We start from the raw sequence: 56760 nt of genomic DNA, 5'->3' as shown, positions 1-56760 counted from the left end.
GTGCTCGGCCGCCGCCCGGTCGCCGGCGGCCAGGGCGACCCGGACCATCCAGGGGCCGGCGGCAGGCTCCATGCTGAGCAGCAGCGGGCGGGGCAGCCCTGCGAGCAGGCGCATAGCGCTGCGCGGCCCATCTCGTGCCTCCGCGAGCTGCGCGGACAGCAAGGCGTGCCGGAAGCGAGCCTCGGCCGTGCCCCCGGGCTGTTCCGCGACGTGATGCGCCACCCCCTGCAGGTCGCCGCGCCGCAGCGCGACTGCGGCGAGCACGGCGCGGGCCGCCGCGGCCGACAGCGGCGTGATGAGCGCACCGGCCAGGTCCAGGGCCCTATTCGCCTGGGTGACCGCATCATCGAAACGGCCCGCGAGCAGCTCCAGGCGGGCCTCCAGCGCCGAGGCGTCCGCCGCCCAGGCCAGATGACCGTGGCCGAACATGTCCTTGCGTGCCTGGCGGAGCATCGTCCGTGCCTCGTCCAGCCGGTGGATGTCGACGAGCACGGCGACGTTGGCCAGGCAGGCCTCGTAGCGGCGGTCCTCGGGCGCGTCGGCGGCGGCCAGCCGTCCGGCGCTCTCCGCCAGGGCCAGCGCGCCCGTGAGCCTGCCCTCGTGCCGCTCGGCGATGGCCAGGGCGACCAGCGCGGCGGTCCTGGCCGCGGGACCGTATCGATCCGTTCCGTCGATGACCTCCTGCGCGAACGGCCGCGAGCCGGCGTCCTCCCGCAGGCGCACCATGGCGTACAGATGCACGAGGGTCGCCCGCTCGCGTACGTGGCGGGGGAGGCCCGGCACCGCCAGCACCGTCTCGGCCTCGCGGATCGCCTCCTCACCCCGGCCCGTCAGGTACATGGTGTCCGCGAGCAGGCAGCGCAGCTCGGCCACCCCGTACACGGAGCCGTGCTCGGCGAGGCGGCCACGCACCATCTGCTCGGCCTCGTCCAGCCGGCCACTGGCGACCGCCGCTTCTATGTCGGAGGAGGCCGGGCCGGTGAGCAGGCCGGCCGACCCCGGCCGCTCAGAGCCCATGAGAACGCCGGACTGGTCGAGCAGGGTCTGCCGCACCGATGAGGGGATGCCCGCGGCGACGACGTCCCCGACGAGTTCGTGACGGAAGGTGAGGCCGTCCTCGGTCACGAGGAGGATGCCCGCGGCCGTGGCCTCCTCCGTCACCGGGAGCAGCGCGGCGGGCGTGGTGTCCAGCAGCGACGCGGCGTGCTCCAGCGACAACGACCGGCCCAGCACTGCGATCGTCTCCATCAGGCTCCTTGCCTCCGCGCTCAGCGTGTCGATCCAGCGCCGCACCACCATCCGCAGCCGGTCGGGCACGCGGGCCCGCGCCGCGTCCCCCAGCAGCCCTTCCTCGCGCAGCCCCGCGAACAGCTCGGTGATCAGCAGCGGATTGCCTCCGGCGGCCGCCGCCAGCGCCCGCGTCGCCGGGTCCGGCGACCGCCCGAGCGTGTCCTGCGTCAGCGCCGCGACCGCGTCCGGTGACAGTGGCGCGAGCGTCACCCTGTCGGCCCCCTCCCGCTCCAGGATGTCGAACAGCGACACGGCCTGGCCCCCGTCCGGCACTGTCGAGCGGCTCATCATCCAGCCGATGGGCCAGTTGGCCAGCCGGTCGTGCAGGCTGTGCAACGTCCTCAGCGTCACCGGGTCCGCCCGTTGCAGGTCGTCGAGCGCGGCCAGCACCGGTGACGCGGCCAGCTGCTCGAACCCTGCCCGCAGCCGCTCCAGGACCGGCGGGCCGAAGCGGGCGGTGGCGTCGCCCGCTTCCGGCTCAGCGCGCAGATCGAGGGCCTCCAGCAACATGCCGCACGGGGCGTCCTCGCCCAGCTCCTCCACCCTGCCGTGTACAACCCCGATGCCGCGTTCGGACGCCTCGGCGACGGCTTCGGCCAGCAACCGGCTCTTCCCCGATCCGGGTTCTCCGTCCACCAGCAGCGTTCCGCCCGCACCTCGCCGCAACACCCGCAGCAGGCCATCGACGTGACGCCACTCCCGATCGCGTCCCCGCATGCTGTCCCCCCATGAGCCGCCTGCCACGACGGGGAACGGTGAATCCCAAGCCCGCCAAGATCTTTCACACCCGCCGGGGACCACTACTCGGCTGGGGGATGTGACCTCCCGTCCGCCGCGCCGAGCCTGGAGCCGAGGCCTGCCCAAGGATGTAAGGAAGGGGTGAAGGAGATGGCGGAGACCGGTTATGCGCCGTTCAACCGTACGGTCGACAAGACGAACCGCGTGCTGCGAGAGATCGAGGAGGCGCACGGCTGGACTCCCGAGCACCGCAACCAGTCCTACGCCGCCCTGCGGGCCGTGCTGCACGCCCTGCGCGACCGGCTGACCGTGGACGAGAGCGCCCACCTCGCCGCCCAGTTGCCGCTGCTGATCCGCGGGGTCTACTACGACGGCTGGCGGCCGAGCACCGTGCCGGTCAAGGCCGATCGCGAGGAGTTCCTCCACCGCGTCTGCGGCGAACTGGCCTTCGACCTCCAGGAGAGCGAGGAGGACCTGGTCAAGAAGGTTTTGCAAGCACTCAAGAGGCACATTACCGACGGTGAGTGGGAGGACGTGAAGGCCGGCCTGCCGAAGGACCTGGCCTCGATGCTGCCCTGACCACGGGTCTGATCACCGGCCTGTCACGGGTGTTCGGCGACACACCGGTCGTGTTGCCGTGGATGCGGGCGTTCGTTGGGATGCTGGAGCGGTGATGTTCGCGTCCAGGGGACGCGCCGGAGAGCGCGTCATGTCGGTACGACGCGTGCTGACATCCCTGGGCGCCGGGGTCGTCGTGGCCGTCGCAGCCTGGCTGCTGGGCGCGCCCGAGCTGGCCCCGCTGCTCGGCTGGGGTGTGGCCGCGACGGTGGGCCTGGCCTGGGTGTGGCTGATCAGCTGGCCCAAGGACCACCGGGACACCAAGCGGCTGGCCGAGGAAGAGGGCGACACTCGCTCCACCGACACCGGCGTGCTGATCGGCGCGGTGGCCAGCCTTGGCGCGGTCGCGCTCGCCCTGGTCCGCACCGCCAGCCACACCCCTTGGACGACGGCTCTGGTCATCCTGAGCGTGGTGACGGTCGTCCAATCGTGGGGCCTGGTGAACACGGTGTTCGCCTTCAAGTACGCCCGGCTCTACTACGTGGACGAGGATGGCGGCATCGACTTCAGGCAGAAGAACCCGCCCGCGTACAGCGACTTCGCCTACCTCGCGTTCACGGTCGGGATGACCTTCGGCGTCACCGACAACCATGTGGTCAACACTCACATCCGCAAGGTCGCCCTCGCGCACGCGCTGCTGTCCTACTTCTTCAGCACCGGCATCCTGGCCGTGGCCATCAACCTCGTCACCGGCCTGAGCGAGTGACCGCCGGTCCCTGCCGAGCCAGGATGGGCGAGAGCGTCTCGCGGGTTCGCCCTGGACATGCGCGTCACCCTGGTCGCCCGCCCTCGGCGGCTTTCACCTGGCCGGCCGGACCATGGAAGCCGTGGTGAATGTCACCGGCCTGCTCCTCCACCCGCCCACCAGCCGTGACCGCGTCGCTGGTGAGGTCCCCGTGATCGGCCGCAGAGTATGCCGAGCCTCGCCGGATCGCCCCCGATCGCTACGTCATGCCGGGCCTGCGCGGGCGGATGCGCCTGCTCGCCGGCATGGTGCGGGCCAACCGCCCGTGGCGGCTGTTCACCTCGTGGTCGCGGGCCGCTGGCTGACCTCGAGAGGCGGGAAAAGGATCTACGGCGGGCCGAGCAGTACTCCCAGTACGGCTACCTCACCTACGCCGACCCGTCGATGATGCGTCCCCGGCCCGCCCCGAAACCTGAGGGCCGCCCGCCCGAGCGGGACCCTTCGCCGCCCCAATAAAGCGGACAACTGGGAACACCGGATTCTCTCGGCGCCCACCGGTTTATCGACTTTCCGCGACGAGGCGTGTCGACGCGATCGACACCATGCGCCCGCGTGGTGAAAGGGGCGGTGAAGGCACTCGTATGCGTGATGGTCGCGACCGGGCGGAAAAGGCTCACCTGGCTTGCGCTGAAACTTTCGGTGAGGCGGTCCCTGTGGATGCGGGTCGGCTCACGGATGCTGCCGGTGGCGGCCCGGTGATTCCTCATTTCGAGATCCGGGTCCGCCGCCAGTAGGCGACGGTGAGCGCGCCGAGCAATGGCCCCCACAGCAGTAGCGGCGCGTACGCGGCGATGGCCAGCAGGCCCTTCCAGTCGTGCACCCCCAGAGGGAAGTCCGCGGGCAATATGCGGCCATGGATGTCGCGGCCACGGGCACAGGCGACCGCTGCCAGTGTCCATATGGACGTCAGCACGACCGCCCCAAGTGCGGCCGGAACGATGGCGGCCGCCGGCGGCACCCTTCGGCCACGCAGTCCGGGTATCCAGCGTGGGAACACCTCTCCCCACCGGGCGATCAACCCGATGGCGGCGAAGGCCACCACCTCCGAGAAAATCGACAACAGGACCACGTACAGCTCCATCGGCAGCCACGGCGGCACCTCCCCGCTGCCCTGCCCGCCGTGGGTGATCGGCAGGTGGAACGTGACTCCAGCGATCCGCCAGAGGCTGGCCGGCAACGCGGTGAACGGGACGGCGTAGGCGGCGATCCGCGTCCAACGTGGCACTTCAGGCACGGGCGCGTGGGCGGCCGTCCACGCGGCACGCAGCCGGCCGGTCGCGGGAGGCGTCTCCGCGAGGGCGGTCATTGTGATCCTCCAAGGTTCGGGGCAGGGCCTGCCCGGTCTCCATGAAGATCCCAGCGACACCATGGCCAGACATCCCCCCACAGGGGGAATCGGCGCGCAGCGCGACATATCAGTGGAGCCAGGTCCAGGTGACCCATTTCCATACCTCGCCGGGCTCAGAAGCCATCCGCTCCAGCACCTCCGGTGCCTGCCCGTGGTGGAGCAGCAGCATCGCGTCGAAGACCGCCCCGAGCCGTAGGTATGTTCCGGTGGGGTGCCGAACTGGTCCAGGACCGTCACCAACCGCAATGGAACCGTCACCACCACACTGCCGTCAGTAACTTTCGGCCGCGACGGATCATTCACCTTCGCCGACAACCCGCCCGAGGTCGGTGAGCACACCTACATCGTCAGGTGGGCCGGAGACTGGGCCTTCCTCCCAGCCGAGGCAAGCCACCAGATCACGATTCGGGGCGGAGCCGAATAGCTCACACACGACCGATTCGAAGGTCATCGGCGAGACCGTGAAGCTGCTGTCGGCGCGCGTTCCCACACTTGATCGAAAGCCCACATCAAGATCATTTCGGACGACTCCCCGCAGCTGGAGGCGGCTCACAGCGGATGAGCCTGATTCGCCCCAATATTCGGTGTTGCGCGTCACGGTAGAACGCTAGGTTCGTGCCGTGACCAAGCTCAACCAGATCCTCGCCGTTGAGAAGGGCGTCAAAGCCGACGTTCAGCGCAAGGTGTCCGACGTCTACCACACGGTGCAGAAGGCGCCTCTGCTGTCGGGCATCTCGCGCACCTACCAGCCGATCGACGACGAGGGCGAGCAACTGCCGCCGGAGTCGACCAGGGTACAGGTGAAGGTCGAGGACGCCGTCAAGGACGCGGCGGACGCCCTGACGCGACTGTTCGACGTCACCGCCACCAAGGACGTCGCCAACTGCTCGGCCAAGGCCGACGTCGTCGTAGACGGGCGAGTTCTCCTGGAAGACGTCCCGGTCACGTACCTGCTGTTCCTGGAAAAGCAACTCGTCGACCTGCGCACGCTGATCTCGAAGCTGCCCACGCTGGACCCGTCCGAGACGTGGACGCTGGACGAGAACACCGACACGTGGCGCACCGAACCGGTCAAGACCACCCGCACCAAGAAGGTGCCACGCAACCACGTGCTCGCGGAGGCAACCGAGCATCACCCGGCGCAGGTGCAGGTGTTCACCGAAGACGTGGTGGTGGGCTACTGGACGAAGGTCGCCTTCTCCGGCGCTGCACCTCAGCGGCGCGTCAACGAGCTGCTGGATCGGCTGACCAAGCTTCAGGACGCGGTGAAGTACGCCCGCGAGGAGGCCAACAGCGTCGAGGTCGCCGACCGGCGGATCGGCGACGCCCTGTTCGGCTACCTGCTCGGGTAGCCTGCAAAGACCCCCGCCCCAAGTGGGCGGGTGCGCAAGGAGCGCAAGCTGAAGATGAAGCTCAGCCTGAACAACGGTGACAGCGGAGGTTCGATCCCTTCCCCCGGCACTGCGGGCCGGGGTAGCCCAGATGGTAGAGGCAGCCGATCAGTCTCAGACTCTCGCTCCAGATTCAGCATCGCCGTCGGATACCAGATCGATCGGGTGGAGGCAGTGATTGTCGAGATGCGGGTTCGACTCCCGCTGGGTGCTCCACGTGCGCCCATGGCTTAATGGCAGAGCGCGACATCGTAACGCCTGACCTTCGCTCTTAAACGCCGCTGGTGCCACGACATGACGGCTCACAGACCCCCGGGATTTAGGGCATTTCCCGGGGGTCGCTTCATGCGCGGCCGCACTGGCCGCCACGACCGCCTGGTGCCGGCCGAGCACGGTGACGGTTCGCGGTGACGCGCGCCGGTACGGTCACCATGGGACGGTGTATACACCGCGGGCGGCGCGGACGACTCATCCCTGCTCGTAGCTGGCTGAGGTAGGACCCAATACCGCCCGCCATCGACCTAGGATAAGCCGAGCAGGCCAAGGGGCAGGGTCACGGAGGGCGACCACGGTCACTGGTGACCGGCCCGGAGCCCGGGTACGTCGCGACCATTGATCCCCGTAATAAGGGGGTGCACTGGTGAAGCAAAATCGGCGTACGCCATTGCAAGCAGGAGCCGGGGGTCGACTGCTCTAGCGCGGGTCGATGACAGTCATCCTCAGAGTTCCCTTCGTCATCATGATCATCTCTCCCGCTCCAAGGTCGAGTAGTGCGGTAACCCTGGTGCCCGATGAGGACCGCTCCAGAACGTGCCCGTCGGAGCGCAGGCGAAAGAGCACACCACCTTGGCTGACCAGCACGAACCCCTTGTCATCCAGCCCAACTCCCTTGGTGAGCGGCTGCCCGACATCCACGTTCCACAACGCCGATCCGTACTCAGGGTCGACGGCGACGTAACCGGCGCCCCGCTCTTCTAGCAACACCACTCCACCGGTGAACAGGGCAGCCGACGCCATGAGGTCGGCGTCATGCCGGAAGAGCCGACTCACGAGATCCGATGAGGACTGAATGGCTGCGATGGACCGGGGGCCGCATAATGCCAGGCAACGGTCAGGATCGATCAACGTGAACGCCGGGCGGTTGTCGGTGTCCGCCAGCGGTTCCGGCAGTTGCCAGCGGCGAAGCTCCCTGCCCTCTCGTGGATCGATCAGCCATGCTTTCGTGCCGCTCCCCAGTAGTACGCCGCTGCCCCAGGGCAGCGGAAGCACCGCGTCCATGCGGTGCGGTGTCAGCCATAGTGGCCGTCCGTCGTCCAAGTTGAAACCAGCAATGGGCGTGTAACCACGCCAGCCGCCCACGATGACCGTCTCTCTGGTGGCCACGACATGCCCCGAGTACGGCCTCAAGCCAACGCGCCACACTAATGATCCCGTCGTGAGATCGATGCAGGACAGTTGATCGTTGTTCTGTGTCAGACAGAGACAACGATCGCCGGCGACCACTACGCCACGTGGCCAAGTCCCTATCGGGATGTCCCAGCGGACCGAGCCGTCGCTGCGATTCAGGCAGACAAGCCGAGTGTGGCGTTCATGGACGACGACGCAGTCTTCCGCGACCGCCAGCCCGGAAGCGGAACCCCTTTGATGGAGCCGCCGCTCCCACAGTGTCATCCCGATCATTACTCCTACGCTCCGCCGCAGATAAAGGGCCACTCCCGCGATCGGGCAGTGATCTTTTCGGTCTTGTACAGCTGGAAAATACCGGGTCCAAACGATCATGAGTCGATTGAGCGCCTTGCGTGTGTCCTCCGACGAGACTTCGCTGTGCACCTTCATGGTCACGGAGATCTGCGAGTGGCGAAGGATCTGCATGGCCAGTGGGCTGGGCTTGGTGTAGACGTCGTCGGCCTGCCCGTCGCGGGAGAGTTGCAGTGCCGCCATGGGCAGGCGCGGGTCAGCACGCGCGGGGCATATGTGGGACGATCACGGCCCCGGGGTCCGGCGACCGTCCGAAAGGCGCGGATGGGAAGCTGGCTCGGTGCAGATCTCCCTCCTCGGTCCGGTCGAAGCCACCTCTGACGACGCCTCCCCGATCGACATCCCCGGCGCGCGCCTGCGGATGCTGCTGGCGCGGCTCGCGCTGGAGGCCGGCCGCCCGGTGTCAGCCGACTCCCTGATCGACGGCATCTGGGGCGAGGAGCCCCCCGCCGGAGCCGTCAACGCGCTGCATGGCCTGGTCTCCCGGTTGCGCAGGACGCTGGGCGGGCCGGAGTCCGTGGAGCTGGTGGCCGGCGGCTACCGGCTGCCGCTGCGCCCCGAGGACGTGGACGCGCACCGATTCGAGCAGCTTGCCGGGCAGGCCAGGCTGGAGCTCGCGGCCGGCAGGCCGCGTGAAGCCTCCTCCTTGCTCCGCGCCGCCCTGGAGCTATGGCGGGGCGCCGCGCTGGCGGACGTGCTGGAGGCGTCGTTCGCCCGCAACGTCGCGGCCCGGTTGGAGGAGCTGCGCGCCACCGTCGCCGAGGACTTCTTCGACGCGGAGGTACGGCTCGGCCGCCACGCCGAGGTGCTGGCCGAGCTGGGCGCCGCGGCCGTCGCCCGCCCGCTGAGCGAGCGCCTGGCCGAACTGCGGATCCGGGCCCTGTCGGCCGCCGGACGCCAGTCAGAGGCGCTGGCCGTGTACGAGGAGGTCCGCGGCAAGCTCGGCGACGAGCTGGGCATGGATCCCTCGCCCGAGCTCAGCGCGGTCCACCTCGCCCTCCTCCGCGGGGAGCTGAACCGGCCCTCCGTACGGCCGCAGGCCGCGCCCAGCCAGCTCCCGGCCAGGCTGACCAGCTTCGTCGGCCGGGAGCGTGAACTCGGCGAGCTCGCCCGGCTGATGGCCGGCGCGCGGCTGGTGACGATCGTCGGACCGGGCGGCGCGGGCAAGACCAGGCTGGCGTTGGAGGCCGCGGACCACGTCGAGGAACGGACATGGTTCGTGTCGCTTGCCGGGGTCACCCAGCCGGACCAGATCGCAGACGCGGTGCTCAGCGCCTGCGGCGGCCTGTTCGAGGGCGGGTTCAAGCCGCAGGCTCCTGCCCCAGCGCGGCTGGCCGCCCAGCTCGATGTCGGCCCCGCCGTACTGGTGCTGGACAACTGCGAGCACCTGGTGGAGGCGTCCGCCCAACTCGCCGAGCAGCTGCTCGTCCGGCTTCCGCAGCTGCGCATCCTGGCCACCAGCAGGGAGGCTCTGGCGATCACCGGCGAGGCCTTGTGCCACCTCGGCCCACTCGACCTGCCCGTGGAGGACGCGGACCTGGCCGAGGCCGCCGAGTCAGCCGCGGTGCGGCTGTTCGTCGAGCGCGCTGCCAGCGTGCGCCAGGGCTTCGCACTCGACCAGACCACCCTGGAGCCCGTGATGGAGATCTGCCGCCGGTTGGACGGCATGCCACTGGCGCTCGAACTGGCCGCGGCCAAGCTGCGGGCGATGAGCGTGGCGCAGATCGCCCGCCGGCTGGATGACCGTTTCCGCCTGCTCACCTCGGGGAGCAGGACCGCGCTGCCGCGCCAGCGCACGCTGCTCGCGATGGTGGAGTGGAGCTGGGACCTGCTGGAGGAGCCCGAGCGGGTGCTGGCCGCCCGGCTGGCCGCCTTCCCCGGCGGAGCCGACCTGGCCGCGCTCGAGGCGATCTGCTCTGACGCGTCCCTCCCCGCCGGCGACATGGTGTACGTCGCGGGTGCACTGGTCGAGAAGTCCATGATCCAGCAGGTCGGCGACAGGTACCGGATGCTGGAGACCATCCGCGCCTACGCGGCGGCCGAACTCGCAGAGCCGATCGCCGACCGCTTCCGCGCGTACTTCCTGGCGCTGGCCGAGGAGAACGAGCCGCTGCTGCGTACCAGGGACCAGCTGCGTGCCGTCGAGGTCTTCGACGCCGAGCACGACAACCTGGTCGCCGTGCTGCGGGCCGCCGTCGAGGCGGGCGACGCGGCCACGGCCACCCGGTTGGTCAGGTCCATGATCTGGTACTGGGGCATGCGCGGGATGACCACCCAGTCCGACGCCTTCCTGAGCGAGGTGCTGACGTTCGGCGACGAGCTGCCGGCCGACGCGCGCACTGCCTTCGAGGTGGTGCGGTCGACGTCGGGCCGGGGAGGCGGGCAGGAGATCCGTGATAACCTCCGCCGTCCCGGGGTGACGAAGTTCCACAACGCGCTGCCGTTGCTCCGCATCTCCAAGCTCACCACCCAGGACGCCCGGGACCTGGAGGCGCTGGACTCGCCCGACCCCTGGGTGCGCGCCAGCGCCCACTGGGCCTACGACTTCCTCCTCACGGAACAGGGCGACCAAGAGACCGGCGCCCGCCACAGGGAGGAGGCACTGCGCCTGTTCCAGCAGGTCGGCGACCGCTGGGGGTTGGTGATGAGCCTGGTACGGCAGAGCCGCGTCCACGGCCTGCGCGGCGAGCACGAACGTGCGGTCGCGGCCTGCGAGCGCGCCGTCGCCATCGCCTCCGAGCTCGGCACCGAGGAACACCTCTTCATAACCAAGTCGCATCTCGCCCAGAACCGAATGCGCGGTGGCGACCTGGACGGCGCACTGCACGACATCCACGCCGCGCGGCGCCAGGGTCGCGAACACGGTCACCGGAGGCTGGAAGCCAGCATGCTGTTCCCGCTCGCCGAGGCGCACCGCCACGCCGGCGACCTGGAACCGGCCCATCAGGTCGTGGACGAGCTCGAGACGGTCATCCACCGGCTACCCGGCCCGCCCGAGCTGAACAGCGACGTGATCGTGTCCTCCCGGATGGCCGTCCTCGTGACCGAGGGGGCGGCGGAGCGGGCGCGCGAGCTGCTGCCCCGCGCGATGCGCGGCGTGCTCGGGCACACCAACGCCAACGCCATGGCCCGGGGCGCGGAGCTGTTGGCCAGGCTGCTCGGGCTGGAAGGCGACCCGGCGGGGGCCGCGACGGCGCTCGGGATGAGCCACGTGATCAGGGGCGTCTTCGACGAGGGCGACCCCGATCTGCGCCGGCTGGTGCCCGTCCTGGCTGGGCAGCTCGGCGACGAGGGTTACCTGGAGGCGTACCGGCGTGGCGCGAGCCTGCCGAGGCAGGAGGCGATGGACCGGCTCGCGGCGCACGCGGGAAGGTAGATCTGGCGAGCCCGTCGGCCGAGCGACCGGCTCAGCGCGCGCCCGGCGGCCCGGCCGGAGAAGATGCAACCGCCCAGGAAGGTGCGCTCCACCCGCGGACCCCACCGCCTCCCGGCTTGCCGCCGCCGCGATGACACACCGGGCACGGGCACACCCCGCCCTCATCCGCTCGGGCGACCGGATCTCCGGCGCGGCCCCGAGCAGGTTCGCCGCGTAGGGCTGTCACAAACGGGGAGGTCGTCTTGTCCTCACTCTGGACAGTTCCTGTTTGGATGGAGGAATACATGAGCGCTGAGCACGCACACCTGCCCCCAGGCGTTGAGGTGATCACGACCCTGCCGGAGGCGGCGGCCCGGATCCCGGCCGGCGCCGAGGCCAGGACCATCCGGGTCACCCTGGCGCCCGGCGACCCCGGCGCGCCACCGCACCGGCACCCCGGGCCGCTCTTCGGCTACGTGACCCAGGGCGAGATCCTCTTCGAGCTGGAGGGGCAGCCGCCTCGGGTGCTCAAGGCCGGTGACGCCCTGTTCGAGCCCGGAGGCGACGTGATCCACCTCCAGGGCGCCAACAACCTTCCGGACGCGCAGTCGCAGCTGGTGGTGACCATGTTCGCGCCGCCGGGTACGCCGATTCTGACCCTGGTCAGCGCGGAGGAGCTGGCCGAACGACGACACCTACGAGTTACCCAGCCATGATTCGCTGATGCTCGGCCATGCTTGCTTCCGGAGTTCGCGCCGCGGCTGACAGCGGCGCACTACCTCCGCCGGATCGGCCCGCGGAGGGAAGAGCACGGCCGTACCGGCAATCGGCCGAGCTCGGCCGGGACACGCTCATCATCGCGGCGCGGAAGGGAGACTCTCGCTCGGCTGCCCGGGCGCCCATGAGGTGAGGATGAGCAGCGCATCGTGCGACGGGGAACCGGGCTCGGCGGTGAGGACCATGAGGCGCTGTCCCGAGCCGTCGGGACTGCTCCAGGTGTCGCAATCGAGGGTGAGATCGCCGACCAGCCGATGCCGGTAGCGCTTGGTGCCATAGGCGGCGTTGTTGACGCGATGCTCCGCCCACCAGGTACGGAAGTCGGCGTCCCCCACGGACAGCTCACCGACGAGGCGAGCGAGCTGGGGGTCGTCGGGGTTGGCCGCGGACTCCATGCGTAGAGCGGCGACCGCGTCGCGGGCGTCGTGCTCCCACTCCAGGTGCATGCCCCGGATGATCGGGTCGGTGAACAACAGGTACAGGTAGTTGCGCCGGTCCGCAGGGAGCTGCGAGAAGTCGGTGTACAAGGCGGCGGCGCCCGCGTTCCATTCCAGGATGTCCAGCCGTTTGCCCAGAACGACGGCGGGGGTACCGGTGAGCTGATCGAGCAGGCGCCGCATGGCGGGGCGCACGCGCTGCGCGGGCCGACGCCTTCGAGGCCGCGCGTCGGTCTTGCCGGCCAGTTGATACAGGTACCGCTGCTGGTCGTCGTCGAGACGCAGTGCCTGAACCAGCGTGGCGAGCACCGACGCGGAGGCTCGGACACGACCCTGCTCCAGCCGCGTGTAGTAGTCGACGCTGATCGCGGCGAGCTGGGCGACCTCCTCGCGGCGAAGCCCCGCGACCTTGCGGCGAGAGTCCTGCTCGGGCAGGCCGAGGTCCTGCGGGGCCAGTTGTGCCCGGCGAGCCTTGAGGAAGGCGCCGAGTTCGCCGGGGCCGGACATGGTGCTCATGTCCTCCATTGTCGGGCTTGAAGTGGTGAGGGTGAGGGGGCAGGTCTTTTCCCAGGCAAGAACTCGCCGCTTTTGCCTCCCCACGACTGCGACGACTGTGGACACGTGCCCGGCACCGTGCCGGGCCGGCTGACCGCGGAGAGTCCCATGGCGAAGATCGACGTCACCTTCCACAGCGCCGGCATCCCGCTCGCCGGCCATCTCCACCTTCCCGACACCCCGGCCGAGGGGCCGCGTCCGGCGATCGTCGTCGGCCACCCCGGCACTGGTGTGAAGGAACAGGCCGCCGGCCTCTACGCCCGCCACCTGGCCGAAAAGGGGTTCGTCGCGCTCGCCTACGACGCGGCCTACCAGGGCGAGAGCGGCGGCGAACCTCGCGGCCTGGAGGATCCCGCACAGCGCGTCGAGGACCTCAAGGCCGCCGTCTCCTTCCTCACCAGCCGGGGCGACGTCGATCCGGACCGCATTGGCGTGCTCGGCATCTGCGCCTCCGGCGGCTACGCCCTCTCGGCCACCGCGGGCGACCGCCGCGTCAAGGCCCTCGCCACCGTCAGCGCCGTCGACGTCGCCCGCCAGTTCCGCCTGGGGGCCGACGGCGCCCAGGACCCGGCCGTGTTCCTCGGCATGCTGGACGCCGCGGCCCACGCCCGCACCACTGAGGCCCGGGGCGAGGAGCCGCCGGTGCTGACTCTCTTTCCCGACACCGTCGAGCAGGCCTATGCGCTGGGTGGAGAGCACGGTGCCGAGGGCTTCGAGTACTACCGCACCGAACGTGCCCGGCATCCCCGCTCGGCGGGCTTCCTCACATGGAACAGCATCGACAAGATGGCGGCCTTCGACGCCTTCGCGCCGATCCCGCTGATCGGGCGCCGGCCGCTGCTCATGATCGTCGGCACCCGCGCCGTCACGTCGTGGATGAGCGTCGAAGCCTTCCAGCGCGCCACCGGCCCCAAGGAGATCCACTGGATCGACGGCGCCAGCCACGTTGACCTCTATGACAACAAGCAGTACGTGGACCTCGCCGTCGAAAGGATCGCCGGGTTCTTCGGCGAGAACCTGGTCCGGGCGGCCTAGATCGCTGATGTGAATTTGGGTTAGTGGTCGTAGGCGGTCAGGGACCGTTTCACGGGTGCGTCGGTGTTCCAGTTGTGCCAGATTGCGGCGTTGAGGGCGAGGATGCGCTGGCTGATACGGGCCCAGAGGCCGTCGGGGTGGCGGGCGTTGTGGCGTTCGAGGCCGAGCTGGTTCTTCAGTGTCCAGATGATCGCCTCGATGCGCTGGCGCAGCCAGCCGGGAAAGGGCAGGGCGCGTGCAGGCTCGTCTTCGCGGGTCGGCCGGATCAGGAGATGACCCAGATCGGCGGCGGCCTTCTCGATGCCGGCTCCGGCGAATCCCTTGTCGCACACGATCGGGCATGGCCCGTCGGCTATCTGGTGGACGTGCAGCAGGTGCAGGGCCTGCTTGCGTTCATCGAGCTCTTTGGGGTGGGCCAGGCTGAAGCCGGTCACCGCGCCATCAGCGGTAGTGATCAGCATCAGCTTGGCGCCCCAGTAGAAGGCGTGGTGGGACTTGTCCATGCCGTATCCGGCGATCTCACCCAGGTGTGATCTGTTGACCGTCACTCGCGAGGCGCCGCAGCGGATCGGGGTGCCGTCCATCAGCCGCAAAGGCTCGTGCCAGGTCGGGACCTGGCGGGCCAGCCACAACGCCGCCGCCGACATGGCCGGCCCCAGATCACGCAGTTGCCGGTTGTACTGCGACTGGGACGGCAGCCTGGGGAACAGGTGCCCGATCCGGCTGGCCGCCATCCGCATCCAGCGGCGTTCGTCATCACACCGCAGCAGCACCTGCGCCACTGCCACGACCACCGCCTCGGCCGGGGTCAGCACCGGCGGCCGGCCCCGTCCGCGAGGCCGTCCCCGCGAAGGCATCACGTGATCGTCCAGATGCACATAGAGTGCGGTCAGAAGGGCGTCTAAGTCAGTCTTCACACACCGACAATGGACGCCCTTCGTCACGCCCGCGGCCGATCACCAAAATTTCACATCAGCGATCTAGGGGCTGTACGGAGTTGAGATCAGAGGGATCGCCTGCGGTACGGCCGTGGACCCTGGTAGGCCATCGGGCATGGCGCGTGGAGATCTCACCGACGAGGAATGGTCCTTGATCGAGCCTCACTTGCCGCTGGGTGAGCGGGGTCCGATCCCGGACCTGCGGCAGCAGTTCAACGCGGTGATGTGGCGGTTTCGTACCGGCAGCCCGTGGCGGGACCTGCCCGTCGAGTACGGGCCATGGTCCACCGCCTACGACCGGTTTCGCTCCTGGGCGCTCAACGGCGTATTCGAGCAGCTGATGCAGGCGATGATTGCCGAGGCCGCCGCCCGTGGGCAGGCCGACCTCGACCTGGTCAGCGTGGACTCCACGACGGCCCGCGCCCACCACCACGCCGCCGGAATGGCCCTGGACGGCGAGTTGGCCGCAGCGCTGCAAGAGGCCGCCGAACGGGAAAAGGGGCTACGCCAAAGGGGCAAAACCCCCGCGACGACGGCCTCCGCGAAGACGGGGACGGCCGACGGCGGATACGCCGCCGACACCGGTTCCGACTGAAGGCGGCCCAGCTGGGTCGCTCGCGGGGCGGATTGACCAGCAAGGTGCACCTGTCGGCCGACCGGCGATGCCGTCCGCTGTCCTTCGTCCTTACCCCCGGCCAGGCCGGAGACAGCCCGCAGTTTCGCGCGGTGCTGGAGCGCATCAAGATCCGCTTGCCGATCGGCCGTCCGCGTACCCGGCCGGGCGCAGTGGCCGCCGACAAGGCCTATTCCTCCCGCGGCAACCGCGTCTACCTGCGCCGGCGCCGGATCAAGGCGGTCATCCCGGAGAAGGCCGACCAGGCGGCCAACCGCAAGAAGCGCGGCTCCCGCGGCGGCCGACCGGTCGGTCATGATGCCGAGCTCTACAAGCAGCGCAACACGGTGGAACGGTGCGTCAATCGGATCAAGGAGTGGCGTGGGCTGGCCTTCCGGTTCGATAAGACGCCCGACAGCTATCTGGCTGGCCTGCACTTACGCGGAGCCGTCTTGTGGATCCGAAGCCTCCGACCGGTCTGAAGATCCGAACCTCGTACAGGCTCTAGCTCCGGAACCGCTTGCAGCGGACGTTCATGCCCACCAGCAAATCCGCCGCCCGCTTCCAGACGGCCGCCGTCCTGTACCCGGTCACCCGTCCTCGGCGTCTGCCATCCGCCGCATCATTGCCCTCGCCACCGGCCTCATCGGCTTGATCGCGCCAGAGGCAGGGCGCTGCAGGCGGTCTGCGACATCGCCACCTGCGCCGACGGAAGAGGGAGTGGCGCCAGGAACGGTGGCGTTGCTCGGCGGCCCGCAGCTGCGCGCGCACCGTGGCGGTCTCGGTGCGAGCCTGCTCGCGGCGGCCTCGGCGCTCTCGCCGCGGTCGCGCTGCCGCTGAACTTCCTCGGGAGGTGGCGCGCTGGCGCTCCTGGAGGGGCGGCCAGGCCGCGTTCGGAGGTGAGGCCCGCTCACCAACCGGCCCTGCTCCTTCAGCAGCCGCAAGGTGCTCGCGGTGCGCCGACCAGGCCGGCGGCCACCGGTGGCCGCCGGCGAAGATTGGCGACTCGAACGACTCCCTTCGCGAGTTGAGCTCTCCAGGTCGCTCGTCACACTCTGTGCATATACGTTTCCGGAATGGAGTTGTTCACCCCGACGCTCGACTGGGGCTCCGAGGTCTGGACATCGCTGGCGTGGATCGCCAAAGCCTGGGCGATCGCCGCGGTGTGCACCTTGGTGGTCCTCGTGCTGATCGGCCTGCTCACGACGTGGGGCAGGCAATTCTGGCGCATCACCGGCGCGTACTTCACCGGTCCGGGGAGCGTCAAGGTCTGGCTCTGGCTCAGCGGCCTGCTGTTGTCGGTGGTCACCGGCGTCCGGCTGGCCGTGCTGCTCAGCTACCAGGGCAACGACATGCTGTCCAGCCTGCAGGTCGCGGTTCAGGGCATCGCCGTCAACGACAGTCAAGTCAAAGGCTCCGGCGAACGGGGCTTCTGGATGTCCCTGTGTGTCTTTTGCATCCTGGCGGCGATACACATCGCCCGACTGCTGCTGGATCTGTTCCTGCTCCAGCGGTTCGCGCTGGCCTGGCGCGTCTGGCTCACCGACAGGCTGACCGGAGACTGGCTCGACGGCAAGGCCCACTACCGGTTGCGATTCATTGACGACGCCATCGACAACCCCGATCAGCGTATTCAGTCCGACATCGACCTGGTCACCGCCGGAAACGGACCGCTGCCCAACCTCCCGAGCAACGGCGGGACGTCCAGCACGCTGCTGTTCGGCGCGATCTCCGCGGTCACCTCGATCGTGTCGTTCACGGCGATCCTGTGGAATCTCTCGGGCTCGCTTTCCGTCTTCGGGGTCGAGATCCCCAGGGCGATGTTCTGGATCGGGCTGGTCTATGTCCTCGTCGCCTCCGTCATCGCATTCTGGATCGGGAAGCCGATCATCTGGCTGGCCTTCCGAAACGAGAAGTTCAACGCGGCGTTCCGTTACGCCTTGGTGCGCCTGCGCGATGCGTCGGAGGCGATTGCGTTCTACGGCGGGGAGCTCGCGGAGCGCTCAGGGCTACGGCGGCTGTTCGTCCCCGTTGTCGCCAACTACAAGCGGTATCTGAACAGGACCATCGGCTTCAACGCCTGGAACTACGCGATCAGCCAGAGCATCGTGCCCCTGCCCTATCTTCTGCAGGCGCCGCGGCTGTTCGCCGGCAAGATCCAGCTTGGTGATCTCACCCAGTCGGCGTCGGCATTCAACGAGATCCAGGACGGCCTGTCGTTCTTCCGGAACGCCTACGACGCCTTCGCCGGGTACCGGGCGGCGATCATCCGGCTTCACGGTCTGGTCGTCGCCAACGAAGAGGCAAGGGCGCTGCCGGAGGTGACGACTCTGCCCTGCGTCGATGGGGCGGTTCAGCTGGAGGCCGTCGAGGTCCGCACCCCTGACGGACGGCAGTTGATCAAGCCGCTCGACATGCGGCTCGAAGTGGGTGACACGTTGGTCGTCACCGGGCCATCCGGCAGCGGCAAGACCACGCTGTTGCGCAGCCTCGCCGCGTTGTGGCCGTTCACCACCGGCACGCTGACCCGGCCGTGCGGGCCCAACGAGACGATGTTCCTGTCGCAGCTGCCCTACGTACCGCTGGGCGACCTGCGCGCTGTCATCACATATCCCGGAGAAGAAGGCACCGTCGATGACGAGACCCTGCGCGGCACGCTGCAGAAGGTCGCGCTGTCGCACCTCGTGGCCCGGCTCGACGAGGTGCAGGACTGGGCCAAGGTGCTTTCCCCGGGTGAACAGCAGCGGATCGCGTTCGCACGGATTCTGCTGACGAAGCCGAAGGTGGTGTTCCTCGACGAGTCGACCTCGGCGTTGGATGAGGATCTGGAGTTCATCCTCTATCAGCTAGTGCGGTCAGAGCTGCCCGGCACCATCGTCGTCAGCGTCAGCCACCGCTCGACGGTCGAGCAGCACCACACCCATGAACTCGAGCTGCTCGGCGAAGGCGAATGGCGCTTCGGTCCGCTGGGAGACGGCAGACCGGAACCCGCTCTGGCGTGAGACTAACCTCATCCGCCCGACCGGCCAACCACCCGACACCCGAACCTGACCCCCGCCGTCAACGACCCGAGCCGCGTCCACCTCGCGATCGAACGACCCCGAGCCGCTGCTGCGTGGTCGGCTGTCCGAGCAGGGCGTCATGTGCCTTGATCCCTTCGTTCAGTAGCTGCCAACGGCGGGCCAGAGGCGGATGGTCCCTGAGGACGGCCAGAGCTTAGCGTGGAGAATCGGATTTCGCCGGTGGCCAGGTACGTTGTCACGACCTGCCCGCATGTGGTCGCCGAGAGGGAATGGTAGTCCTCTGCCTGGCGACCGTACTGGACTGTTTCAGTCGCCGGGTGGTGGGCTGGTCAATCGCCGATCACATGCGCACCGACCTGGTCCTCGACGCGCTGAAGATGGCAGCGGCAACCCGTGGCGGCCTGGCCGGCTCGGTCTTTCACAGCGATCACGGAGCGCAATACACCTCCAAGGACTACGCCGCCCTGTGCCGTGAGCTGGGCGTCACCCAGTCCATGGAAGCCATCGGGACCAGCGCCGACAACGCCGCCTGCGAGAGCTTCCACGCCTCCCTCAAACGCGAGACGCTCCAGGGCACACCCCACTACGGAGATGCCGCTACCTGCCGACGCGCGGTCTTTCGATGGCTGACCCGCTACAACACCCGCAGAAGGCATTCGGCCAACCAGCACCTCAGCCCTGTCGCCTACGAGCGCCTACACCAGCAAAGATCGGCTAGGCTGACGCTGGCCGCATGACACACCCCAGCGCGTGTCCACTTCCGTGGGGGAAGGCCCAAGGCCAGGTAGTTAAGGTTGCCGTGGCGCTGTCAAGCCCACGAGTTCTCAGGACATGGGAACGGAGATCCAGTAGAACGGTGATCTTCCACAACCAGCCGTCGAAGAACTGGATCTCCGTTGCTTGCCGAGTATGCCAGCTCTGCTGTTTCCCACGCTGTCGAGACGGACTCTTCGCCCCGTTCGGCAGCGGGGCGATTGTTCGCTCCCGGGCATTTGGGGGAGTTGACCGCGCTCGTGCCGTTCGAGCTCGTCGATGCGGTCCTTGATGAGACATGTAACGTGCAGCGTCGTCTGCGCGCTCTGCCCTCGCGTGTCGGGGTCTACTTCCTGCTGGCGATGTGTCTGTTTCCCGAGGTCGGCTACCTGCTGGTCTGGCAGAAGCTGACGGCTTCGCTGGCTGCCTTGCCGGTCGTGACGCCCATTGCCAAAGCGCTGCGTGATCTGCGCCGCAGGGTCGGCGGCGCGCCGATGCAGCGCCTGTTCGGGGTCCTGAGCGGACCGCTGGCCCAGCCCACGACGCCCGGAGTACGGTTCGGGGTCTACCGCACGGTCTCCTTCGACGGCTGCAGTTCTCTCAAGGCCCCCGACACCGTCCGTAACCGGGCCTGGCTGGGCAGCCCTGGCCACGGCGGCTATCCCCTGCTGGAGCTGATGACGCTCGTCGAGACCGGAACGCGGGCCCTGATCGGCGCGGTCTTCGGCCCCACCGGCGAGGGCGAGAGCGGCTATGCCCGCCGCCTGCTGCACCTGCTGAAGCCGGACATGCTCGTGTTATGGGACAAGGGCTTCGACGGCAACGCCTTCCTCGCCCAGGTCAGCGCCACCGGCGCCCAGGTGCTCGGCCGGCTGCGCAGCAACCGGCGCACCCCCATCCTGGCCATGCTCACCGACGGCTCCTACCTGTCGGTGATCGGCGCCTTGCAGATCCGCGTCATCGAGGCCCGCATAACAGTGACCTGCGGCGACGGCACCACCTTCACCGGCACCTACCGCCTGGCCACCACATTGACCGATGCCCGCCGCTACCCGGCCGCCGCCCTGGTCAGGCTCTACCACCAGCGATGGGAACACGAGTCCGCCTACTACGCGCTCCGCCACACGATCATGCAAGGGCGGATCCTGCGCTCAGGCGACCCCGCCGGCCTGGAACAGGAGATGTGGTCGGTGCTCACGCTCTATCAGCTCCTTCGCACGGTGATGGTCGACGCCGCCGAGACCCGGCCCGGCACCGACCCCGACCGCTGCGGCTTCTCCATCGCCCTGCACGCCGCCCGCGACCTGGTGCTTCAGCCTGGCGACAACCCCGGCAACGCCACCGGCCTGGTCGGAACCATCGGACGCCGCGTCCTGGCCGCGATTCTGCCACCCCGCCGCCCGCGTGTCAGCACCCGCAAGGTCAAATCACCCATCTCCCGCTACAACGAACGACTCGACGACGGCAGACCCGACCACAGCCGCACCATCACCGACCTCGGCATCACCCTCCTGCCACCCCCACCCACACTGCCTGCCGCGTCCCGAGACGAGCGACCCATCGCCCCGACCGACCGCCGCAGACAACAGCAGGTCCTGGCCCTCTTTCACCAAGACCCCAACCGCCCCTGGCCGGCCCGTGACATCGCCCAACACCTCGGCGATGTCACTCTGAACACGATGTATCGGCAGCTATCGCGCTGGGCCGCCAGCCGACTCATCCACAAGATCAAACCAGGCGTCTACACCGCCGACCCGATCTCCGCAACGCCCTTGCCAGCAGCTCAGAAACCTTAACTACCTGGCCTTGGGGGAAGGCCCAGAAACCCCAGGTCGTTGGCTGATCACCGTGCAATTGGCGTGCAATTAGACTGGGTAACGAGGATCAATCACGGTCACCCGGGGCCGGGTTTCCGCCCATCTCAGAGCCGTCACGTGCTGAGATCTTTGCAGTTCCCAAGCTGACAGCGCGGATTCGATTCCCGTCCGCTGGCAGCCCAGCCCTTGCAGACGGGATAACTAGGCAGGCGGGGGCATTCCCGGTAGCCGCTCTGCCGAAGCCGTACCGTGCCTACTCGCTTTGAGGAGGCGTTTGGCCTGGTGCCGTGTTCGCTGGCTGATGTCCCGATGTTGCTGAAGCGCCACGAGAAGTTCTTCGAACACCGGAACCTCTTCCACGCGGATCCAATCAACGGCGAGTGAGACCCAATATGGGGCTAGGGCGGTCAACTCCATCTCGATGATGACGCGCACCACCTGAGCAAAGTCGGGGGTATCTTCCGCGCGGTGCACAGTGACCTCTGCTTCCACGGATTCCCTTGATCTCTCAAGCAACGGCAGCAGCCACACTGCTGTATCGAAGCTCAGAGGCAGAGTCCCCCGCTCAGTGGACCTAACCAGCCAAGAACCGTTCTCGGTGATGAGCCATGGACCGGTCGGCTTGACCGCGAGTACGAAGGCCATGACTCACACTTTTACAGAGTCTGGTACTGCAAGGGAGCCACATAGCCACCCACACGACCATCCAGCACTGCTCAGGAGCCTGGCGCGATCTGATGAACATGGCAGGGGCAGTCCTGATAAGGAAGAGGTCCCAGGTTCAAGTCCTGGTAGCCCCACCCAGCTCGAAGGCCCGTACGGATAATCCCCGACGGGCCTTCGACGGCAACGTCACTCGCACTCAATCCCCGAAGAGCTTCCTCGAGATCTTTTCGATCGCTTCTCTGCGTGCGTCCTGATCGCCGTGCGTGTAGATCTCCATCGTGAGCGAGATGCCGCGTGTGCCCTACAACAGCTCCATGCGACGAGGCCATGCATCTGGCCGCCCGTAAGAAAAGATACGTCGGAGAGCGCCGCGTAGTTCCTCGCGCGCATGAGCCTCAATGGCCAGCGTCACCTCAATTAACCTATTTCAGCCTCATACGGCCTGGGCAACGCGATGGTTTTGAAGGACGGCGATGGCCTTGCACAGGTGGCCGGCCTTGGACGGGCTGCAGCGTAGCTTTCGGAGGATCTTCCAGCTCTTCAGCTGGGCGTTCGCGCGTTCGCCGGGTCCGCGGAATTTGGCGTGGGCACGGTTGGCCCGCTTCTGAGATTCAGGCTTGTCCTTGCCCTTGACCCTGCTGGCCAACTCGGGTTCAGGCCGTGAGGGTCTGGTCGAGGCGGGCGAGGTGGCTAGTACGAGTGCGGTCGAGGGGGTGGCCGTTCCACCAGGCATCGAGCCGGGAGAGATTGAGAGCAGTAGCTGCGATGACGTGTTCGAGGTGGACCTTGCGGGGTCCGCGATAGCGGGCTCGGCGGATGCCGGTGATGGCGACGGCTTGCCGGATGGTGCCCTCTACTCCGGCGCGGATCTTGTACTTGTGCTGCCAGTTTTGGCTGCTCTGCTGGGAGCGGGCGGCGTCGAGGGCTTGTTGCTGGGCTTGGGTGTGGCGCAGGGTGATCTGGCGTCGGCCGCTGGTGCTGCGGGTGCATGCGGTCCTGGCGGGGCAAGGCGTGCAGGTCTTCGCCGAGAATCTGACCACGATGGTGTCCAGGCCGCGTTGGATGGTCGGAGTCCAGGAGATGCTGGTCTGTCCTTGGGGGCAGGTGGCCTGCTTGGCGGTCCAATCGATGGTGAACGCGGCCCGGCCGTATCCGGTAGCGGCGCGGGCCTGGGGAGAGGAGTCGAACCGCACCGGTGCGACCAAGGCCAGCCCGTAGAGATCACGGGCTGAGACGATCAGTTCGGCCGTGGCGTATCCGGCATCGACATAGTGCTCGGCCGGAAGCAAATCCCGCCGCTGGAGTCCTTGATGGATCGAGGCTGTCATGGCCATGTCCGCGACGGTCGCGTCGGTCGTCGCCACGTTCGTGATCAGGTTCGGCGGCGAGCTCGCGTCGTCGTCCTCGCCGTTCCTGCTGGTGCCGCAGGTTTCGCTGATGTGCACTTTGTAGCCGTTCCAGAACACGTCGGCTTTGGCCGACCAGCGCGTGTCGAGATCGTAGGGCGAGGCCAGCCGGTGTCTGCCGGGCGGCAGCCCCGCTCCGCCGTCGCGCAGGGGCCGCCGCCGTTGGATCACCTCCCGCCCACGGGCATCAACGGTCCGGACGAAGTTCTGGATCAACATCACGCGCAACGCCTGCACCGCGGGTAGTTCCCGCAGCCAGGCAGGGGAGAACGGCGCGTAGAGGGCCGCGCAAAGCGCGTACCCGTCAGCGCCGTAGGCCCGCGCGAGCTGCTCCTGCTTGGCCTTGGAGGCCGGAAGCCGCCAGGAGTCGACTCGTGCCCGATACCGATCCGCCCAGTCCGACACCTCCAGAACCTGTTCCACCCAGCCGGGCGCGGCAGCCGCGAGGGCTTCCAAAGCGGCCCGCACGCATTCGCCGGCCAGCTCCACCCGGTTCAGGTCCCGCACCGCCGAGATCACATGCGTGGCATCGGTGCGCTGTTTCCCACCCGCTTTCACCAGCCCTTTGTCCTTCAGCGTCTCCAGCAGCAGATCCAGGACCCGTTCCTCCAGCCCATGCGCGATCACCCGGGACCGGAACTCACTCAACACACTCGCGTCAAATCCCGGATCATCCAGCTCCAGTCCCAGCGCGTACTTCCACGACAGATCCGTCCGGACCGCTTCAGCGGCCCGCCGATCGGTCAGGTTCTCCACTCGCTGCAACACTGTGATTAACGCCAGGCGGCCCGGAGACCAGCCCGGCCGCCCCTCCGCCCCGAACGCGGCCACGAACTGCTCATCGGCGAACAACTCACCCAGCTCATCCCGCACCCGAACCGGTAACGGCATCTCCCGCCGCCCCCGGTACATCACCCGGATCGCCTCAGCCACCAACAGCGACGGCTCCGGCCACGGGCATGGCTGCACAGACATCGGAACACCCCAAACGCAGCCAGGATAAGGGAACGAGGGCCGCCCTTCATGATCCACCTGACCCGGCAGATCACGAACCACACCACGCGCGCCGCGAGTTCGCCAGCAGGGTCTCCCTTGTAGGGCGTGATGACCGGGCCCTCGGCGCCCTGATATGCCTTGTCGGCGAGGGTGATGATCCCCGCCTTTTCGAGTTCGCGCAGGATGCCCCAGATCCGGGCGGCGCTCAGATCGTGGGCCTTGCCGGGCAGGGCTCCAGACGTCCACAGGATGGTGCCGTCCGGTGAGGCGATGACCTGCACGTTCATGCCGTGCACCCGGTGTTTGCCGGAGAAGTAGGGCCGGTCGGCCTTGATCCGGTCGGTGCGGATCAGCGTGCCGTCCAGCACCAGGTAGTGCAGCCCGTCCCGCTTCGCCTTGCGCAGCGCCTGGCCCAGCTTGGGCGAGCGCGCCGACAACAGTGCCACTGTCTCCTCCACATACCGCCACGCGGTCGAGGCCGACACCCCGAAACCGGCCGCGAGCTCGGTATAGGTCTCGCCCTTGCGCAGGTAGACCAGCACCAGCAGGGACTGCCGGCCGGGGTTGAGCCGCGGCCAGATCGATCCGATGGCCTTACGGTGACGCCGGATGACTCCGGCGACGTAGTTCAGGGTCTGATGCGACAAATCGACGGCAGCACGATAGAACAACACCTGAAGCTCCTGGTTGCGACGGTGTGGGTTGTGGTGATCAACCCGTCTGCCAGGAGCTTCTTCACGCCACCGGCCGAACAGCGGCATCGCGATCATGCTGTGACCAGGGCACTCGCCACGGAGCCTGAAAAAGGTTCAATGATGTGGTCATCGAAGCAGTAGAGACTGGCCGCAGCGTCGTCTAGGACCACCGTTAGCCGCTGATCGTCCATGATGATCTCCCTCACGCAGCCATAGGCAGCCACCCCGTTGTCTACGACGAGGCAGTAGGTGTAGTCGTCGTCGATCTCCTCATCGTCCTCGATCTCGTAGAGAGAGCATTGAAACATTAGGCTTTGGCCGGTCCCGTCGGGATTCTCAGCGACGCCGGCCGACAGACACTCAAGCTCAAGGTCTTCATCGACCCCTGCGACGCAAGCAGTAAAGGTGAGAGACATGTCGGGAGCCTACGCATCGGCCCCGAACATTGCCGGACGATCTCAGTTACCGAACTCGATCCGGAGCGAGGCTGGAGTCGTACCACGCGCCCGATGATCTTCCTGATAAGGAAGGGGTCCCAGGTTCAGGTCCTGGTAGCCCCACCAACAGGTAAAAGCCCCTTTTCGAGGTGGCCCGAGCACCGTCGCGCCAGTTGTAGTAGCCGACCCGGTTGAGACCGATCACCTGGCACGGCTGCTTCACTCCGAAGGCGTCCCGATGGTCTTCGACGAACTGGAAGCGGCTCACCAGTGTCCGGGTGCGGGTGGTCTGCGACGCGGCCGGCGGCCCGGACGGCGCCTCGCCTCGGCGGGCGCGAGCACGCGCAGCACCCACTCGCGCAGGCTGCCCCGGCTCACCCCCAGATCGGCGGCGATGTCCTTATAGGTCCCCCCGGGCGTGGACTCGCACAGGGCCATGGCATCGGCCTTGGACTCATCCGAGTAGTCCTTCAACACCATCGGCGGTCTTCTCGCTTCCTCTGGATCAAGCAAGATCCAGTATCAGCGTGTCAGAATGCCGGTTTTCGGTCTGGATTCCCTGGTCCGAGGTGGTCAGAGGCATCGTGCGCTGCCCACGTCGTCGCTGTGACCTCGTGAGCCGGACCCCGACCTGGGTGCCTTCGTCGATCGACTGGACGACGACCTCGTATGGCCCGGCGCTACGGAGGTTGATGGTCGCGTTGGTCAGCCAGTGATGGTGACGGGGCCGTAGTCGGAGAGGTTGGTGATGTTCATCTGGCTGAGGGACGTGGCCGGGGTCGAACTGCCGGGCATGTACACCCGATCCAGCGTGACGCCGGTGATCGGAGCGCCGGGCTGGCCGTTGATCCGGCCTGGCGTCGTGCCGGCGTTGCGGATCCGTGCGTTGGTCACGGTGACCCCGTCGACCGGGCCGACGCCGTAGGTGTTGCCGGTCCACAGGACGAGCCAGGTGCGGTTGTCGTCGTTGCTGTAGCTCAGCCGCTCCACGTCGACATCCTCGAAACGTATCTGGGAAGCCGTGCCTGAGCCGTACTTGTGGTGGACGCCTATGCCGACGGCGGCGTCGTAGACGACCGCACGGCGGAACGTCACGCTCTCCTGGTTCTGGATGACGCCCTGGCCGACCTTGAGCCCGTAGCAGAACGTCCACGACATGAGGTCTTCGAAGGTCACCCCGGAGAGCGGCCTTGGGTCGCCGGGCACGTTGCGGAACAGATCCACGGTGTTGTCCCACGTCTTGGTACTGAACGGATCGTCATGGCCGATGCCGATCGCGTTGCTGACGGTCACGTTCGACGACTCCATGACGTCGATGCCGTCGTTCTCGCCCATGCCGAAGCGGTTGAAGATCTTCAGGTTGCGGAAGGTCATGTTCGTCGAGCGGGTCGGCATGATGGCCCAGCTGCTGGACTCGCGGAAGGTGACCCCGTCCAGGGTGAACCCGTTCGTGTAGATGGGCGTGAGCAGGTTGACGCCGAGATTGCTCGGTTGCAGCGACGCCGCCCCGTTGCCGTCGATGACTCCACGCCCGTAGATCGAGATGTTGTTTGACGAGTAGCGGGTCGATATGAACCAGGTGATGTCGCGGTTCTGGGAATCCTTGTGCCAGTGAGTGGTGTAGTTGGCCCGCTCGCCGGTGTATCGCAGCACGGCGCCTTGCTCCAGGTAGAGCGCGAGGTCGCTGCGCAGGTAGAGGTTGCCGACGGTGTAGACGCCGGGCGGCACGTAGACGATGCCCTGCCGGCCGTTGGCCGAACCCCACGCGGCGGCGTCGTTCAGCGCCTGCTGGAACGCGGTGGTGACGTAGCCGCTGCCCGGATCCACGGAGTACGGAGCGTTGCGGACGTTGAAGATCCCCGTGCCGCTGGATGGGGGTCGATTGTCCTCCCCCGGGTCGATCGCGATGACGAGGTTGGGCCGGCCATCGAGCTTGACGATCAGGTACGCGTTGTCGTGCACGGTGAAGGTCAGGGTGGGGCCGCTGATGGAGCCGACGATACCGAGCTTCTGAGGGCTGATGCTGTACGCGCCGATGTTCGTGTTGTTGATCTTCGTTACCGCCAGGGTGGCGTCGCCGTCGCCCATCGCGAACTGCGCAATGTCGTAGCCCTGGTAGCCGTTGTAGCCCGCATACGTCTGCACCGGCACGTTGCGGCCGTTGACCGTCAGCCGGTAGTCGGTCGACAACGCGTAGATCGACTGCACCGGGTAGATGGACGTGTTGGCGACCGCGGCTTCGGCGGCCTGTGGTGCGACGAGGACAGCCACCATGCCGACGATGACGGAACCGATCGCGAGCAGGCGGGAGACGAGAGACGGGCGGGGAGAGTGGAGGGATCGGAGGTTCATGTGAGACTCATTCCTAGGGGCCCATCCGAGGACTACCGGGAGTGGTGTGTCGCAGCGGCGACCGACACGGCCGGTCGCGAAGGTCTCGTCCATCGGGCCGTGGGGCACGAAGTGGTCGAACGTGTCGTTGGCGAAGAATGAGCAGCCGTCGACGTGCGGTGCGGGTGGGCCGGCAAGCAGTTCGCGCTGACGAAGCCCGGTGCGCGCGGCCTCGACGTGAGCCGCCACCGATCTTCAAGTTGTGGACGACGGACTTCCGGCCCGTGGGTGTCGTGTCCTGCTGGCGATGACCGCGTTCGATTACGGTCCAGGCTCCGTCGACGGCGCTCCACGCCTCGGCCGTGAGCCCGCACGATCCGGGGAGCATCGTCTCCCGGATGGCGACCTTCACCTCGCCGGGGGCCCGAGATCCGTACCAGAAGCTCTTGCCCGGTCACGACGTTCGCAGCCTCCACCAGGGGTGCGTCGCATCGGGTTAGCACGTGCTTGCGGGCGAGCGCCGCCAGTAGCGTGGGGACGTTTCGATCTCATGATCGTGCCTCCAGGACGCGGTGTGATTCACCACGGTTTCATGATCGTGAATCGATTCACGACATGGGCGGAGCATAATGACGGCGTTGCGGCCGTGTCAACGGCCTGTTACGCGTCGTCTCCCGCGGCGGGAAGTGCCGTCGCGCGGACCACGAGCTCCGGCTCGAAACGTCCCTCCGTGTCCCGGTCGTTCTCGATACCGAGCACCCCAGGGCGGCGGACGGGTGGCGGATGTTCGCGAGCGGCACGATCGCCGGAGCTGAAAAGCCGAGTACGGCTGACGCACTCACCGCCACGCTCGCAACCTCTTGCTCGAGGTGAGCCGGCGACGGTCAGGGCTCGCCGAGGTCAGTGCAGTGTGCGATCGTCGCATCGTCAGCCGGCACCGCGTGGCGCGCCTCCGCCTGCCGGACACGATGGATGATTTCGGCGGGCCCGCTCGACGCCAGGACGGCCATGACCTCTGGCCAGTCGGCGAGCTGAAACCGGTCCACGATGCGGCTGGCTCCATTGCTGAGCAGGACGGCGCCGGTCAGCTCGGAGATCGGGCAGCTTCCGGTGATCGCCTCGTTCGCCGCCCGCGGGTCATCCTTGGCCACCCAGAAGCCGCCCGGCTGGTTCCGGTTGGCGCGCAAGTCTCGGAGGACTCGGTGGTATTCATCGCTACCCTTGGCGGCGGCCTCGAGCGCGGGCTGGTACGACCGGCTGATGATCACCTCCCGGGGATCGGAGACGACGAGCGGCGCAGCGTCGGCTCTGTCGAGCACGAGGACCGAGTCACCGAGCACCAGGTACTCGATGAGGCCGTCGGACAGGCGCAGGATGGCTACGGTCGCCGACGGACTGATGGGGTCGGCGACGTCGCAGGTGTCCCGGTGATCGTCCGTCACCTGCTCGATGGCCTCGGCGAGCAGCGCCGAAAGACTGCGGTCCCGCACGAGTGACAAGAGGCTGAGGAGGCTGCCTCCTAGGCGGTTGGCGTACCAGGCCACGCCGTGCCGGCAGATCGATTCGGTGCCGGGGATGCCGGCGCCGTCGATCAGCACCGCTGCCTTCGGTACGGCGCCGGTGAAGTCCTCGTTCGCGCGGTCAGCCCGTTTGGCAGCGCTCGTCATCGTCACCCGCATGTCCTGACGCCGCCCTCCCGCCGATAGGGCGTCCACCGTAACAACCGCCGACCCGCCGGGGGCCAAACATCGGCCGCCGTGCAGACGCGTCGGCCCCACAGTCTGGCGCGATCCGCGCGGACCTGGCTGGGCGACTCGTCACCGTACGTGAGCCGGGTGGCAACCGCACTCCACGTGCGCACCGACAACGCGTTGAAGGCTCAACCAAGTCTGGCGCCCGGGCGGCGGCGTCACACCGACGCTCACTGAGGCCGAGGGGTCGTGCTGTCGGGGTGTGCTGTGGTATTGGCCGAAATCGGGCGGACATGGCTGAAGGGGCGTCCTGGCTCATGCTCCGGTGGAGCTGGCTGGAGGTTGTTCGGTGGTGACGCGGGTGTTCGCGGACGAGGAGCTTGAACGCGGTGCCGGGACTAGGAGACGGGCAGGGGTGTCGAGAGCCCGGCCTCGGTGGTGGCGGACCGCTCGGCGCGGCGGCGCCGCCGGTAGTAGTGCACGGTCACGATGCCGAGCAGCGGTCCCCAGGCGGCCAGCGGCGCGTACATGACCCAGAAGGCGACGGTCTGCCAACCGTGCACGATCAGGCCGGTGGGGCTCCCGTTGATCATCCGGCCGAAGGCGAACATGACCAGCGCGTACGGGAAGACAAGCAGCACCGTCGCGCCGAGGCCGGCGGGGATGACGGCCGCCAGGGCCGGCACCCGGCGCCCACCCACGCCGGGGATCCAGCGCGGCCATACCTCACCCCACTGGGCGACCAGCCCGACGGTGAGGAACGCCATCGCCTCGCTGACCACACTGAGCGCGAGGATGTACCACCACCCGCCGTCGATCAACATCGGGCCGTGGCCAGACGGGGGCGTCGCGCCGTACTCCAGCAGCGGTACGCCGAAGCTGAAGGCCGCGATCCGCCAGATGCCGGAGGGCAGTGGGGTCAGCGTGGTGGCGTACGCGGCCCACACGGCCCAGCGGGGCACGCCCGCCGCGGTACGGCCGTGCAACTTCGCCAGGATGGCGCGCGCGGTCATGAGGAGTCTCCTTGTCCGAACACCCGACCGGCGCGGGATCGTCCTGACGTCCCCTGACCCGGTGGGCAACATGGTGTGCTGTCTCAAACGTCGCGCCACCCCGAGCTCCGCACATCCCCCGCATGGGGGAACGCGCGGGACTATTGGACTCGTCTGCGATCAGCGCCTGTCAGGCGTTCGGAGGCGGCAGCTGTGGCGACGTCGCGCGGATAGGCATGCCTGCCGCGCAGGAGCACGACCGCGTTCGCCGCCAGCGGCACCAGCATGATCAGGAAGGCGTACCGCAATCCCTGGGCGCTGGTCGTGCCGCCCGGGCCGAGGACGTCGGCCAGAACGCCAAAGGTCACCGGGGCGACGGCTTCCGCGCCCACGCGGAGGAACGTTCGGACGCTCTCCGCGCGGCCCCAGAGCCGGAAGTGAACGACATCGAGGCGGGCGGCCTCCAGCGGGGGATTGGCCGCCGACAACGACGTGGCCGCGATGAACAGGAACGGCAGCGCGATCGCCACCGACGTGGTGAGCAAGCCGGGGACGAAGAAGACCGCGGCGGTGAAATACGCTACCGAGGGGATCACCATGCGGGCGCTGATGTGCCCGCGACGGGCGAACCGGTCGGCGACGCGCCCGCCACTGAGCACTCCCAGGAGCGCGCCGGCGCCGATGAGGAAGACCAGGCCCGTCAGCGCCGCTTGGCTGACACCGTACTGCCCACGAACGAAGACGACGGCGAAGGTCCGCAGACCGGCGAAGAAGAAATATCCGATCACCGAGGCGATGATCAAGACGACGTTCGTCCGGATGCTCAGTACATACTGCGTCGCCTGCCACAGGGACATGCGTACGGGGTCACGGCGAAGCACCAACGCCGGATCGGGGCCGATCCCGCGACGGCGCGCCGCGAGACGCGCCGCGTCATCGTGATCCCGCCCTACACCGCTGCGGTCCTCGCTCTTGCCGGCCAATTCCGCCCTCGAAGTGAGCGTATCCGCGGGCAATCGGCTCTGGCCGCCCCGCTTGGGCTCAGGCAGCTTGCGTGCGATGACGAATACGAAGGCGATCCCCAGGAGTGCGAGGAACCAGAACGCCGCGTGCCACGACAGAAGGTGCGCGAGGGTGCTCCCGACCACCAGGCCGAAGCCGGCTCCGAGCATCTCACCGCTCAAGATGAAGCCGTAGATCCGGCCCCGTTCGGCGGCGGGAAAGAAGTCGCCGACGAGCGAGACGACAGTGGGCCCGGCCGCGGCGGTCAGAGCCCCGACTGCCACCCGGGAGAGCAGGAGCCACGAGAGCGAATCGGCCAGGCCGCCGACCAGCATGGCCAGGCTCCACAGTGCGATACAGCCAGTGAGGAACCTCACTCGGCGTACGCGGTCCGTCAGGACGCCGACGGGCAGGACGGCGAGGGCGCCGGCCGCGGAGGAGACGGCGGTCAAGGATCCGAGTTCGGTATTGGTGATGCCCAGGGATTGCTTGATCTCCACGCCCACCGCTCCGACGGTTCCCTGGTCGGCGGTGACAAGGGCGAGAACGCATGCGAGCATGGCGATGACCCGAAACCGCGCAGGGCCGCCCACCACGGTAACCGTTCTTCGTGCGGCCCAATCGAGCACGGCGTGCGTCAAGTGGTGCCGCCTATCCCCCGAGTTCGCGGACATCGACGTCTCCCACTGCATCTATGCCCGAAACGCACGCACCGGATATACGGGGGTCCTGCTCTGGGGCACCGAGATCGTGCCGCGCGACGCCGCATCGCTGAGGCGCCGGCACCACGGAGATCACTGCTCCTCCCGGCGCCGCTGCTGGTGCGCGTGCTTGGCCAGGAACCGGGATCGGCCGAGGATGACGATGCCCGCCACCAGCGCGATCAGGCCGGCCACCTCGCCTGCGAGCGCTTCCGGAGTGACCCGCAGATGCTCGGAGAAGATCGCCGCTCCGAGCACGATCCCGATGATCGGCTCGGCGGCCGTGGTGGCCGGCAGCGAGATCTGCAGCGGAGCGGCGTCGAACGCGCTCTGGTTGAGAAGCAACCCCACCACGGCGACGCAGGGCAGCACGTACGGTTGCCAGGTCTCGAGCGCGCTCAGCCCGTTGCTCAGGGTGAGCAGGGTACTGCGGGTCAGCACGTCCTGTACCCCGTACAGCACTCCGGCCGCGGCCGCCAGCGACATCGCCTTGACCTTCAGGGAACGCCGCAGACCGAACAGGACCAGCGCCGCCGCGGCCATGACCACCGGGAGCGCCGCGAGCCACCGCAGGGAAACCGGATCTGGAAGATGGCCGCCTTGAGGCCGCCCGGCGAAGAGGAAAAGAGCCACTCCTCCGCTCACCAGTACGGCGCCCAGTTGCAGCATGCGGCCGAACGGTTCCTTGTAGATGACATGGGCCGCGGTCAGGGCGAACAGCAGGTTCACCGCGAGAAGCGGTGTCACCTGCGCCACATCCGCCTCCCGCAGCGCGACAGCACTGAGGAGTTGACCACCGAGCATCAGCCCGATCCCGACCAGCCACAACGGCATGCGCATGAGGTCCAGCAGCAGGCGCGGGTGCAGCATCTCCTCAAGGGGTTCGCGGTACGCGGCATGCTGTTGGGCGACGAAGCCGATGCCGAGAAGGCACGCCGCCCCCAGAGAGATCATTATGATGATCAATGGCGGCCCTCTCCGATGTCCTGCTCGACGGGAACGAGTGTCGAGGCGGAAAGGTGTCCCCCATGTCGTGATCACCCATGCCCACCGTTAGAGGCCCTTTCGGACGGGTTTCGATCGGGCCGCCTCCCGTTGAGGCTTCCCCAAACGCTGGCTCCGTAACTGAGGCGGGTGTGGTCTGATCTGCCTCGATGCGGTGATGGGCGGTGCGGCGCTGCCGTGTGCTGGGCCCTCGTCTCCCATCTGGAGTCCGGTCTCGGGCGGAGGCCGGGCCCACGCCGGGTCCGGCCTCCGCTCCGAAAAGCCCCCGCAGTCAGCGGTTCCGGCTCATCCCCAGGAACGTCGCGCCCAGCCCTAGCACGAGGGCGATCGCGCCGGTCACGACGTTGCTCCAGATCGTCGCCGTGGTGGCGACCTGGCCGCTGACGACCCACGGAGCGATGATCGTCCACACGCCGATCAGCGGCGCGATCCAGGCCATGCCGTGAGTCCGGCCGTACGCCGAAGCGAACCCGACAGCCAGCATCGCCAAGGCGATCCCGACGATCAGGTTGTTCGCGGTCAGGGTCGTGAATCGAGTGAACCCGACAACCCATGGCGAGATCGCGAGGTAGAGCCCGGTCAGGAACGAAAGACCAGCGACTGCCTGGCCAGTCGGTGCCTCCGCGGCGAGCTCGTACTTCGCCCGCATCTGCACGATGTCGGGATGCAGTCTCATGTCCCCGCTTGTCATGTCTTTCACCACCCTCTTGTGGTGCAGTGCGCTCTCGAACCAAGACGGACCGTAACCAGTGGCCGCCTCAGGCCATATCGGTTCCGGCGCCGCTTGGTTCATATATCATGACATGATAATATCACATCAGGAGATTGACCGTCATGTCGTCAACAGGCCAACACCTCACTGAGGACGAGTACGCGAGGCTGCTCAAGTTCCGGGTCGGGCTCCGCCAGTTCCTGCGATGGAGTGAGCAGCAGGCGGCGGAGGTCGGGCTCACGGGCAGTCAGCACCAACTGCTGCTGGCCATCCGAGGGCATCCGGACTCGCGCGGGCCCAGCATCGGGGAGCTCGCCGGATATCTGTGCACCCGGCATCACAGTGTGGTGCAGCTGATCGATCGGGCGGAGCAGCTCGGTCTCGTCGCCCGCAACCGCGGGACGGGGCAGGGCAAGGACCGCAGGGTCGTGCGCCTCACACTGACGGAGGCGGGCGCGGCGAAGCTGGCCCTGCTCAGCGCCACCCATCTGGAAGAGCTCCGGCGGCTGGCTCCTCTGGTGAACGCGTTGGTCGAACCGGCGGTCACGTCGGACGTACCGTGACGCTTCGACGGACGCGCCGTCACCGGGTCAGGGGACGGTGAGCATAGGCGTGGCGGGCGATCAGTCCGTGTCGTTCCAGGTGCCCCATGTACGAGGCAACCCCTCGCGCCGGCGATCGCATCCAGGCCGTCATGAGATGGGCGACGCGGTGTGGTCGGCGGGAAGGTAGACCGTACAGCCGCTTTCGCGAGCCCGGCGCGCGGCGGGGATCCGCGCCGAGGTGTTCCTGGGAAGCCGGTCTTCGGCGTCTTCCCAGCTGAGGAACTCGGCGTCATCGAGCTCGTCGGCTTGGAGCCTGATCCGGCTGGGGTCGGTGATGGTGCCGCCGCCGAAGAGGAAGTTCATCATGGCGCGAGGCCGTTCCCCCTGCGGTGGTGACCAGTCCACCACCAGCAGGTCTCCAGGCCGGACATCCAGCCCGAGCTCCTCGAGGATCTCCCGCATGGCGCACTCATGCGGAGCCTCCCCGGCTTCGACGACGCCACCAGGGATCGCCCAATGCGGGCGGTAGTCCGGCTTGACGAGCAGGACGCGGTCGTCGCCGTCAGTCAGCAGCATGCACGCCGAGACGTATGCCGTCGGCAGGCTCGCATACCAGTCGGCCGGCTCGAGGTACGGCCTACTCATTTCGTTCATTCCTACCACCACGTTGCTCACGGGCCTGATGCGGCCGATGCCCTGTTCCAGAACCGGGCGCCAGTGACGTTCGCCGCAAACAGCCATACCCGCGTCCGCCGAGCATGACCTCCCACGTAATCGCCACGGTGCAGGTGCCGGCGGCATTCTCGACCTTGCAGCGGCCACCACATCAGGAGAGTGACATGACCGCCATCAAGGCACCGGAGTCCGCCCTTCCCCGGGCGGCCGATCCCGGGCGGGGGACCCTGCTGGTCCTCCTGTCCGGCCTCTTCATCACCACCCTCGACTTCTTCATCGTCAACGTGGCGATCCCCGCCATCCAGCGCGACCTGCACGCCACGCCTTCGCAGATCCAGTTCGTCGTGGCCGGGTTCGGCCTCGCGCTGGCCGCCGGACTGATCACCGCCGGGAGACTGGGTGACCTGTACGGGCGGCGCCGGATGTTCGTCGTGGGCCTGGCCGCCTTCACGGTGGCGTCGCTGCTCTGCGGGGCGGCGCCCACCGCCGGGGTTCTGATCGGCGCCAGGGTCGGCCAGGGACTCGGCGCGGCGCTGCTGATGCCGCAGGTCCTGGCGATCATCAACACTGTCTACACCGGCGAGCACCGGGCGAAGGCCTTCAACGCGTACGGCGTCACGATGGGCTTCGGAGGCGTGTTCGGGCAGCTCATCGGCGGCGTGCTGATCAACGCGGACCTGGCGGGGCTGGGCTGGCGCACCATCTTCCTGATCAACGTGCCGATAGGCGCGCTCGCCATCGGTCTGGCCCGCGCATGGTGCCCGAATCCCGCCTCCCCGGCGGCGGCCCGCGGCTGGACCTGGGCGGCACCGTACTCGCCTCGCTCGGCCTGGTCGCCATCGTCTTCCCGCTCGTGCAGGGCAGGGAGCAGGGCTGGCCCGCGTGGACCTGGCTGTGCCTGGCGGCGGCGGCCGTCCTGCTGACCTCCTTCGCGCTCCACCAGCGGCGGGTCGCCGCGCCCCTGGTCGATCCCGGGCTGTTCCGGCATCGCTCCTTCTCCACGGGCACGGTGGTCAGCCTGCTGCACTCGATGACGATGGGCTCGTTCTTCCTGATCCTGGCGCTCTACCTCCAGCAGGGCCGCGGGCTGGACGCCCTGGACTCCGGGCTCATCTTCCTTCCGCTGGGCCTGGGCTACTTCGCGTCCTCGACGCAGGCCGCCAAGGTCGCGGCGAGACTCGGCCGCCAGGTCGTCGCGCTGGGCGCGCTGATCATGGCCGTCGGCTACGGCGTCCTCGCCCAAACCGCCACCACCCTGGGTGACCACGGGCCCATCGCCTGGATCATCCCCGGGCTCGTGATCGCCGGCGCCGGGATGGGGCTGGTCATGGCACCGCTGCCCGCGCTGATCCTGAACGGTGTGGATCCCAGGCACGCGGCCGCCGCGTCCGGTGTGCTGAGCACCGCGCAGCAGGCGGGCGGCGCGATCGGCGTGGCCGTGATCGGCATGGTCTTCTACGGGGCGCTGGGCACCTACCCGCACGCCTTCGCCATGGGTCTGCTCCTCCTCGTCGCGCTGGACGTGATGGTCGCCGCCCTCGTCCAGGCCCTGCCCCGCACGAACCGCTGACCCGTTCGGCGACCCCAGGGCCAAGGAACTGCCCGCACTGGCCCGCGACCGGACCCTCTCACTTGCTTGAGATGAACCCGGAGGCCGCGGGCCGCGTATCTCCACCTACAGGCCGCTTGGCCGTTCCACAGGAAAGGTTCAGGTCAATGACCCTGTCCGTCGCGGTATCGGGAATGAGTTGCGGGCACTGCGCCTCGGCGATCCGGGAGCAGGTCCTGCCGTTGCAGGGCGTCGAGCGGGTGGAGGTGAACGTGCCGGAGGGCCGCGTCACGGTGAGCGGGGGACCGTCGCTTCAGGAGTCGCAGGTGCGCGCGGCGATCGTTGAGGCGGGCTATCGGGTGGTCGCCTGATCCGGCGGCCGTCTGCTCTGTAGACGGCGGTGGTCGTGTGGGAGGATCTGTCGGCGATGGGTCCGTTGTCGGTGGTGCGGTGGTTGCGCGCGGCGAGCTTCGCCGGTACGTGCGCTGCCCTGGCCACGCTCGGGCACCTGGCCGGTGGGGGCTGTTTCGACCCGGTAGCGGCGCTGAGCGGTTTTCTGCTCGTCCTGCTGCCCGCACTGGCCTTGACCGGGCGCGAACGCACCCTGGGCGGCATTCTGCCCGCGACGGCTCTGTCGCAGGTCATCCTGCATGTCCTGCTCGGCCAGAGTGCCGCACATCATGAGATGGCACCCGTTCCGGGCATGGAGCAGATGCACCACGACGGCTCCTCGAGCTTGGGGATGCTGCTCATGCACGCGGCGGGCGTGCTGGTGACCTCCGTGTGGCTGCGGTGGGTCGAGGCGGGCCTGTGCGCCCTGGTACGGCAGCTGGCCGGCTGGGTGCTGCGCCCGCTGCTGATCTTGCTTTTCATGGTGGCCGGATGGACTTCTCCCCGGCCACCGGCGATCGCGCACACGGGCGAGGACGAGACCGCGCTTATCCGGCTCTTCCTGAGATATGCCCTCGTGCAGCGGGGACCCCCTGGAGGACAGGCCGGACCCGCAGTGTTCGTGTGAATCGGTGATCGTGTGCCGGCCGTCTGAGCCGGCTTTGAGGCCTTTCCTTCCGGGACGTGGCGCCATGGCGGCATGCCCGGGACCGACCGATCACCCTCGTTGCCGACTGCGGGTTCCACAGGCGCACCGGTCACCACTGTGGCCGGTGCGGGTCGCGCGTACCTCCAACCCCGTAGAGAGCACACATACCGATGAACCTTCGTCCTTTGCGACGCCTGCTGGCCGTCGCACTCGTTGCCCTGACCGCAGCCGCCTGCGGTGACCCCGAGGGTGTGTCCGGCGCACCGGCCGCCGCCGTCACGGCACCCGCCGGCCGGACCGGCTACCCCCTGACCTTCGACAACTGCGGCATGCGGGTCACCTTCCAGCGGCCGCCGCAGCGCGTACTGATCCTCAACGGGACCAGCGTGGGCGAGGTCGAGAGCTTCATCCTGCTCGGCCTCGACAAAACCGTCCTGGCCAACGCCCAGAGCTACGGCGTCTCCGACGACCCGTCGATGATCGAAAAGATCAAGGCGCTGCCGACCGGCGGACTGACGATGAACAAGAACTTCGACGTCCCCGCCGAGCAGGTGCTCAAGCTCAAGCCCGACCTGGTGGTGTCCACCTGGTCCGGCGGGTTCGACGCCAAGAAGGGCTTCGCCACCCGCGAGCAGCTCGCCGCGGCGGGGATCACCTCGCTGGTCAACCCGGTCAACTGCGCGATGGGCAAGCCTGAGGCGACCCCGGAGGAGCAGCGTGCCTTCCGCAACCAGTCGATCAACTCCTCGCTGGAGTTCATCAGCCTGCTGGGGCGGGTGTTCGACGTCCAGGAGCGCGCTCTCGACCTGATCGGCAAGTTGCGCGCCCGCGTGGAGGCCGTACGGACCCGCGTGGGGGGATTGCCTGCCAAGAAGGTGCTCATCGCCTATCCCGGCATGGCCATGATGAACGCCAACGGCCTGCCGGCCGTGATGACCGGCGGCATCTACGACGATGTGATCAAGGCGGCCGGTGGCGTCAACGCCTTCGCCGGCCAGACCGCGGACGCCACGCGCACCCTCAACAAGGAGCAACTCGCCACCGCTCAGGTCGACGTGCTGGTGGTCGGGCTGTTCACACCGGAGGAGAAGGGAGACGAGGAAGCGGCCAAGCTGTTCGCCGCCTACCCGCAATGGGCCGCGGCCAAGTCCAAGACGTACACGGTGGTCTCCGACGGCGTGTATCTCGGCCCGCTCAACGCCTCGGCCGTGGAGAAGATCTCCAAGGTGGTCCACCCCGGTGACTGACACCCCGACATCCCGGCGCCCGCACCTGATCTCTGGACCCGCGACCGGGTTGCTGCTGGCCGCCCTGGTCGCGGGGCTGGTCGGGTCATTGGTGGTCGGCATCTCCGTCGGCTCGGTCAATCTCCCGCTCGGCCAGGTCTGGGGGGTGGTCTGGGCGCACATGTCCGGGCGGGGCGCGCAGGCGGACCCGCTGCTCAGCCAGGTCGTCTGGGAGATCCGCACCCCGCGTGCGCTGCTGGCCGCGCTCGCCGGAGCCGGCCTGTCGGTGGCCGGGGTCGCGCTGCAGTCCCTGGTACGCAACCCGCTCGCCGACCCGTACGTGCTGGGCGTTTCCTCGGCGGCATCTCTCGGAGCCGTGCTGGTGCCCGCGCTGGGCGGCACGGTCCTGGCCGGCGCGCTCGGCGTCACCGGCGCGGCCTTCGCCGCCGCCATGTTGTCGGCACTGCTGGTGTACGTCCTGGCTCAGCGCGCCGGGCGGCTGCTGGACTCCTGGCTGGTCCTGACCGGTGTCGCCGTCGGCTACCTGTGTACGGCTGCCACCACGTTCGTGCAGCTCCAGCTCAACCCGACGGAGCTGCAGGGCATGATGTTCTGGCTCATGGGCAGCGTCGCCGGCGCGTCCTGGGACGACCTGGGCATGCCGGCCCTGCTCATCGTCGCCTGCCTGGTCTGGCTGTCACTGCAGGCACGGGCGCTGAACGCGCTGCTGGCCGGCGAGGAAGCCGCCGTCGCCATCGGTGTGCCGGTGGCGACGCTGCGGATCGGGCTGCTGGTGGCCGGGTCGCTGCTCACGGCCACCGTGGTGAGCGTCGTCGGCGGCATCGGCTTCATCGGGCTGATGGTCCCGCACATGGTCCGGTTCGTCGTCGGTGCCGAGCACCGCCGCGTGCTACCCGTGTCCCTGCTGGCAGGGGCGCTGTTCCTGGTGCTGGTGGACCTGGCCGCCCGGATCGCCGACCGGCCCAACGAGCTGCCCGTCGGCATCTTCACCACCGGGCTCGGCGTGCCGTTCTTCCTCTGGCTGCTGCGCCGCCGATCAAGCGGAGGCACCGATGCGACTTGACCTGGCCGGGGTCAGCGCCCACATCGACGCCCGGCCCATCGTCAACGACGTCCACCTGACCGCCGGACCTGGCGAGTTCGTCGCGCTGGTCGGTCCCAACGGCAGCGGCAAGTCCACGCTGCTGCGTACCGTATACCGGTCGCTGCGCCCATCCAGCGGCGTGGTCCGGTTGGACGGGCAGGACCTGTGGCGGATGCGGCCGCGCCAGGCCGCACGCCATCGCGCCGTACTGCCGCAGCACAACCAGGTCGCCGACGGATTGTCCGTCGCCGAAGTCGTCGCCACCGGCCGCCACAGCCACAAACGGCCGCTCGACCGGGACACGGCGGCCGACCACGCGGTGGTCGTCACCGCGCTGGAACGGGTCGGCATGGACTGGGCCACCGACCGGCTGATGACCACCCTGTCGGGAGGGGAACGGCAACGCGTCCTGCTCGCCCGCGCCCTGGCGCAGGGGGCTCCGCTGCTGGTGCTCGACGAACCCACCAACCACCTGGACGTCGGCTCCCAGCTCCTCCTGCTGGACCTGATCCGTTCCCTCGGCCTCACCCTGCTGGCCGCGCTGCACGACCTCGACCAGGCCGCGGCCTACGCCGACCAGGTCGTCGTCCTGCGCGACGGCCGGGTCGCCGGGCACGGCCCGCCTCTGGAGGTGCTGACGCCCTCCTTCATCGAGGAGGTCTTCGGCGTACGTGCCCACGTCGGCCCGCACCCCATAACGGGCCGCCCGCACATCGCCCTGGCCTCACCGGCGCCGTAGGGAGCCGAGGACGATCAGCGCCGCTCACTTCCCTCCAGCGTGTTCCATGAGCGGGGACGGTGAGCTCCATCTCGTCCGTGAGGGAGGTGACGGCGGCGCTGGTTCTTCACTCCGTGGCGTCCGCGGTGCCGGCGAAGGTCTGCCGGTAATGTTCGGCGGCCTGGGCCATGTCGGAGCTGATGAGGTCGAAGAACCGGCTTGCCGTCTGGAGCCGGACGCCGGCCGGGGTGTGGGCGCCGAGGACGTCGACGCCTTCCCGGACGGTATCGGCCCACAACGTCATCGACCTCATCCCCACCAACCACGCCCGGTACCAGACGTCAGCGTCGATGCTGTACCGCTCACGCCGGTTGTCACGCTCGCGTTTGACGAGCCCCACCTGCTCGAGCCAGTTGACGCCCTTGGAGATCGACGCGGGGCTGACACGCAGCCGCTCGGTCAGGTCGGCGACGGTCAGGTTGCCGGTATCGCTGGTGAACAGGGAGGCCATCACCCTGGCCGCCATCGTCGGTACCCCGCCGAACCTCTCAGTGAGTTTCTGCTCGAGTTGCCGTACTGCCTGAGGGTCGCGCCCGCTGGCATCCGCGGTCGCCGGCGTACCCGACGGAGGGTGAGGCCGGCGGCGGGCGCGCCATTCGGTCGCCTGCTGCGCCCGTGCCGCGCGGTAGCCGTGCGGGCCGCCGTTGCGTGTGATCTCGCGGCCGACGGTCGACCTCGGCCGCCCCAGACGGCGGGCGATCTCCGCGTAGGCGAGCCCTTCCACCAGTCCTTCGGCGATCTTGCGGCGGTCCTCGTACGTCAGGTGGCCTCCCGGCATGCGCCCTCCCTCGTCGCGGACGCACAAGTATGCCTTCAAGCGTGCCTGATTGCTACACGCGGCGTTGAGGTTGTTGCATTTGCCAGCACGGTTGTTGCGCCAATTACCCCTGGCTGACCTGCGGTATCGACGTTTCCGTCTTGCTGAATCCTTAAACGCATCCGTAGCTTTTCCACGTGCGTGAACGATCGCCGCGGACGACGTAGATCACTATTGAGACAAGGAGACCCCTGGCAATGGCTGCCAAGGTATGCCTCGTAACCGGCGCCTCATCCGGCATCGGCCACGCCACCGCACTCGAGCTCCTGCGCGCAGGACACATCGTGTACGGCGTGGCGCGGCGGGTGCACATGATGGAGGCGATCCGCGAAGCGGGAGGCCACGCCCTGCCGATGGACGTGACCAAGGAAGAAGATCTCCAGCGGGTCGTCCGTACCGTCCTGGACGAACACCAGCGGATCGACGTCCTGGTGAACAACGCGGGGGCCGTCGTGCACGGCGCGGTCGAGGACACGCCGCTGGAGATGGCGCGAGACGAGTTCGAGGTCAACGTGTTCGCGCCGGCCCGGCTGATCCAGCTCGTCCTGCCGCAGATGCGGGAGCAGCGATCGGGCACGATCGTCAACGTGTCCTCGATCGGCGGCGAGCTGGCCCTTCCGCTCGGCGCCTGGTACTACGCCTCCAAGCATGCCCTGGAGGCCTTCTCCGACACGCTCCGCATGGAGACCGGGCAGTTCGGCATCGACGTCGTCGTCGTCCAACCCGGCATCATCAAGACCGATTTCGAGGCCGGGACCGCGCGGCAACTGCGGGAGATCTCCGGGAGCGGGGCCTACAAGCGGATGGCCGAGGCCATGGCACGCGCGGCCGAGATGCCGATGGAGGGCGGCCCCTCGGACCCCGGCGTCGTCGCGACGGCGATCCGGCAGGCCGTCGAGTCCGACCGGCCGGAGACGCGATACGTCGTGGGCTGGCAGGCCGAAGCTCTCCTGGAGCTCAACAGGTCCCTTACCGACCGCGAGTTCGACGCACGGATCGCCGGCCTCGCATGAGCCGCCCCTGAAGCGCGTCGGCACCTTTACCCGTCGAACGAGATCCGCAATTCGGAGAAACCCATGATCGCTGCCATCGCCACTTCCGGGCTCGTCAAGGCCTACGGGCCGACACGAGCCCTCGACGGGCTCGACCTCACCGTGAACGCCGGAGAGGTGCACGGCTTCCTCGGCCCGAACGGGGCGGGAAAGAGCACCACCATCCGCATCCTGCTGGGCCTGATACGAGCCACCTCCGGCCGCGCCAGTCTGCTGGGCGGGGACCCCTGGGCCGACGCCGTCGCGCTGCACCGGCGGCTGGCGTACGTGCCGGGCGATGTGGAGCTGTGGCCCAACCTCACCGGAGGCGAGGCCATTGACGTGCTCGGCCGGTTGCGTGGCGGGCTCAGCGACAAGCGCAGGAACGAGTTGATCGAGCGGTTCGAGCTCGATCCGAAGAAGAAGGCGCGGACCTACTCCAAGGGCAACCGGCAGAAGGTCGCCCTCGTCGCAGCCCTCTCCGCCGACGTGGAGCTGCTGATCCTCGACGAGCCCACGAGCGGGCTCGACCCGCTGATGGAGGCGGTGTTCCAGCAGGTCGTCGCCGAGGCCAAAGCCGCCGGCCGTACCATCCTGCTGTCCAGTCACATCCTCGCCCAGGTCGAGACCCTCGCCGACCGGATCACCATCATCCGGGACGGGAAAGTCGTGGAGTCGGGGACGCTGGAGCAGATGCGGCACCTGACCCGTACGACGATCCTGGCCGGCACCGCCACCCCGGTCACCGGCCTCGACCAGCTGCCGGGCGTCCACAACGAGAAGATCGAGGGCGGAAGCGTGCGGTTCAGCGTGGACGCCGAACACCTCGACGGCGCCATCCGGCACCTCACCAGGTTCGGCATCAACTCGCTGGTCAGCCACCCGCCGACGATCGAGGAGCTCATGCTCCGGCACTACGGGCACAAGGAGGCGGCATGACCACCACGGTTTCCCCGGCGCGCAGCCGTACCGGATCGAGATCGGTGAGCAGCCACCTGACCGGCACCGGCGCCATGGTACGGCTGGCGCTGCGCCGCGACCGGATCAAGCTCACCATCTGGCTGGTCGCCATCACGGCCCTCGTCCCACGCTTCTACTACGCCGCCGTGACCTCGGTCGTCCCGACGACTGAGGCCTTGGCCGAAGCCTCGCAGATGATCAGGGTCTCGTTCATGAGGGTGCTCGGCGGGCCCCTCTTCGGCGACGTCACCACGCGGAGCTACTTCCTCGCCGCCTACTGGGTCGAGTTCCTGCTGGCCGCCGCGATCATGAACATGATGCTCATCACCCGGCACACCCGGACAGAAGAGCAGACGGGCCGGGCCGAGCTCATCCGGGCGGCCGTCGTCGGCCGGCACGCCCAGCTCACTGGGGCGCTGATCGTCGCCTTGATCAGCAATGCCGCGCTCGCGGTCCTCACCACCGCCGCGACGATCAGCATCGGGTTTCCCGTCGGCAGCGCACTGCTGTTCGGCGCCTCCCTCGCCGCGGCCGGGCTGGTGTTCGCCGGGGTCACCGCGGTCACCGCCCAGGTCACCGAGCACCCCAGAGGCGCCAACGGGCTCGCGGGCGTCGTGCTCATCGCGGTCTGGTTGCTCCGCGGCGCGGGAGCGATGCAGAGCCAGGAGGGCGGTCCGCTGTTCTGGCTGTCCCCGATCGGCTGGTCACAGCAGACCCGGGTGCTGGCCGAGGAGCGCTGGTGGCCGCTCGGCCTTTCCGTACTTCTCGCCGGGCTGCTGGTCGTGTGCGCCTACTCCCTGGCGAGCCGCAGGGATCTCGGCGCCTCCTTGGTGGCCCCGCGTCCCGGCCGGGCCTCGGCGCCTTCCTGGCTGCGCTCGCCGTTCGCGCTCGCTCTGAGGCTCCAACAGGCGGCCATCGTCGGGTGGGGAGCCGCGTTCCTCGCCATCGGCTTCGTCTTGGGCGCCATGACCGGCGGGATGGCGAACACCGATCTCCCCATCTTCTCCGGCGCGGACTTCGGGCGGGCCTGGCTCAGCCTCATGGTGTTCACCGGGTCGCTCTACACCGGTGTCTTCGCGGTCCTGTCGGTCATCCGGCTCCGTGCGGAGGAGGTGCGCGGCCGGATCGGTCCCGTGCTGGCCGGGCCGACCGGCAGATCGACCTGGTTCTGGTCGTCCCTGCTGGTCACCGCGCTCGCCGTGGTCGTACTGCCGGCGGTGTACGGCGCCGCGCTCGGTATCGGGGCCGCCGTGTCGACCGGCGATCCCGGCCTCGCCGGGGAGGTCATCCGGGCGAGCCTGCTCCGCACCCCGGAGGTGCTGGTGCTGCTCGCGGTCCCCGCCGCGCTGCTCGGGCTCGCCCCGCGGGCCATGAACGTGAGCTGGGCCGTGGTCGTGTACAGCGGATTCATGCAGATCCTGGGGTCCTACATGCAGGTGCCCGGGTGGCTGGTGAACACGTCGGTGCTGTCCCACCTTCCCTGGCACCCGTTGGGAGCCTTCGCCCCGGTGGCCACGGTGGTGCTGACCGCACTCGCCGCCGCGTTGATGATCCTCGGCCTGTACGGCCTGCGCCGCCGCGATCTCGCCTCGGGTTAGGGGATCGTATGGGTGCGAATATCGTGGCCGAGTGGACCGCATCGAGACCCCTGCGCTCGTTCTCCTCCCGTTGCGCCCGGAGCACGCCGACGAGATGGCCGTCGTGCTGTCCGACCCGGCACTGCACACGTTCATCGGAGGGGCGCCTCTCACCGCGCAGGAGCTGCGCGTCCGCTACGAGCGGCTGGTCGCCGGGCCGCCCGGCTGGCGCAACTGGGTGGTCTGGTCGCGTGAGGAAGAACGCCTGGTCGGGTACGTGCAGGCGACGATCGACGCCGGTTCCGCTGAGATCGCATGGGTGATCGGGACGCCTTGGCAGGGCCGCGGACTGGCCACCGCGGCGGCCAAGGCCCTGGTCGGCCGGCTCGCGGAGGAGGGGATCGACACGGTCATCGCGCATATCCACACTGACCATGCCGCCTCGGCCGCCGTCGCCGCCTCCGCCGGCCTGTGCCGCACTGATCAATGGCACGACGGCGAGGTCCGCTGGGAACTCAAGATCCCATACGCTTAGGGGTCCTCGGTGCATCCCAACGACAAGGTGCTGAATCGTGGTCACGCACGAAGATATGGTCGAAGCGTTCGGTGACGAAGGCCTGCTGCTGATGGACGCCGAGCGGTGCCGCGAGAAGGGCGTGTCGGAAGAGGACACACGGATCCTGTCCGAGGTCGGGTTGCCGGTACGCGCGGATCTGGCCTTCACCACCTTCATCGAAGCCGAACCGCGGCTGGGCTCTCTGGTCGTGTTCAAGACGGGCCACGGCGATGTCGACGTCCTCACGCTCGGCGGGACGTCGGGGGACACGGGCATGCGCTACTTCCTGGACATCCGGAACGGCGTCGTTGGCCTGCTCTCGATGGACGAGAAGCCGCAGGCGGAAAAGGTCAACAGCTCCCTGGCGAACTTCCTCGAGTTCCTCTACCGGATCAGACTGCGCCAGCAGGCGTTGAACGGGGAGTCCCCGGAGGCCGCTCAGCGCTATACGCAGGAGCTGTGGCTTTCACTGAAGGAAGTCGATCCGGATGCCTTCAACGATGCCGAGGCCTGGTGGTCCATGGTGATGGACACCCTGATGAGCCGGAATTACATCGCCGAGACGCGCGCGTTCCTCGAACAGCGCCGCGCGGAGATCGCCGACACGCTGTCCAGCGCGATCGAGGAAGCCTCCTCGCCGTACCGCTCACAGCGCGACGGTTTCGACCGGGCTCTCAGTCGATTGGAGAGCGAGGGCTGGCAGATCGTCGACGCCAAGCTTTTCGCCTCCGACACCGAAACCAGCGGCCTGCTGAGCCCGGCCGACGACCTCGACGGCCACTTCGCCCCGGACGGTGAGCTGGTCAGGGATGTGCCCATCGCGTGGCGGGGCGGGCTGCCCTCCAACATCCAGGCGGCGTTCGCCCGGGCGGGCCTGGTGGTCTCCGTTCCCGGACAGGCGGACCGCGACGAGTTCGACGCGATGCTGGACATGGACGCCGATGAGCTGGGAAGGCAGGCCGACGCCGCGATGGACGCGCTCTTCGCCGCGGTCCATGGCCTGAACAAACGGGAGGAAGGGGTCGTGACCTGCCTGGCCGCCGACCGATCTTCCGACCTGTGCCGGATCGTACGGGCATTCGACCGGCTCGCCGTGCACGGCTACCTCGCCGAGCCGGACCTCTGGCCGACCGCCTCCGGGGCCTGGGAGCAGGTCTATGAGATGACCCCGGCCGGGGAAGGGCCCAAGGCCGTCTTCTGGACCACCCAGGCGCACACGTCCTGCTTCGACACCTACGGCGATCTGGTGGACGAGCTGGCGCTCCAATGGGCCGGTGACCGGGAGCTGATCGCGGACGTCCTGGCCGGCACCGGGCTTGTGGTGGAGATCCCAGAGCACGATGGTGCCGCGTTTCTTCTTCGCACGGCCCCGAAGGCGGAATAGGAACTCTTCGAAGATTCTGGATGTTTGGCTCGTCCCGGTCGGCGGCCCCGATAACGTGCTGCCGGTGAAGATCCAGATGGTGAGGGCGAGGCCGTTCCTCGTCGCAGGGACATCGATGGTCACAGCGCTCACGGGGATGAGCGGGCCGGCTCGCGCCGGGGAGAACTACGGTCAGTACTCCATGTTCGCGGAGCGCAGCGCCGGGCAGCACTGGGCCGACGGGCAGGCGGCCGGGCAATGGACGTGGAAGCCCCTGTCGTCCACGACGTCGGAGATCAGCTGGGGCGACCCGAAGAACTGGCCGCCGGACTACGCGGAGAAGTTCGTCCACAATGGCGACTGGCTGATGCTGGACGGGTGGCGGGACAACGGCACGTACTACACGGTCCGGGTCACCAAAGAGCAGATCGGCGACGCGAAATGCGGCAACCTATGGACGTTCGCCACCTCCGGACAGCAGCACTACGTGAAGTGGGACATCCCCGCACAGGGATATTGCCTGAAGGCGTGGGGGACGATCACCGAGCGGTCGTCGGGGAAGGTCGTCGACTTCGGCCACACCCAGATCTGGTCGCCGCCCGCCCCCTGCTCGAACCGGTATCTCAGCGGGAAGACCTGCGTCAAGCAGTGGGAATCCTGGTGGGACAACAACGGTGCCCCGGGCAAGCCGATCGCCAAGAAGCTGGAGCGCGACCAGTACATCGCCCGCGGCCTTGGCATGGCGTTCAAGATCCAGCAGTATTTCCCGAAGAACTGGCTGTCGGAGGCACGCTCGTACTGGGATTGGTGATCCACGATGATTGTCTGGCTGAACGGGACGTTCGGCGCGGGGAAGACGAGCACCGCGAACGAGCTCATCCCGCTCATTCCCGGTGCTCGTTACTTCGATCCTGAGCAGGTCGGCATGATGTTGCAGACCGTCTCGGACATGCCCCCGGTGGGGGATTTCCAGCACTGGAACCCGTGGCGGGCTCTCGTCGTGGAAACGGCGGTGCGGCTGCTCGACTATCTGGGCGGGGTGCTCGTGATGCCGCAGACCGTGCTGGTCGAGGAGTACTGGCGGGAGATCCACGCCGGCCTGGGGAAAGCCGGGATTCCGCTTCACCATTTCGTGCTGCACACCGACCAGGCGACGCTCGCCCGCCGGATCAAGGGCGACTCGGCGACGATCAGTGGGTGGCGGCTGGATCATTTGCCGGTGTACGAGGACGCTTTTCCCTGGCTCAGCCGCGAAGGCCGGGTCGTCGACACGACGGAGCTGCAGCCTGCCGAGGTGGCCAGGATCGTCGCGGCCGGCGTGGGTCACGCCTAGCCGTCGGCCGTCTTCATCCACAGGCTGTGTGCACCGGTTTGTGCATTGGAGCGTGGAGGCTTCCCGGGTCGTACAGGGGGTCCGTCAGGCCCGCTTTCGCGGTATCTGCCGGGGCTGGGGCCTTGTGGGGCAGTCGGCGATGGGGCGTCGGGCGGCGCCGGTGAGGGCCGCGTGCGGGTGAAGTTATCCACAGGGGGAGCCGGTTATCCACAGTTGTGAAGTTGGCGCTCGCCGGAGGGTTCTGGTACGGCGATGATGCTTCACGGCGCGGCGACGAGCACCTCGTGGTGGGTGACGGTCGTGCCGTAGGTGAGGAGGGCGGCCTGTGCATCCGGTTCGACGACTGCCGTGTCGAGGTCCGGCCCGGCGAAGTCCGCGATCGCTTCGAGCGACTCCCAGAGGGTGACGACCTGGATGTCCACATGGTCGGCCGTGGCGCGCTGGAGGAGGTAGGCGCCTTGATGGCCGTCGAGCTGCCGCAGTTCGGGGAGGACCGCGTTCGTGAAGTGCCGCTGATAGGCCTCGGCTCCGGTGGGGGTGGCGGTGGCGTGCCAGATCCTAGCGATCAACGTTGCCTCCTCGGGGTGCCCGGGTGTCCTGTGGAGAAGTCTGACGGATGGCGCGCGTCTGGGGGGACTCGTGACTTTCGCGTACAAGTAGCAGGGCGAAGGCCGGGAGAGCGGCCAGAGCGGTCATCAGGATCACGGCTCCCGCCAGGTTGCCGGTTACCAGCAGCGGGGTGACCATGGCGGCGCCGATGGGCGGGGTGGCCTGCATCATCGTGCGGAAGACGCTGAAGACGCGGCCGCGCTGGGATGGCGGGATGCGCTCCATGCGCAGCGACTGCGCCCAGACGGTCATGGGTGCGCTGAACGCGCCGATGACCAGGAAGCCCGTGGCCACCGGGATCCAGCCGGGGGAGCCCAGGACTGCCGGGAAGCCTGCCGCCGCCCCCAGCTCGACCATGGCGATCGCGACCAGCCTGCCGGCTTTGGGGCGCCAGGCGCCGGCCGCGAGCCCGCCCAGAAGTTCGCCCGCCGACAAGGCGGCCAGGAGGAGGGCGAGGGCGGCGCCGCCGTCAGGAAGGCGCTCTTTGGCCAGCCAGGGCGCGACGACCATGGTCATCGCGCCCTCGGCGAGATTGAACGCCATGAAGGCCAGCGTGGTGCTGATGAGCACCTTGTCGCGGAAGACCGTCTTGGGGGCTGTCCCGGCTTCTGTCCTTTCAAGAGGGCGTAGGGGGTGACGGATCATGGTCACGGCCGTGGCGAAGCAGGCGTAGGTGACGGCGTCCAAGGCCAGGATGTTCGCCGGGCCGACGGTCTCCAAGAGAGGAGCGGCCAAGGTGAAGCCCATGATTCCGGACAAGGAGTAGCTCACGGATTCCAGCGCGTTGGCGGCGTCGCGTTCCTTCGGGGCGACCAGGTCGGGGATGGCGGCTGGGACGGCGGCCATGGGGAGCATTTTCAGCAGACCGTAGAGGGCGGCGACGAGGAAGGGGAGCCAGGCCGGCACGGTCGCGACGGCTGCGGCGAAGGGGATGGATCCGACCGCGACGCCGCGCAGGACGCTGTCGGCGATCAGGGCTGTCCGCTTGTCGAACCGGTCGAGCAGCGGGCCCGCCACCAGTCCGCCGACCATGACAGGGGCGGTGTAACAGACGGCCAGGATGCCCAGGTTCGCCGTTCCGTCCGGCTGGGCCAGGACGAGCCAGGAGAGGGCGACGAACGTCATGCTGTCGCCCATCACGGAGACGGACGCGCCCAGCCACAGGCTGCGGAAGTCGCGCCTGCGTTTGAGGAGGGACAGGTAGGTCGACACGAAACGAGGGTTCCTTTGGACAGCGGAATCGTGAGGTGTGGTGCTCAACGTTCGGTGAATGCCGCGCTCAGATGCTGCATCGCGTACGAGCGCCACGGGCGCCAGCGTCGCGCGTGCTCCGCCGTGAGTCCCAGGTGCCGCAGCCCCTCCTGTACGGCTGGTTCCGCGGGGAGGAAGACGTCGGGGTCGCCGAGGGCTCGCATACGGATCCGGGGCACCGCTTCCGCGCCCACGCCCGGTAGGGCAAGGAGCTCGCGTTCGATCTGGTCGCGGCCGGTTTCCGGGCCGAGGTGGAGAACGCCGGCGAGCAACGCCCTGGCCAGGGCGGTCACCGGAGTCGGCGCATCCGAATCCGCCAGCGCCTCCATGCGCGGGAAGGCATGGGTGACGCTGCCCAGGGCGGTCGGATCCACCGGTGGCGATGACCGGGACAGTGGGGTGCCATAGGCGTGGACCAGGCGCGTGAGGAGGGCTCTGCCGGTGGTCGTCTCCTCGTTCAGGATCGCGCGTACGGCCATCTCCGCCGTGTCCACATGGCCGGGCACTCGTCGGCCCGGACACGCTGCCACCGCGGGAGCCAGGAGAGGGTCGCGGGTGAGGTGGTCGGTGATGTCGCGTGGGTCGGCGTCGAGGTCCAGGAGGCGGCGGCAGCGGCGTACCGCCGCCGAGAGGTCCTTCAGGTCCTCCAGGTGCAATTCGCAGGAGACGTACGAGTCCGCGGGGCGTAGGGTGACCAGGCCCAGGCCGTGGGGGAGGTTCAGGGAGCGGCGGTAGTGGCCGGCGGTGGCGTCCTCCAGGCCGGGCAGCGCTCGGGCGGCGAGGTAGGCGAACAGCGCCGTCAGGTCCAGAGGCGGGCGGTAGGCGAGGCGCAGGCGCAGCGTGCCCGGGGGACGGCCGGTGGAGCGGGCACCCCGCAGGGCGGTGGGCGTCACGCCGTAGAACTTCCGCATGGTGTCGTTGAACTGGCGGATTGTGGAGAAGCCGGCCGCGAACGCTATCTCGCTCACGGGCAGGTCCGTGGTCTCCAGGAGCGTCCTGGCGTTGGCCGCTCGCTGGGCCCGGGCCAGGGCCTGTGGGCCGGCGCCGAGGTCGGCCGTGAGCTGCCGGTGTAGCTGGCGTTCGCTGTAGCCGAGCCGGGCGGCCAGGCCCCCGACTCCTTCGCGGTCCACGAGGCCGTCGGCGATCAGTTGCATCGCACGGCCCACCACGTCCGCCCGGACGTTCCACTCGGGGGAGCCGGGGGTGGTGTCTGGCCGGCAGCGTTTGCAGGCGCGGAAGCCCGCCTTGAGGGCGGCCGCGGAGGATCGGTAGAAGCGCACGTTCTGGCGTTTGGGCAGCGCGGCCGGGCAACTGGGGCGGCAGTAGATGCCGGTGGTCACGACGGCGACGAAGAACCGGCCGTCGAAACGGCCGTCCCGGCTTCTGAGCACGGAGTACGCGTCCTCGTCTGTGAGCATGTGGCCTACTCTTCCGGTTTCCCGACCGCGGCCACTAGTGACGATCGGACATCAACCGTCAGGGGCGCCGTACGTCATGTCAGCCCAGGTCGCGGTTGCGCAGGCGGATCAGCGCCGCGGTGGTGAGCAGCGCGGCCAGCCCCAGGATCACGGCCAGTGGCGCCACGCTGAACGGCTCTCCCGACACCGTGTTGGGCGTGTAGTGGAACGGCTCGATCCGGCTCCACCCCCACAGCCCGATCAGAGGCCCCACCAGGTCACCCGCCACGACCACCACGCCCCAGACCGTCCACGACAGCGCCACCGACACCCGCGGCAGCACCCCCACGGCGAAGGCGGCGACCGCTCCCACGAGCCAGGCCGCCGGCACGTGCTCGAGCGCGGCCGACGTCATCCTGCCCACCGCGGGTTCGTCCATGGCCAGCGAGTAGACCAGCCCCGTGACGAACCCGCCGAGGGCCAGCAGCACCAGCGTGCCGAGCGCGCCCACGACCAGGTGCGCCGCCGCCCAGCGGAGCCGGCTCACCGCGGTGGACAGCAGGGCCTCCGCGTGGCCGGAGTACTCCTCCTGGTGCAGCCCGAGCGTGGCGAGCACGGGGTAGAGCGCGACCGTGTACGCCAGCAGGAGCACGATGATCCACAGGTACGCGTCCACCGGATCCCCGGACGGCCCTCCGTACCGCTGGATGAACGCGTCCAGGACCGGCCCCGGCTGCTCCGCGAGGCGGGGCGCGACGTTGCTGAGGCTCGAGAAGAGCGCCGCGGCCACCGTCACGCCCACGGCCCACTTCACCAGCAGGCCGCGCTGCAGCCGCCAGGCCAGGCCGAACGCCCCCTTCAGGTACGGCCCCGTGGCCGGCCCGGGGCGTACGGGAAGCAGACCGGAGTCCAGGTCGCGACGTGCGGACAGTCCGTACGCGAGCACCAGCAGGACAGCGGTCACCAGCAGCGACACGATCAGCGCCCACCATCGATCGGCCGCGTAGGGGCGCACCAGGTGGCTCCAGCCGAGCGGCGACACCCACGTCAGCAGGCTCACGCCAGAGGCGTCGCCGGCGTAGCGCAGCACGTAGGACATGCCGAGTACGAGCAGCCCGAGCGTGGTCGCGGTACGCGTGGTCCGCGCGAGCTGCGTGGTCACCGCACCCACCGCGGCGAAGACCCAGCCCGCCGCAGTGATCGCGGCCCCGTACGCGAGAGACCCGGCCGTCTCCATGCCGATCGCGACGAGCACGGCCGAGGTGAGCGCCCCGGCGAGCAGTGCGGCGACGGCGGCGGTGACGAGGGCCGCGGTGAGCGGCGCGGCCCGGCCTATCACGCCGGACAACATCAGCTCCTGCCGCCCGGACTCCTCCTCCGCCCTGGTGTGCCTGATGACGATGGTCAAGGCCATCCAGGCGGTCAGCAGGAAGAGCAGCCCGCCGCTCCGCCAGGCCGCCATCGCGCCGATCGAGGGCTCGGTCACGGGGCCGCCGAGGCCGAGGAAGATCGGGTTGCCGGAGATCACCCGCGCGTACGTGCGCAGCGTCTCCTGGGTGGGGAAATAGCCCTTGATGTAGGAGACCAGGCCGGCGCCGAGCATGACGATGACGAGGATCCAGACGGCCGAGCGCACGCGTTCGCCGCGGACCGCCAGCTTGAGCAGCAGGGTCATCGCGCGGCCCCCTGGTAGTGACGCAGGAACAGCTCTTCCAGACTCGGCGGGCTGCAGGTCAGGCCGCGTACGCCGACGGCGGACAGGCGGGCGAGCAGCCCGTCGAGCGCGTCGGAGTCGGCCTGGCAGGTGAGGCGGCCGTTCTCGACCCGCACGTCGTGCACGCCGGGGAGGTCGCGAACGGAGCCGGGGGAGCCCACCAGGTCGGCGGTGATCGAGGTACGGGTGAGGTGGCGCAGGTCGGAGAGGGTGCCCGACTCCACGGCGCGCCCCGCGCGGATGATGGTGACCCGGTCGCACAGAGCCTCGACCTCGGAGAGTATGTGGCTGGACAGCAGGACCGTGCGGCCCGCGCGCTTCTCCTCCGCCACGCTCGTACGGAAGGCGTCCTCCATCAGCGGGTCGAGGCCCGAGGTCGGTTCGTCGAGGATCAGCAGCTCGGCCCGGGAGGAGAGCGCGGCGACCAGCGCGACTTTCTGGCGGTTGCCCTTGGAGTAGGTGCGGGTCTTCTTGCGCGGGTCGAGCTCGAACCTGTCCATCAGCTCGGCGCGGCGTCGCCGGTCGAGTCCGCCTCTCGCCCGGCCGAGCAGGTCGATCACCTCGCCTCCGGTGAGCGCGGGCCACAGGGTCACGTCGCCCGGCACGTACGCCAGGCGCCGGTGCAGCTCGGTGGCCTGCCGCCACGGGTCGCCGCCGAGCAGCCTGACCGTGCCGGAGGTGGCCCGGATGAGGCCGAGGAGGATGCGGATGGTGGTGGACTTTCCCGCGCCGTTCGGGCCGAGGAAGCCGTGCACCTCGCCGGCGCGTACGGACAGGTCGAGCCCGTCGAGTGCGCGGGTCGCGCCGTACGACTTCGTCAGCGCGGCGACCGAGATCAAGTCGTCCATGGGTGTTTCCTTCTGAGAAGGCATGGCGGGATCGCGGCGCGGCCCGGAAACCCGCCGCGTCCGCTCAGGGGTTCAGCCGGAGGCCTGGTCGAGCACCTTGGCAAGGCCGGCGATGGCGGTCCTGGCCGACTCGATGCGCCTGGTCTGCGCCTCGTCGGTCCAGCCGAGCCGCATGCCCTCCGCCGCCAGCTCGTCGAACGCGGTGAACGCGGCGAGCTTCTGCCGGATGACCTTGGACCAGGCGTCGTCCTCTATCTGGTAGTAGACGTTCCGCTCCCCGGGCTTGCGGAACCGCCGGATCAATTTGATGGACGTCAGGAGGTGCATGTTCGTCGTCAGCGACGCGCGGCTCGCGCCGATGGCCTCGGCGATGTCGCTCGCGGTCTGCGCCGGCGGGTCGCAGGCCATGAGCCAGCCCAGGACGCGGCCCGTGATCGGGGCGAGGCCCCACTCCTGAGAGACGAACGCCGCCACCCGCTCGACCCACGCGAGCACCCGCTCGCGGTCGGGGCCGTCCTGCGTGCTCATGCGGTCATCCTAACGTTCAGCATCTTGCCCAGCAATTTCAGACTAAACTGAAATTGCTGGCATCGCAAGCGGTCAGCTGGTCGAGCGGGTCATCCGCCTGACCAGCTGTGCCTTCGCGCCCTCGTCCCCTGGCAGGCCCCGGTCGGCGAGCCCTTCCCTGATCCGCTCACGGAACTCGACCGGCCGATGGTCGTCGTACTTGAACTTGCCCCGCGCACCCACCACCTCCAGCCGCAGCCCCCGGATCGCCGACAACATCCTGCGGTACGGCCCCGCGTCCGCGGCCACCTCGCCGTACCCGCCGTCGGGCTGGTGGTGGGCCAGCTGGCGGCGCAGGATGTCGGCCTTGCCCTCCTTGTCGTCCACGATCCGCGCCCGGCAGGTGAGCTGCACCGAGGCGTAGTAGCTGGTCGGCACGCCGTCATCGGGGGAGTCGGAGCGCCAGGTCGAGGGGATGTAGGCGTAGTCGTCGTGCACGCTCACCACCGCCACCGGGTTGGCCTCCAACGCCGCCCAGATCGGGTTGGGCCTGGCCAGGTGGAGCAGGACCTCCTTGTCGCCGTCGAACAGGAAATGCGTCGGCACCACGATCGGCGGTCCGCCGTCCACGCCGTTGACGGCGAGCTGGCCGAAGTCGCGCGTACGCAGCCAGGTCCGCCATTCGTCGCCGTCATGTGCCGCGTCCCAAGGATGAATGAGCACTCGCGCCTCTTTGTATTAGTACATAATGTAGTTTGTGGCAGAAAAATACCTGATTAGCGGTGGGACGGCCAGCGACATAGCGGCCGGGGTCGAGCTCGCCGTGTCCGAGGGGCGGCTGCCACCAGGCGCGATGCTCCCTCCTGTGCGCGAGCTGGCCACCGGCTCCGGAGTCAGCCCCGGCACGGCGGCGGCCGCGTACCGGCTGCTGCGCGAGCGGGGCGTCATCGAGACCGCCGGGCGGCGGGGCACCCGGGTCAGGCCGCGACCCGCGAGCACGTTCCGGGAGGAGATCCGCGTCGAGGTGCCCCCGGGCGTGCGTGACCTGTCCAAGGGCAACCCCGATCCGGCCCTCCTGCCACCGCTCGGGGACGCCCTCGCCGCCGCGGCCCGCGCGCACGAGGAGCGGCCCGCCATGTACGGCACGGGTGATGACGAGGAGCTGCTCGCCCTGGCCGGGGAGCGCATGCGCGCGGACGGCATCCCGGCCGCGCCGGTGGCGGTCACGTCCGGCACCCTCGACGCGGCCGAACGCGTGCTGGCCGCCTGTCTGCGCCCCGGCGACGCGGTGGCCGTGGAGGATCCCGGCTGGACGGCCCTGCTCGACCTGGTCGCCGTCATGGGGTTGCGTCCCGTGCCGATGCGGCTCGACGACGAAGGCCCCCTGCCCACGGAGCTCGGCCGGGCCCTGCGTGCGGGCGTCCGCGCCGTGGTGATCACGGCCCGCGCCCAGAACCCGACCGGCGCCGCCGTCTCCGGCGGACGCGCGCATGTGCTGCGCGAGTTGCTGGCGGCGTACCCGGAGGTGCTGCTCGTCGAGGACGACCACGGCTCCGGCTTCGTGGACCTTCCCTTGCACTCGCTGGCGGGTGTCACGCGGCGCTGGGTGCTCATGCGTTCGACGGCCAAGGCGTTCAGCCCCGACCTCCGCGTCGCCCTGATCACCGGAGACCCGGTCACGCTCGACCGGCTGCGCGGCCGGCAGCGGCTCGCCGCGGGCTGGGTCAGCCACCTGCTGCAGCGCGCCGTCGCCCACCTCTGGCGGACGGACGCGGTGGACACGGCGGCGGTGGCGGCCTCGTACGGGCGGCGCCGGGACGGCCTGGTGACGGCGCTGGCCGTACGCGGCATACGCGCGCACGGGCGCAGCGGGCTCAACGTGTGGGTCCCCGTCGCGGACGAGGCCACCGCGATCACCCGCCTGCTGGCCCGCGGCTGGGCCGCCGCGCCCGGCGCGCGCAACCGCATCGGCACGCCGCCCGCCCTGCGCCTCACCGTCTCGCCCCTGCGCGCCGACGAGATACACCGGCTCGCCGACGACCTCGCCGCCGCCGT

Annotated in this window: 50 protein-coding genes and 3 pseudogenes (2 of these 53 cut by a window edge); 26 read left to right on the top strand and 27 right to left on the bottom strand. The window is 68.7% G+C overall.

Translation table 11 applies throughout. The annotated features are described in order from the left end of the window. Positions 1-2007, bottom strand: partial view of an AAA family ATPase gene (locus tag ACQPWU_RS01130; protein WP_433436234.1) — the 5' portion only. It extends 564 nt beyond the left edge of the window; 2007 of the gene's 2571 nt are visible here — the first part of the coding sequence; it begins with the start codon at positions 2005-2007; the stop codon falls past the left edge of the window. A 171-nt stretch (positions 2008-2178) separates the two neighbouring features. Here ACQPWU_RS01130 and ACQPWU_RS01125 point away from each other — a divergent pair, with 171 nt between their 5' ends. Continuing rightward, positions 2179-2607: a DUF2267 domain-containing protein gene (locus tag ACQPWU_RS01125; protein WP_360690279.1), complete on the top strand. Its 429-nt coding sequence runs from the start codon at positions 2179-2181 to the stop codon at positions 2605-2607. A gap of 130 nt (positions 2608-2737) precedes the next feature. Next, entirely contained in the window at positions 2738-3352 is a 615-nt protein-coding gene (locus tag ACQPWU_RS01120) for a DUF1345 domain-containing protein (RefSeq protein WP_433436232.1), read from the top strand. A gap of 742 nt (positions 3353-4094) precedes the next feature. On the opposite strand, the gene ACQPWU_RS01115 is transcribed toward ACQPWU_RS01120, so the two are convergent. Both ACQPWU_RS01115 and ACQPWU_RS01110 read right to left on the bottom strand, forming a co-directional pair. Further along, complete coding sequence (locus ACQPWU_RS01115) at positions 4095-4697, bottom strand: hypothetical protein (protein WP_433436230.1); 603 nt, start codon at positions 4695-4697, stop codon at positions 4095-4097. A 337-nt stretch (positions 4698-5034) separates the two neighbouring features. Then, positions 5035-5337, bottom strand: a complete 303-nt coding sequence (locus ACQPWU_RS01110; RefSeq protein ID WP_433436228.1) for a hypothetical protein — start codon at positions 5335-5337, stop codon at positions 5035-5037. A gap of 22 nt (positions 5338-5359) precedes the next feature. Here ACQPWU_RS01110 and ACQPWU_RS01105 point away from each other — a divergent pair, with 22 nt between their 5' ends. Further along, entirely contained in the window at positions 5360-6091 is a 732-nt protein-coding gene (locus tag ACQPWU_RS01105) for a hypothetical protein (RefSeq protein WP_433436226.1), read from the top strand. A gap of 732 nt (positions 6092-6823) precedes the next feature. Here ACQPWU_RS01105 and ACQPWU_RS01100 read toward each other — a convergent pair. Continuing rightward, the gene (locus tag ACQPWU_RS01100; protein WP_433436225.1) at positions 6824-8071 is read right to left on the bottom strand and encodes a PQQ-binding-like beta-propeller repeat protein; all 1248 of its coding nucleotides are present in this window, start codon (positions 8069-8071) and stop codon (positions 6824-6826) included. A gap of 97 nt (positions 8072-8168) precedes the next feature. Here ACQPWU_RS01100 and ACQPWU_RS01095 point away from each other — a divergent pair, with 97 nt between their 5' ends. Together ACQPWU_RS01095 and ACQPWU_RS01090 are read left to right on the top strand one after the other, a co-directional pair. Continuing rightward, on the top strand, positions 8169-11264 hold the full coding sequence (locus ACQPWU_RS01095; protein WP_433436223.1) for a BTAD domain-containing putative transcriptional regulator: 3096 nt from the start codon (positions 8169-8171) through the stop codon (positions 11262-11264). A 284-nt stretch (positions 11265-11548) separates the two neighbouring features. Next, complete coding sequence (locus tag ACQPWU_RS01090; protein WP_433436221.1) at positions 11549-11959, top strand: cupin domain-containing protein; 411 nt, start codon at positions 11549-11551, stop codon at positions 11957-11959. A gap of 138 nt (positions 11960-12097) precedes the next feature. On the opposite strand, the gene ACQPWU_RS01085 is transcribed toward ACQPWU_RS01090, so the two are convergent. Continuing rightward, positions 12098-12973, bottom strand: coding sequence for a helix-turn-helix domain-containing protein (locus ACQPWU_RS01085; protein ID WP_433436219.1), 876 nt, complete (start codon positions 12971-12973; stop codon positions 12098-12100). Between the two features lie 105 nt (positions 12974-13078). On the opposite strand from ACQPWU_RS01085, the gene ACQPWU_RS01080 reads away from it, so the two are divergent. Next, positions 13079-14047 (top strand): alpha/beta hydrolase, encoded by a 969-nt coding sequence (locus ACQPWU_RS01080; RefSeq protein ID WP_433436217.1) that lies wholly within the window; start codon positions 13079-13081, stop codon positions 14045-14047. Between the two features lie 20 nt (positions 14048-14067). On the opposite strand, the gene ACQPWU_RS01075 is transcribed toward ACQPWU_RS01080, so the two are convergent. After that, on the bottom strand, positions 14068-14964 hold the full coding sequence (locus ACQPWU_RS01075) for a transposase (protein WP_433429273.1): 897 nt from the start codon (positions 14962-14964) through the stop codon (positions 14068-14070). Positions 14965-15100: 136 nt separating this feature from the next. On the opposite strand from ACQPWU_RS01075, the pseudogene ACQPWU_RS01070 reads away from it, so the two are divergent. The 4 genes and pseudogenes from ACQPWU_RS01070 to ACQPWU_RS01055 all read left to right on the top strand — a co-directional run bounded on the left by ACQPWU_RS01070 (position 15101) and on the right by ACQPWU_RS01055 (position 21170). After that, a pseudogene (locus ACQPWU_RS01070) lies at positions 15101-16080 on the top strand (IS5 family transposase). A 702-nt stretch (positions 16081-16782) separates the two neighbouring features. Next, the gene (locus ACQPWU_RS01065; protein WP_433436215.1) at positions 16783-18600 is read left to right on the top strand and encodes an ABC transporter ATP-binding protein/permease; all 1818 of its coding nucleotides are present in this window, start codon (positions 16783-16785) and stop codon (positions 18598-18600) included. Between the two features lie 299 nt (positions 18601-18899). After that, positions 18900-19358, top strand: a pseudogene (locus tag ACQPWU_RS01060) (IS3 family transposase); the annotation flags it as partial. A 159-nt stretch (positions 19359-19517) separates the two neighbouring features. Beyond that, entirely contained in the window at positions 19518-21170 is a 1653-nt protein-coding gene (locus ACQPWU_RS01055; RefSeq protein ID WP_433436213.1) for an IS4 family transposase, read from the top strand. A 222-nt stretch (positions 21171-21392) separates the two neighbouring features. Here the strand turns inward: ACQPWU_RS01055 and ACQPWU_RS01050 are convergent, their stop codons facing one another. The 12 genes and pseudogenes from ACQPWU_RS01050 to ACQPWU_RS00995 all read right to left on the bottom strand — a co-directional run bounded on the left by ACQPWU_RS01050 (position 21393) and on the right by ACQPWU_RS00995 (position 33789). Then, positions 21393-21836 carry a hypothetical protein gene (locus ACQPWU_RS01050; RefSeq protein ID WP_433436211.1) on the bottom strand — a complete coding sequence of 148 codons (444 nt, stop codon included), beginning with the start codon at positions 21834-21836 and terminating at the stop codon, positions 21393-21395. A gap of 454 nt (positions 21837-22290) precedes the next feature. Beyond that, a pseudogene (locus ACQPWU_RS01045) lies at positions 22291-22488 on the bottom strand (transposase family protein); the annotation flags it as partial. Between the two features lie 22 nt (positions 22489-22510). Continuing rightward, on the bottom strand, positions 22511-24154 hold the full coding sequence (locus ACQPWU_RS01040; protein ID WP_433445132.1) for an IS1182 family transposase: 1644 nt from the start codon (positions 24152-24154) through the stop codon (positions 22511-22513). Positions 24155-24174: 20 nt separating this feature from the next. Then, positions 24175-25020, bottom strand: a complete 846-nt coding sequence (locus ACQPWU_RS01035; protein ID WP_433445131.1) for a transposase family protein — start codon at positions 25018-25020, stop codon at positions 24175-24177. Positions 25021-25025: 5 nt separating this feature from the next. Then, complete coding sequence (locus tag ACQPWU_RS01030; protein ID WP_433436209.1) at positions 25026-25370, bottom strand: hypothetical protein; 345 nt, start codon at positions 25368-25370, stop codon at positions 25026-25028. 285 nt (positions 25371-25655) lie between these two features. After that, positions 25656-25871, bottom strand: a complete 216-nt coding sequence (locus ACQPWU_RS01025) for a transposase (RefSeq protein WP_433436207.1) — start codon at positions 25869-25871, stop codon at positions 25656-25658. 225 nt (positions 25872-26096) lie between these two features. Then, positions 26097-27743 carry a glycosyl hydrolase family 28 protein gene (locus ACQPWU_RS01020; RefSeq protein WP_433436205.1) on the bottom strand — a complete coding sequence of 549 codons (1647 nt, stop codon included), beginning with the start codon at positions 27741-27743 and terminating at the stop codon, positions 26097-26099. 863 nt (positions 27744-28606) lie between these two features. Then, entirely contained in the window at positions 28607-29401 is a 795-nt protein-coding gene (locus ACQPWU_RS01015) for an integrase (RefSeq protein ID WP_433436203.1), read from the bottom strand. A gap of 410 nt (positions 29402-29811) precedes the next feature. Continuing rightward, on the bottom strand, positions 29812-30426 hold the full coding sequence (locus tag ACQPWU_RS01010; protein ID WP_433436201.1) for a hypothetical protein: 615 nt from the start codon (positions 30424-30426) through the stop codon (positions 29812-29814). Positions 30427-30566: 140 nt separating this feature from the next. Further along, the gene (locus ACQPWU_RS01005; RefSeq protein ID WP_433436199.1) at positions 30567-31967 is read right to left on the bottom strand and encodes an MFS transporter; all 1401 of its coding nucleotides are present in this window, start codon (positions 31965-31967) and stop codon (positions 30567-30569) included. 234 nt (positions 31968-32201) lie between these two features. Next, entirely contained in the window at positions 32202-33062 is an 861-nt protein-coding gene (locus ACQPWU_RS01000; RefSeq protein WP_433436197.1) for a DMT family transporter, read from the bottom strand. A 322-nt stretch (positions 33063-33384) separates the two neighbouring features. After that, positions 33385-33789, bottom strand: a complete 405-nt coding sequence (locus tag ACQPWU_RS00995; protein ID WP_433436195.1) for an SPW repeat protein — start codon at positions 33787-33789, stop codon at positions 33385-33387. 158 nt (positions 33790-33947) lie between these two features. Between ACQPWU_RS00995 and ACQPWU_RS00990 the strand changes: the two genes are divergently transcribed. Beyond that, entirely contained in the window at positions 33948-34388 is a 441-nt protein-coding gene (locus ACQPWU_RS00990) for a MarR family winged helix-turn-helix transcriptional regulator (RefSeq protein ID WP_433436193.1), read from the top strand. 129 nt (positions 34389-34517) lie between these two features. On the opposite strand, the gene ACQPWU_RS00985 is transcribed toward ACQPWU_RS00990, so the two are convergent. Continuing rightward, positions 34518-35015, bottom strand: coding sequence for an NUDIX domain-containing protein (locus tag ACQPWU_RS00985; protein WP_433436192.1), 498 nt, complete (start codon positions 35013-35015; stop codon positions 34518-34520). Positions 35016-35209: 194 nt separating this feature from the next. On the opposite strand from ACQPWU_RS00985, the gene ACQPWU_RS00980 reads away from it, so the two are divergent. The 7 genes from ACQPWU_RS00980 to ACQPWU_RS00950 all read left to right on the top strand — a co-directional run bounded on the left by ACQPWU_RS00980 (position 35210) and on the right by ACQPWU_RS00950 (position 40703). Beyond that, complete coding sequence (locus ACQPWU_RS00980) at positions 35210-35968, top strand: MFS transporter (protein ID WP_433436191.1); 759 nt, start codon at positions 35210-35212, stop codon at positions 35966-35968. Next, positions 35899-36615 (top strand): MFS transporter, encoded by a 717-nt coding sequence (locus tag ACQPWU_RS00975; RefSeq protein WP_433436190.1) that lies wholly within the window; start codon positions 35899-35901, stop codon positions 36613-36615. The genes ACQPWU_RS00980 and ACQPWU_RS00975 overlap by 70 nt, the downstream gene beginning before the upstream one ends. Before the next feature lie 146 nt (positions 36616-36761). After that, positions 36762-36965, top strand: a complete 204-nt coding sequence (locus tag ACQPWU_RS00970) for a heavy-metal-associated domain-containing protein (RefSeq protein ID WP_433436189.1) — start codon at positions 36762-36764, stop codon at positions 36963-36965. 56 nt (positions 36966-37021) lie between these two features. Next, positions 37022-37612, top strand: coding sequence for a hypothetical protein (locus ACQPWU_RS00965; RefSeq protein ID WP_433436188.1), 591 nt, complete (start codon positions 37022-37024; stop codon positions 37610-37612). A 191-nt stretch (positions 37613-37803) separates the two neighbouring features. After that, on the top strand, positions 37804-38880 hold the full coding sequence (locus ACQPWU_RS00960; RefSeq protein ID WP_433436186.1) for an ABC transporter substrate-binding protein: 1077 nt from the start codon (positions 37804-37806) through the stop codon (positions 38878-38880). After that, positions 38873-39943, top strand: a complete 1071-nt coding sequence (locus ACQPWU_RS00955) for a FecCD family ABC transporter permease (protein ID WP_433436184.1) — start codon at positions 38873-38875, stop codon at positions 39941-39943. The genes ACQPWU_RS00960 and ACQPWU_RS00955 overlap by 8 nt, the downstream gene beginning before the upstream one ends. Then, entirely contained in the window at positions 39933-40703 is a 771-nt protein-coding gene (locus tag ACQPWU_RS00950) for an ABC transporter ATP-binding protein (RefSeq protein WP_433436182.1), read from the top strand. Before ACQPWU_RS00955 ends, ACQPWU_RS00950 begins: the two co-directional genes overlap by 11 nt. A 106-nt stretch (positions 40704-40809) precedes the next feature. Here the strand turns inward: ACQPWU_RS00950 and ACQPWU_RS00945 are convergent, their stop codons facing one another. After that, the gene (locus tag ACQPWU_RS00945) at positions 40810-41520 is read right to left on the bottom strand and encodes a helix-turn-helix domain-containing protein (protein ID WP_433436180.1); all 711 of its coding nucleotides are present in this window, start codon (positions 41518-41520) and stop codon (positions 40810-40812) included. A 236-nt stretch (positions 41521-41756) separates the two neighbouring features. Between ACQPWU_RS00945 and ACQPWU_RS00940 the strand changes: the two genes are divergently transcribed. The 7 genes from ACQPWU_RS00940 (at position 41757) to ACQPWU_RS00910 (ending at position 48379) form a co-directional block, all read left to right on the top strand. Next, positions 41757-42572 carry an oxidoreductase gene (locus ACQPWU_RS00940; RefSeq protein WP_433436178.1) on the top strand — a complete coding sequence of 272 codons (816 nt, stop codon included), beginning with the start codon at positions 41757-41759 and terminating at the stop codon, positions 42570-42572. 63 nt (positions 42573-42635) lie between these two features. Continuing rightward, entirely contained in the window at positions 42636-43529 is an 894-nt protein-coding gene (locus ACQPWU_RS00935) for an ATP-binding cassette domain-containing protein (RefSeq protein WP_433436176.1), read from the top strand. Further along, entirely contained in the window at positions 43526-45148 is a 1623-nt protein-coding gene (locus ACQPWU_RS00930; RefSeq protein WP_433436174.1) for an ABC transporter permease, read from the top strand. Before ACQPWU_RS00935 ends, ACQPWU_RS00930 begins: the two co-directional genes overlap by 4 nt. A gap of 31 nt (positions 45149-45179) precedes the next feature. After that, on the top strand, positions 45180-45662 hold the full coding sequence (locus ACQPWU_RS00925; RefSeq protein ID WP_433436172.1) for a GNAT family N-acetyltransferase: 483 nt from the start codon (positions 45180-45182) through the stop codon (positions 45660-45662). A 37-nt stretch (positions 45663-45699) separates the two neighbouring features. After that, entirely contained in the window at positions 45700-47067 is a 1368-nt protein-coding gene (locus ACQPWU_RS00920; protein ID WP_433436170.1) for an SUKH-4 family immunity protein, read from the top strand. A 64-nt stretch (positions 47068-47131) separates the two neighbouring features. Continuing rightward, positions 47132-47857 (top strand): hypothetical protein, encoded by a 726-nt coding sequence (locus ACQPWU_RS00915; protein WP_433436168.1) that lies wholly within the window; start codon positions 47132-47134, stop codon positions 47855-47857. Positions 47858-47863: 6 nt separating this feature from the next. Next, positions 47864-48379, top strand: coding sequence for an ATP-binding protein (locus ACQPWU_RS00910; protein WP_433436166.1), 516 nt, complete (start codon positions 47864-47866; stop codon positions 48377-48379). 260 nt (positions 48380-48639) lie between these two features. Here the strand turns inward: ACQPWU_RS00910 and ACQPWU_RS00905 are convergent, their stop codons facing one another. The 7 genes from ACQPWU_RS00905 to ACQPWU_RS00875 form a co-directional block, all read right to left on the bottom strand. Continuing rightward, positions 48640-48948: an antibiotic biosynthesis monooxygenase family protein gene (locus ACQPWU_RS00905; RefSeq protein ID WP_360697495.1), complete on the bottom strand. Its 309-nt coding sequence runs from the start codon at positions 48946-48948 to the stop codon at positions 48640-48642. Beyond that, positions 48938-50200 (bottom strand): MFS transporter, encoded by a 1263-nt coding sequence (locus tag ACQPWU_RS00900; protein ID WP_433436164.1) that lies wholly within the window; start codon positions 50198-50200, stop codon positions 48938-48940. The genes ACQPWU_RS00905 and ACQPWU_RS00900 overlap by 11 nt, the downstream gene beginning before the upstream one ends. A gap of 44 nt (positions 50201-50244) precedes the next feature. Beyond that, positions 50245-51657 carry a DNA-3-methyladenine glycosylase 2 family protein gene (locus tag ACQPWU_RS00895; RefSeq protein ID WP_433436162.1) on the bottom strand — a complete coding sequence of 471 codons (1413 nt, stop codon included), beginning with the start codon at positions 51655-51657 and terminating at the stop codon, positions 50245-50247. 79 nt (positions 51658-51736) lie between these two features. Continuing rightward, positions 51737-53311, bottom strand: a complete 1575-nt coding sequence (locus ACQPWU_RS00890) for an ABC transporter permease (RefSeq protein WP_433436160.1) — start codon at positions 53309-53311, stop codon at positions 51737-51739. Next, positions 53308-54198: an ABC transporter ATP-binding protein gene (locus ACQPWU_RS00885; protein ID WP_433436158.1), complete on the bottom strand. Its 891-nt coding sequence runs from the start codon at positions 54196-54198 to the stop codon at positions 53308-53310. The genes ACQPWU_RS00890 and ACQPWU_RS00885 overlap by 4 nt, the downstream gene beginning before the upstream one ends. A gap of 72 nt (positions 54199-54270) precedes the next feature. Then, positions 54271-54726, bottom strand: a complete 456-nt coding sequence (locus ACQPWU_RS00880; RefSeq protein ID WP_433436157.1) for a GbsR/MarR family transcriptional regulator — start codon at positions 54724-54726, stop codon at positions 54271-54273. A gap of 72 nt (positions 54727-54798) precedes the next feature. Continuing rightward, a complete protein-coding gene (locus ACQPWU_RS00875; RefSeq protein WP_433436156.1) occupies positions 54799-55428 on the bottom strand; it encodes an FMN-binding negative transcriptional regulator in 630 nt (209 codons plus the stop codon). A 34-nt stretch (positions 55429-55462) separates the two neighbouring features. On the opposite strand from ACQPWU_RS00875, the gene ACQPWU_RS00870 reads away from it, so the two are divergent. After that, positions 55463-56760 carry the 5' portion of an aminotransferase class I/II-fold pyridoxal phosphate-dependent enzyme gene (locus ACQPWU_RS00870; RefSeq protein ID WP_433436155.1) on the top strand. It continues 34 nt past the right edge of the window, so 1298 of the gene's 1332 nt are visible here — the first part of the coding sequence; the start codon lies at positions 55463-55465; its stop codon lies beyond the right edge, outside the window.

It is taken from the genome of Nonomuraea sp. CA-141351, from assembly GCF_050944675.1.
In the GTDB taxonomy this organism is placed as follows: domain Bacteria; phylum Actinomycetota; class Actinomycetes; order Streptosporangiales; family Streptosporangiaceae; genus Nonomuraea.
The sequence above is the reverse complement of the archived record's forward strand: the minus strand, read 5'-3'. Positions and strand labels throughout refer to the sequence as shown.

Excerpts from the sequence above, each read along its gene's own strand:
- ACQPWU_RS00885 (WP_433436158.1), bottom strand. The coding sequence starts at position 54,198 with ATGGACGACTTGATCTCGGTCGCCGCGCTGACGAAGTCGTACGGCGCG.
- ACQPWU_RS01085 (WP_433436219.1), bottom strand. The coding sequence starts at position 12,973 with ATGAGCACCATGTCCGGCCCCGGCGAACTCGGCGCCTTCCTCAAGGCT.
- ACQPWU_RS01015 (WP_433436203.1), bottom strand. The coding sequence starts at position 29,401 with ATGCGGGTGACGATGACGAGCGCTGCCAAACGGGCTGACCGCGCGAAC.
- ACQPWU_RS00970 (WP_433436189.1), top strand. The coding sequence starts at position 36,762 with ATGACCCTGTCCGTCGCGGTATCGGGAATGAGTTGCGGGCACTGCGCC.
- ACQPWU_RS01010 (WP_433436201.1), bottom strand. The coding sequence starts at position 30,426 with ATGACCGCGCGCGCCATCCTGGCGAAGTTGCACGGCCGTACCGCGGCG.
- ACQPWU_RS01030 (WP_433436209.1), bottom strand. The coding sequence starts at position 25,370 with ATGTCTCTCACCTTTACTGCTTGCGTCGCAGGGGTCGATGAAGACCTT.
- ACQPWU_RS00945 (WP_433436180.1), bottom strand. The coding sequence starts at position 41,520 with ATGCCGGGAGGCCACCTGACGTACGAGGACCGCCGCAAGATCGCCGAA.
- ACQPWU_RS01025 (WP_433436207.1), bottom strand. The coding sequence starts at position 25,871 with ATGGTGTTGAAGGACTACTCGGATGAGTCCAAGGCCGATGCCATGGCC.
- ACQPWU_RS01040 (WP_433445132.1), bottom strand. The coding sequence starts at position 24,154 with ATGCCGTTACCGGTTCGGGTGCGGGATGAGCTGGGTGAGTTGTTCGCC.
- ACQPWU_RS01115 (WP_433436230.1), bottom strand. The coding sequence starts at position 4,697 with ATGACCGCCCTCGCGGAGACGCCTCCCGCGACCGGCCGGCTGCGTGCC.
- ACQPWU_RS01005 (WP_433436199.1), bottom strand. The coding sequence starts at position 31,967 with ATGCTCGCATGCGTTCTCGCCCTTGTCACCGCCGACCAGGGAACCGTC.
- ACQPWU_RS00965 (WP_433436188.1), top strand. The coding sequence starts at position 37,022 with ATGGGTCCGTTGTCGGTGGTGCGGTGGTTGCGCGCGGCGAGCTTCGCC.
- ACQPWU_RS00895 (WP_433436162.1), bottom strand. The coding sequence starts at position 51,657 with ATGCTCACAGACGAGGACGCGTACTCCGTGCTCAGAAGCCGGGACGGC.
- ACQPWU_RS01050 (WP_433436211.1), bottom strand. The coding sequence starts at position 21,836 with ATGGCCTTCGTACTCGCGGTCAAGCCGACCGGTCCATGGCTCATCACC.
- ACQPWU_RS01020 (WP_433436205.1), bottom strand. The coding sequence starts at position 27,743 with ATGAACCTCCGATCCCTCCACTCTCCCCGCCCGTCTCTCGTCTCCCGC.
- ACQPWU_RS01090 (WP_433436221.1), top strand. The coding sequence starts at position 11,549 with ATGAGCGCTGAGCACGCACACCTGCCCCCAGGCGTTGAGGTGATCACG.
- ACQPWU_RS00980 (WP_433436191.1), top strand. The coding sequence starts at position 35,210 with ATGACCGCCATCAAGGCACCGGAGTCCGCCCTTCCCCGGGCGGCCGAT.
- ACQPWU_RS01000 (WP_433436197.1), bottom strand. The coding sequence starts at position 33,062 with ATGATCTCTCTGGGGGCGGCGTGCCTTCTCGGCATCGGCTTCGTCGCC.
- ACQPWU_RS00990 (WP_433436193.1), top strand. The coding sequence starts at position 33,948 with ATGTCGTCAACAGGCCAACACCTCACTGAGGACGAGTACGCGAGGCTG.
- ACQPWU_RS00880 (WP_433436157.1), bottom strand. The coding sequence starts at position 54,726 with ATGAGCACGCAGGACGGCCCCGACCGCGAGCGGGTGCTCGCGTGGGTC.
- ACQPWU_RS01100 (WP_433436225.1), bottom strand. The coding sequence starts at position 8,071 with ATGGCGGCACTGCAACTCTCCCGCGACGGGCAGGCCGACGACGTCTAC.
- ACQPWU_RS00960 (WP_433436186.1), top strand. The coding sequence starts at position 37,804 with ATGAACCTTCGTCCTTTGCGACGCCTGCTGGCCGTCGCACTCGTTGCC.
- ACQPWU_RS01120 (WP_433436232.1), top strand. The coding sequence starts at position 2,738 with ATGTCGGTACGACGCGTGCTGACATCCCTGGGCGCCGGGGTCGTCGTG.
- ACQPWU_RS00910 (WP_433436166.1), top strand. The coding sequence starts at position 47,864 with ATGATTGTCTGGCTGAACGGGACGTTCGGCGCGGGGAAGACGAGCACC.
- ACQPWU_RS00950 (WP_433436182.1), top strand. The coding sequence starts at position 39,933 with ATGCGACTTGACCTGGCCGGGGTCAGCGCCCACATCGACGCCCGGCCC.
- ACQPWU_RS00995 (WP_433436195.1), bottom strand. The coding sequence starts at position 33,789 with ATGAGACTGCATCCCGACATCGTGCAGATGCGGGCGAAGTACGAGCTC.
- ACQPWU_RS00890 (WP_433436160.1), bottom strand. The coding sequence starts at position 53,311 with ATGACCCTGCTGCTCAAGCTGGCGGTCCGCGGCGAACGCGTGCGCTCG.
- ACQPWU_RS00930 (WP_433436174.1), top strand. The coding sequence starts at position 43,526 with ATGACCACCACGGTTTCCCCGGCGCGCAGCCGTACCGGATCGAGATCG.
- ACQPWU_RS01125 (WP_360690279.1), top strand. The coding sequence starts at position 2,179 with ATGGCGGAGACCGGTTATGCGCCGTTCAACCGTACGGTCGACAAGACG.
- ACQPWU_RS00935 (WP_433436176.1), top strand. The coding sequence starts at position 42,636 with ATGATCGCTGCCATCGCCACTTCCGGGCTCGTCAAGGCCTACGGGCCG.
- ACQPWU_RS00985 (WP_433436192.1), bottom strand. The coding sequence starts at position 35,015 with ATGAGTAGGCCGTACCTCGAGCCGGCCGACTGGTATGCGAGCCTGCCG.
- ACQPWU_RS01035 (WP_433445131.1), bottom strand. The coding sequence starts at position 25,020 with ATGCCGCTGTTCGGCCGGTGGCGTGAAGAAGCTCCTGGCAGACGGGTT.
- ACQPWU_RS00940 (WP_433436178.1), top strand. The coding sequence starts at position 41,757 with ATGGCTGCCAAGGTATGCCTCGTAACCGGCGCCTCATCCGGCATCGGC.